This is a genomic window from Actinacidiphila sp. bgisy160, assembly GCF_965342435.1.
In the GTDB taxonomy this organism is placed as follows: Bacteria; Actinomycetota; Actinomycetes; order Streptomycetales; family Streptomycetaceae; genus Actinacidiphila.
Window position 1 is genome coordinate 1 of the sequence record NZ_CBDRCM010000005.1, and the last position, 56,327, is coordinate 56,327.

A 56,327-nucleotide genomic window follows, 5' to 3' on the forward strand; every position below is an offset into this window, starting at 1 on the left:
GCGGGGGGACAGCGGGGCGTGCCATTCGGGGCGGGCGGCAGAGGCGTCACTGTCCGTGGCGGGGGCTAGTCTCGGCGTATGGCTGTGAACACGTCCGCGGAGGCGCCGATCCCGGTCGGCGAGGTGTCCCGGCTGATCGGCGGCTGGATCGACAAGCTCGGCCCGGTGTGGGTCGAGGGGCAGATCACCCAGTTGTCACGGCGCCCGGGCGCCGGCGTGGTGTTCCTGACGCTGCGCGATCCGTCGCACGACATCTCGCTCAGCGTCACGTGCCGCCGGGCGGTCTTCGACGCCTTCGACGGGGCGGTCGGCGAGGGCGCGCGGGTCGTGGTGCACGCCAAGCCGGAGTGGTACGCGCCGCGCGGCCAGCTCTCGTTGCGCGCGGCGGAGATCCGTCCCATAGGCGTCGGCGACCTGCTGCTGCGACTGGAGCAGCTGAGGAAGCGGCTGGCGGCCGAGGGCCTGTTCGCGCTGGAACGCAAGCGGCCGCTGCCGTTCCTGCCGCAGCTGATCGGGCTGGTCTGCGGCCGGGCCTCGGCCGCCGAGCGGGACGTGCTGGAGAACGCGCGGCTGCGCTGGCCCGCGGTCCGCTTCGAGGTGCGCAACGTGCCCGTCCAGGGTGCGTACGCGGTGCCGCAGGTGATCGAGGCGGTGCGCGGCCTGGACGCCCACCCCGAGGTCGACGTGATCATCGTGGCGCGGGGCGGCGGCAGCGTGGAGGACCTGCTGCCGTTCTCGGACGAGCGCCTGGTGCGGACGGTCGCGCAGTGCCGTACGCCCGTGGTGTCGGCGATCGGGCACGAGCCGGACATCCCGCTGCTGGACCTGGTGGCCGATCTGCGCGCCTCGACACCGACGGACGCGGCCAAGCGCGTCGTCCCGGACGTGGGCGAGGAGCTGGCCCGGGTCGAGCAGTTGCGGCAGCGGTCGCTGCGGGTGATGCGGGGGCTGCTGGACCGGGAGGAGCGGGGGCTGGCCGCCGCGGTGAGCCGGCCGTGCATGGCGCGGCCCCATCTGATGGTGGACGAGCGCGCCGAGCAGGTCGCGGCGCTGCTGGAGCGCTCCCGCCGCCATCTGCGGCACCGGCTGGACCGGGCGGACGACGAGCTCGCGCACACCCGGGCGAGGGTGGTGGCGCTCTCCCCCGCCGCCACGCTGCAGCGCGGGTACGCGGTGCTGCAGCGCGAGGACGGGCAGGTCGTGCGCGCCGCGGACGAGGTGGCCGCGGAGGAGAAGCTGCGCGCCCGGGTGGCCGAGGGCGAGTTCACCGTCCGCGTCACACGCTGACCGCCGGCGCCCGGTCCCGGGAGCGGGTGCCGCGCGCCCGGCCGCCGTGTCGGAGGGCGGCCCTAGGCTGGTGCCATGGCAGATCAGGACACGCTGGGGTACGAGCAGGCCCGCGACGAGCTCGTCGACGTCGTTCGCCGCCTGGAGGCCGGCGGCTCCACACTCGAGGAGTCCCTCGCCCTGTGGGAGCGGGGGGAGCAGCTCGCCAAGGTGTGCCGCGACTGGCTGGAGGGCGCCCGCGCCCGGCTGGACGCGGCCCTGGCGGAGGAGTCCGGCGGCGGGGAGGGGCCGCAGGCCCCGGAGGAGGAGTGACGGGGTGAGCCGGGTGCGGGCGGCGTGAGCCGTCTCACGGCGTAGTAGTTGAAAGTTTAGTTGAAAATTCATCTATACTCAGGGGAGTGTTCCGACGCGCCTCCCCCAGGGCGCGGTTCCGCATCCCCACAGAGGTACCGATGACCCTCCAGCTCGACGCCGCCGCCCAGAACCTCCTGTTCCGCCACGCGCGCACCGCCAACGCCTTCACCGACGAACCGGTGACCGACGAGCAGGTCCAGGCCGTGTACGACCTGGTCAAGTACGCCCCGACCGCCTACAACCAGCAGCCGCTGCGCATCGTGCTGGTCCGCTCCCCCGAGGCCCGTGAGCGCCTGGTGGGCCACATGAACGAGGGCAACCGGGCGAAGACCGCCGCCGCGCCGCTGGTCGCGATCCTGGCCGCCGACAACGAGTTCCACGAGGAGCTGCCGGCCCAGTTCCCGGCCTTCCCGCAGGCCAAGGAGGTGCTCTTCGGCGAGCGTCCGGTGCGTGAGGCGTCCGCGGCCTTCAACGCCGCGCTCCAGGTCGGCTACTTCATCCTGGGCGTGCGGGCCGCGGGCCTGGCCGCCGGCCCGATGACCGGCTTCGACGCCGAGGCCATCGACAAGGAGTTCTTCGGCGACGGCGAGCACTCGGTGCTGGCCGTGGTCAACATCGGCAGGCCGGGCGAGAACGCCTGGCGCGAGCGCGGACCGCGCCTGGCGTACGACGAGGTCGTCACCACCGTCTGACGACGACCGCCACCGCCACGTCACCGCCGCCGGCCCCGGGCCGGCGGCGGTGACGTGCTTCAGCCCTGCGGGCCGCCCCGCTCCTCGAGCGCCGCGGCCAGTTCCGCGAGCCGGGCCATCGGGGCCGTGCCGGTGACCATCGTGGTCACCCCGCCCTCCTCGCGCACCAGCGCGTCGTACTTGTGGCCCTCATAGCGCTGCCAGGTCTCGCCGTCGACGGTGCGGGTGCCCACCCGCCTCGCCTCGTGGCTCTTGACCGCGACGAACTTCTCCGCGGCCTCGTTGCTCTGCTCCACGGCCGCGTACTCGTTCTTCGGGTCGACGAAGCCCAGGTGCCACCGGACGGCCTTCGGGTCGGTGGACTCGTACGTCACCGAGGTCGCCCGCCAGTCCTCGCCGAGCCCCTCCGGGGCCGCCACCCGGTACGGGGCGTCGCGCCGTGCCTGGTCGAGCTCGACCCGGTAGCCGACCACCTTGACGGGGTCGTGGTTCTCGTCGTGCGGGATGAAGAGCCAGATGCCTCCGGCGACGACGCCGATCGCCGCCATCGAGAGCACCATGTCCCGCAGTGTTTCCGTGCCGCGCTTCTTAGCCACGCCCCCTATGGTCCACCATGCCCCGGACCGTCCGGCCGCCCGGGGTCGCACCCGGCGGGACATCCGCTCATGTGACGGGTGCCCTGCTCATCCTGGCAGGGTCCGGATAAGGTCGTAACACCCTCTTATCCCGGCCGTCCTCGTACAGAAAGGTGCGCTGTGATGACCGAGCAGCACGAACACCACAATCTGCCGCCGCAACTCGAAGTGGATCCCGAGGCCCCCGACCGCAACCTCGCCCTGGAACTCGTCCGGGTGACCGAGGCCGCCGCCATGGCGGCCGGCCGCTGGGTCGGCCGCGGCGACAAGAACGGCGCGGACGGCGCGGCCGTCAAGGCCATGCGCACCCTCGTCTCCACCGTGTCGATGAACGGCGTCGTCGTCATCGGCGAGGGGGAGAAGGACGAGGCCCCGATGCTCTTCAACGGAGAGCGCATCGGCGACGGACACGGCGCGGAGTGCGACATCGCCGTGGACCCGATCGACGGCACGACCCTGACGGCCAAGGGCATGCCCAACGCCATCGCGGTGCTCGCCGCGGCCGACCGCGGCGCGATGTACGACCCGTCGGCCGTCTTCTACATGGACAAGCTGGTCACCGGCCCCGAGGCCGCCGACTACGTCGACATCACCGCCCCGCCCTCGGTGAACATCCGCCGGGTCGCCAAGGCGAAGGGCAGCACCCCCGAGGACGTCACGGTCGTCATCCTCGACCGCCCGCGCCACGAGGGCATCGTCAAGGAGATCCGGGAGACCGGCGCGCGGATCAAGTTCATCTCCGACGGCGACGTGGCCGGCGCGATCATGGCCGTCCGCGAGGGCACCGGCGTCGACATGCTGATGGGCGTCGGCGGCACGCCCGAAGGCATCATCGCGGCCTGCGCGATCAAGTGCCTGGGCGGCACCATCCAGGGCAGGCTCTGGCCCAAGGACGAGGCGGAGAAGCAGCGCGCCCTGGACGCGGGCCACGACCTGGAACGCATCCTGCACACCGACGATCTGGTCCAGGGGGACAACGTCTTCTTCGTCGCCACCGGCATCACCGACGGCGAGCTGCTGCGCGGAGTGCGCTACCGCGCCGAGACCGCGATCACCCAGTCGCTGGTCATGCGCTCCAAGTCCGGCACGATCCGCCAGATCGACTCCACGCACCGGCTGTCCAAGCTGCGCGCCTACAGCACCATCGACTTCGACCGCGCGCGCTGAGTCGCCGCGGCAGCCGCCGCGTACCGGCCCACGAGAACCCGGGACCCCGCCGTGACGGCGGGGTCCCGGGTTCTTCCGGTCGTTCAGCCCGCCGCGGCTATCCGCGTCCCGGGGCGCTGCAGTTCCGCCTCCCGGCGGCGCCGCCGGGCCAGGACGACCCGGCGCTCCGCGGCGGTCATCCCGCCCCACACGCCGTACGGCTCGGGCTGGAGCAGCGCGTGTTCGCGGCACTCCAGCATCACCGGGCAGCGCGCGCAGACCCGCTTGGCGGCCTCCTCCCGGGACAGTCGCGCCGCGGTCGGCTCCTTCGACGGCGCGAAGAACAGACCCGCCTCGTCACTGCGGCACGCCGCCTCCGAGTGCCATGGGCCGCCCAGGTCCCGGGGGTGACTCAGGGAGGACCTGGAGGCTGCCGGGGGCTCGATCGGTTGAAGCACGGGATACTCCTGACGACGGCTCGGCTGGTGTCACCCTTGCCCGTCGCTGTGGCGCCTGTGCGTCTCCACGGGTCTGTCGGCGTGAGGAGTGCTACGGCGAGCGACGTGTCTCCTTGCCCTACCCGCTGTGCGCGGGTTCATGCGCACGGTGCCGGGCGCGCGCCGCACGCCGGCCCGGTGATGTGTACCGCCGACCCCCGTGCGCGGCACGCCAGTTGGCCTTCGGGAACGACACGGCGGCGGCCCGGCCGGCGTGCGCCGGGCCCGGGGACGCGGTCAGCCGTCGAGCTCGGCGGGGCCGAGTCCCTTCTTCTTCACGCGCTTGCCGCGGCGCGGCTTGGCCTCGACGCCACCCCAGAAGGCGAAGCCCTGCACCTTGATGACGGGGGCGCCCGGGTCGGGCGCCTCGTACGCCTTCACGTCGGAGCCGCCCATGATGCCCACGACGCCGCCGCCGCGGAGGGTGACGTTCTCGGGGACCTTGATCTCGATGCCGCCCATGATGGCGGTGCAGTTGATGACGAGTTCGGGGCTGGTGAAGGTGGCCTCGGTGAGGTCGATGACGACGCCGCCCATGATGGCGACGGCGTTGATCTTCGAGCCGGCCCGCCAGCGTCCCTTGCGTTCGGCGCCGCCGAGGATGCCGATCAGGTTGGGGTTCTCCCCGGACCCGTCGGGCACCCAGTGGTGCGCCCCCGGCGACGGCGCGGGGGCGCTCGCGGTGCGTCCCGCGGGGAGGTCGCGCACATAAGGCTCCAGTTCGCCGACGGTCTTGGCCGCGTACACCCCGTCGAGCCGCTCGGAGTGCTCCTCGGCGGTCAGGCGGCCCTCCGCGAGGGCATCGCGAAGGATGTCGGCCACCCGGTCGCGGTCCGCGTCGGACGCGCGGATATCGGCTTCGGCCACGGGGCGCACCGGGTGCTGTTCACGCTTCTGGAGCGACGACTCATCCACCCGACTACCGTACACAAACGCGATAGATCGCGACTAGGCCCGGTGAGGGTCACCTCACACATCCGGCAGCCCGCGAACGTTCTACGCTTGGTGGGCTTCTATGACGCAGCGCCAGTGAGGATGTCCACAAATGCCCCCTTCCTCCCACCCGACCGGCCCGGAGTTCGCCTATACCGACTTGCTCCCCCTCGGTGAGGACACCACTCCGTACCGCCTGGTCACCTCCGAGGGCGTCAGCACCTTCGAGGCCGACGGCCGGACCTTCCTCAAGGTGGAGCCGGAGGCGCTGCGCAGGCTCGCCGCCGAGGCGATGCACGACATCTCCCACTACCTGCGTCCCGCGCACCTCGCCCAGCTGCGCCGGATCCTGGACGACCCGCAGGCGTCCCCCAACGACCGCTTCGTCGCGCTGGACCTGCTGAAGAACGCCAACATCGCCGCGGCCGGCGTCCTGCCGATGTGCCAGGACACGGGCACCGCGATCGTGATGGGCAAGCGCGGCCAGAACGTGCTGACCGAGGGCGGCGACGAGGCGGCCCTGTCGCACGGCGTCTTCGACGCGTACACCAAGCTCAACCTGCGCTACTCCCAGATGGCCCCGCTGACCATGTGGGAGGAGAAGAACACCGGTTCCAACCTTCCCGCGCAGATCGAGCTGTACGCGACCGACGGCGGCGCCTACAAGTTCCTGTTCATGGCCAAGGGCGGCGGCTCGGCCAACAAGTCCTTCCTCTACCAGGAGACCAAGGCGGTCCTGAACGAGGCCTCCATGATGAAGTTCCTGGAGGAGAAGATCCGTTCACTCGGCACCGCCGCCTGCCCGCCCTACCACCTGGCGATCGTGGTCGGCGGCACCTCCGCCGAGTTCGCGCTGAAGACCGCCAAGTACGCCTCCGCGCACTACCTGGACGAGCTGCCGGCCGAGGGCTCCCCGGCCGGTCACGGCTTCCGGGACAAGGAGCTGGAGGAGAAGGTCTTCGAGCTGACGCAGAAGATCGGCATCGGCGCGCAGTTCGGCGGCAAGTACTTCTGCCACGACGTGCGCGTGGTGCGGCTGCCCCGGCACGGCGCCTCCCTGCCGGTCGCCATCGCCGTGTCCTGCTCCGCCGACCGCCAGGCCGTAGCGAAGATCACCGCCGAGGGCGTCTTCCTGGAGCAACTGGAGACCGACCCGGCCAAGTACCTGCCGGAGACCACCGACGAGCACCTGTCGGACGAGGACGTCGTGCGCGTCGACCTCAACCGCCCGATGGACGAGGTGCTGGCGGAGCTGTCCAAGTACCCGGTCAGGACCCGGCTGTCGCTGACCGGCCCGCTGGTCGTCGCCCGCGACATCGCGCACGCGAAGATCAAGGAGCGGCTGGACGCGGGCGAGGAGATGCCGCAGTACCTGCGCGACCACCCGGTCTACTACGCGGGCCCGGCCAAGACCCCCGAGGGCTACGCCTCCGGCTCCTTCGGCCCGACCACGGCCGGCCGCATGGACTCCTACGTCGAGCAGTTCCAGGCCGCGGGCGGTTCCAAGGTGATGCTCGCCAAGGGCAACCGCTCCAAGCAGGTCACCGACGCGTGCGCCGCGCACGGCGGCTTCTACCTCGGCTCGATCGGCGGCCCGGCGGCGCGCCTGGCCCAGGACTGCATCAAGAAGGTCGAGGTCGTCGAGTACGCCGAGCTCGGCATGGAGGCGGTCTGGAGGATCGAGGTCGAGGACTTCCCGGCCTTCATCGTCGTCGACGACAAGGGCAACGACTTCTTCAGCGACCCGGCGCCCGCCCCGACGTTCACCAGCATCCCGGTGCGCCCGGGGGCGTGACCCGTCCGGGACGGCCCGGCACCGCTTGCGCGGTGCCGGGCCGTCCCGTTTCCCCGGTCCGTGCGGGCCGCTTCCGGGGGCTGCTCCCGGGGAATGAAACGTGCCGCGCCACTGTCCTAGCGAGGGGTTCTACTGGGAAGTACCCGGTACGCCCGACGATGTCCGCGATGGAAGGGGTTCCGGCCATGCCCGAGCAGGACGCAGGGGAGCAGCGCGAGTACCGCACCGAGCACGACTCGATGGGCGAGGTGCGCGTCCCGGCCCACGCCAAGTGGCGCGCGCAGACCCAGCGCGCGGTGGAGAACTTCCCCATCAGCGGACGCGGGCTGGAGCGCGCGCACATCGAGGCGCTGGCCCGGATCAAGGCGGCCGCGGCCAAGGTCAACGCGGAGCTGGGCGTCCTGGACAAGGACGTGGCGGAGGCGGTCCAGGAGGCCGCCGCCGAGGTGGCCGAGGGGCGCTGGGACGCGCACTTCCCGATCGACGTCTTCCAGACCGGGTCCGGCACCTCGTCCAACATGAACACCAACGAGGTCATCGCGACGCTGGCGAGCGAGCGGCTCGGTCGCGACGTGCACCCCAACGACCACGTCAACGCCAGCCAGTCCTCCAATGACGTCTTCCCCTCCTCCCTGCACATCGCCGCGACGGCCGCGGTGACCGGCGACCTGATCCCGGCGCTGGAGCACCTGGCGGCGTCGCTGGAGCGCAAGGCCGCGCAGTTCGCGGACGTCGTGAAGTCCGGCCGTACGCATCTGATGGACGCCACGCCGGTGACCCTGGGCCAGGAGTTCGGCGGCTACGCGGCCCAGGTCCGGTACGGGGTGGAGCGGCTGCGGGCCTCGCTGCCGCGGCTGGCGGAGTTGCCGCTGGGCGGCACCGCGGTCGGCACGGGGATCAACACCCCGCCCGGCTTCTCGGCGGCGGTGATCGCCGAGGTGGCGCGGACGACCGGGCTGCCGCTGACCGAGGCCCGGGACCACTTCGAGGCGCAGGGCGCCCGTGACGGCGTCGTGGAGACCTCCGGGCAGCTGCGCACGATCGCGGTGGGCCTGACCAAGATCGCCAATGATCTGCGCTGGATGGGCTCCGGCCCGCGCACCGGTCTCGCCGAGATCGCCCTGCCGGACCTGCAGCCCGGTTCGTCGATCATGCCGGGCAAGGTGAACCCCGTGATCCCCGAGGCGGTGCTGATGGTGGCCGCGCAGGTCATCGGGAACGACCTGACGATCACGACGGCCGGCGCCGCGGGCAACTTCGAGCTGAACGTGATGCTCCCGGTGATCGCCAGGAACGTCCTGGAGTCGGTCCGGCTGCTCGCCAACGTCTCCCGGCTGCTGGCGGACCGCACGGTCGACGGGATCACGGCGAACGTGGAGCGCGCCCGTGAGTACGCGGAGTCCTCGCCGTCGGTCGTGACCCCGCTCAACAAGTACATCGGCTACGAGGAGGCGGCCAAGGTCGCCAAGCGGTCGCTGGCCGAGCGCAGGACCATCCGCGAGGTGGTGCTGGACTCCGGCTACGTCGAGCGCGGGCTGCTCACCCTGGAGCAGCTTGACGAGGCGCTGGACGTGCTGCGGATGACCCGGCCCTGACGGCACGCCGCGGCCGCCGTCCCGGCCGTCCCGGTGCCCGGCGTGACGAACGCTCGGCTCAAGGGTGACGCCTCCGTAACACGGGGTCCGTAAGATCCGTTCATGACAGCGGACATCCTTCTTCCCCCGGGGGCGGGCCAGGACGGCGGCGCGGACCACTGGGCCCCCGGCGAGCAGGTGCTGTGGCGCTACCGCGGCAACGGCAGCGCCGCGGTGCACATCTGCCGGCCGGTGACGGTGGTGCGCGACGACCCCGAGTTGCTGGCCGTGTGGATGGCGCCGGGCACCGAGTGCGTCAAGCCGGTCCTGGCCGACGGCTCGCCGATCCACCACGAGCCGCTGGAGACCCGCTATCTCAAGCCCCGCACGACGTCCGTCGACCGCTGGTGGGGTGCGGGCGTGCTGAAGCTGGCCCGCCCGGACGAGCCCTGGTCGGTGTGGCTGTTCTGGGAGCAGGGCTGGCGCTTCAAGAACTGGTACGTGAACCTCGAGGAGCCGCGGCACCGCTGGTCGGGCGGGGTCGACTCGGAGGACCACTTCCTGGACATCCACGTCACCCCCGACCGCGGCTGGCGGTGGCGGGACGAGGACGAGTTCGCGCAGGCCCAGACCGCCGGCCTGATGACGGCGGCGACGGCGGAGCGGGTGCGGGAGGCCGGCCGCCGCGCGGTCGGGGTGATCGGCGCCTGGGGGCATCCCTTCCGGGACGGCTGGGAGCACTGGCGTCCGAATCCGGCGTGGCCGGTACCGGCCCTTCCGGTTGACTGGGATCGTCCGGCAAGGTGACCGCGTGAGCGGCTTGCCGGGGACCCCTGCCCCAATCGTAAGATCGTGGCCCATAGTGCTGCACAGAACACAGGCTCACACTAGAGTTTGACGCTATGTCACCAAGGTCATACGGGAGGCCCGGGCTGTGGGAGTCGGCTACGAGGACATACAGCTGGACCGCACCGGCCAGGCCGAGGGGTTCGACGCCATAGGTGACCGCTACGACGAGGCCTTCCCACACAAGGAGGGTCAGGTCATCGCGGGCGAGTGGCTCCTGGCGCAGCTCCCGGCGGGCTCCCGCGTCCTGGACCTCGGCTGCGGCACGGGGCTGCCGACCGCCCGTCAGCTGGTCGAGGCCGGGCACGAGGTGACGGGTGTGGACCTCTCCGCGGGGATGCTCTCGCTCGCCCGCCGGCACGTGCCCCGGGCAACCTTCCTCCAGGCCGACGTCGCCGACCTGCGGGCCGGCGGCCGCCTCGGACCCGGCGGGCCGGGGGACCTGGGCCGCTTCGACGCCGTCGTGGCCTTCTTCTCACTGCTGATGCTGCCTCGGGCGGAGATCCCGCCGGCCCTGCGCAGCGTCCACGACCTGCTCCTCCCGGGCGGAATGTTCACCCTTTCGATGGTGGAAGCCGACGTGGATGACTTCGGGATTCCGTTCCTTGGTCACACCATCCGGGTATCGGGTTATCTACGGGGCGAATTGCGCCAGGTGGTGGCCGACGCGGGATTCATGGTCCTTGAGGAGGATTCGTACGCGTACGCGCCGCACACCACCGAAGTGCCGCCGGAGGAGCAGCTCTTCCTGCACTGCCGACGACCCGCCTGACGCGGCCGCCCCGTCACGTGCCCGGCATGTGACGCACCCGACCGGATGGAACGACCAGCGTGAGCACGGAGCGCATTTCTGAGCAGGCCGCTGTCCAGGCGACAGCGGCCGGCCCGGCACGTCCGGGCGACACCGAACCGGCCCCGGATCCACGGGCCGGCTTCCGGCTGCCCGCGGAGCCCGCGCCGGGCGGCGAGCCGGGCACGTCCACGCCAGCGGCGCAGGCCCCCGGGCGGTCCCCGGCCCCGTCCGCGGCGGGCGACCGCCCGCGCCGGGGCCGCCGTGGCGGCGGCGCCAAGCGCGGCGCGGCGGCCGGCGAGCCCGGCGGGACGGCCACGCCACCGGCGCAGCGTCAGACCCCGTCCGATCCCCCCGCGTCGGCCCCCGCCCCCGCCAAGCCCGGCCGCGGCGGCCGGCGTGCGCGCGGCGGACGCGCCGCGCGGCAGTCCGCGGAGGTACGGGACCGTCAGGCCGCCCGGGTGGTCGCCGCCGAGGGGGTCGCCGCCGTCCAGCACATGACCGCCGCGCCCGCGGACGGCGGCCGCGGACGGCAGACCGTACGGCTGCGCACCCCGGAAGCCGCCGGCGGCGCCCCGGCGGCCGGGCAGTCCTGGAACCGCTCCGCGGACCGGGACCGGCGGGCCGCCACCGCCATGGCGGCCCCTGTGGAACCCGGCCGCCGAGCCACCTCGGGCGGCGGGACCCCGGGCGCCCCGGGCGTTCCCGGCCCCGCACAGCCGGAGAGCGGCGAGCCGCGCACCCGGCAGCGGACTCCCGACACGACCCTGCCCACGTCCCGCGCGACGGGCCGCCAGGGCGGCCGCGGGGGCCACGCGGGCGGGCACCCCGTCGACGACGACTCCACCGGCGGCCAGCCGCTGAAGAAGATCGGCCCGCAGAACCGCGGCCGCGCGGGGCAGGCGGAGGCCGAGCGCCTGCGCTACGTCGGCGCGGCCACCCGCCGCATCGCCCGCGGCCTGGACCTGGACGAGATCGTGCTGGGCCTGTGCCGCTCCGCGGTGCCCGCCTTCGCCGACGCGATCCTGGTCTACCTGCGCGACCCGCTGCCGGTCGGCGACGAGCGTCCCTCCGGCCCGCTGGTCCTGCGGCTGCGCCGCACCGACCGGGTGCCGGACGAGAACGCGCCGGAGCCGGTCGAGGGCCTGCTGATGCCGGTCGTCCCGTCCACGGAGGGCGCGTACGGGGCGGCCGCCGAGGTCGTGACCGTGCCCATGGACGGCCCGCTGGCCGAGGTGCTGCGCGGGGTGCGCCCGGTGTTCTCCGACAACGCGCAGGCCACGGCGGCCCTCCACGAGCTGGTCGGGGGCTGCCGGCAGGCGGAGTTCGGCGAGACGTTAGACCTGCCGACCGGACGCCGGGCGATCCTGGCACCACTGCGCGGCCGCCGCCGGGTGATCGGCGCGACCGTGCTGCTGCGCCGTCCCGAGCGCGCCCCCTTCGACCCGGACGACCTGCTGATCGCGGCCCAGCTGGCGACCCACACCGCGCTCGGCGTGGACAAGGCGGTGCTCTACGACCGCGAGGCGTCCATCGCCGACTCCCTGCAGCGCGAGATGCTGCCGGACTCCCTGCCGGAGCCCACCGGGGTCCGGCTGGCCAGCCGCTACCTGCCGGCCGCCGAGTCGGCCCGGGTCGGCGGCGACTGGTACGACGCGATCCCGCTGCCCGGCAGCCGGGTGGCGCTGGTGGTCGGCGACGTCATGGGCCACTCCATGACCTCGGCGGCGATCATGGGCCAGCTGCGGACGACCGTGCAGACCCTGGCGGGCCTGGACCTGTCGCCGCAGGAGGTGCTCTACCACCTGGACGAGCAGGCCCAGCGGCTCGGCCAGGACCGCATGGCCACCTGCATCTACGCGGTCTACGACCCGATAGCGCACCGGGTGACGATCGCCAACGCCGGCCATCCGCCGCCGGTGCTGCTGCACGCCGGCGGTCGGGCCGAGGTGCTGCGCGTGCCGCCCGGCGCGCCGATCGGCGTGGGCGGGGTGCCCTTCGAGGCGGTCGAGCTGCCCGCCCCGGCCGGGGCGACGCTGCTGCTCTACACCGACGGCCTGGTGGAGTCCCGCACCCGTGACGTGTGGGGCGGCATCGAGATGCTGCGCGAGCGGCTGCACACGGCGTCGGCTCTGCTGTGCCCGCCGCCGCTGGAGCCGCTGTGCGACGAGGTGCTGGAGATCGTCGGCCCGGGCGACCGGGACGACGACATCGCGCTGCTGGCCGCCCGCTTCGACGGCATCGCGCCGCGCGACGTCGCCTACTGGTTCCTCGAGCCGCGGGCGCAGACGGCCGGCCGGGCCCGGCGCCTGGTGCGCCAGGCACTCGGCCGCTGGGACCTGGAGCCGCTGGCGGAGGCGACCGAGTTGCTGGTCAGCGAGGTCGTCACCAATGCGGTGCGGTACGCCGAACGTCCCATCACGCTGCGGCTGCTCCGCACCGACGTGCTGCGCTGCGAAGTGGGCGACGACGCCCCGACGCTGCCGCGGATGCGCCACGCGCAGCCGCAGGACGAGGGCGGGCGCGGGCTGTACCTCGTCAACCGGATGGCGCAGCGCTGGGGGGCGACCCGGCTGAGCGCCGGGAAGGTGGTCTGGTTCGAGATGGGCATTCCGGGCGGTGCCGACCGGTAGACACTCCGTATCCGTACACGTTTCATTCTTGGACATCGTCCAGAAACCATGGCGTGAAGTCGTTGTCCGGCGTGCCGAGCCGGTGATTCAGTGTTTGTGTGGTCGTTAGCGACCAGGAGCCCCCGACGGACTCTTCCGAAGATCGACGGGAGGACACACTCACATGAGCACCCCCTACACCACCAACAACGCCGGGATCCCGGTGGAGAGCGACGCGCACTCGCTCACGGTGGGCTCGGACGGCCCCATCCTCCTCCAGGACCACTACCTGATCGAGAAGATGGCGCAGTTCAACCGCGAACGGGTCCCGGAGCGCGTGGTGCACGCCAAGGGTTCGGGCGCGTACGGCGTCTTCGAGGTGACGAACGACGTCAGCCAGTTCACCAAGGCCGACCTCTTCCAGCCGGGACGCCGCACGGAGATGCTGGCCCGCTTCTCGACGGTCGCCGGCGAGCTGGGCAGCCCCGACACCTGGCGCGACCCGCGCGGGTTCGCCCTGAAGTTCTACACCGAGTACGGCAACTACGACATGGTCGGCAACAACACACCGGTCTTCTTCGTGCGCGACCCGATGAAGTTCCAGGACTTCATCCGCAGCCAGAAGCGCCGCCGTGACAGCTCGCTGCGTGACAACAACATGCAGTGGGATTTCTGGACGCTCTCCCCCGAGTCGGCGCACATGGTCACCTGGCTGATGGGCGACCGTGGCGTGCCCAAGTCGTACCGCCATATGAACGGCTACAGCTCGCACACCTACATGTGGGTCAACGGCGGCGGCGAGCGGTTCTGGGTCAAATACCACTTCAAGACCGACCAGGGGATCGACTTCCTCACCCAGGAGGAGGCCGACCACTACGCCGGCGCCGACGGCGATCTGCACCGCCGTGACCTGTACCAGGCCATCGAGCGCGGCGAACACCCCTCGTGGACGCTCTACATGCAGATCATGCCGTTCGACGACGCGGCCGACTACCGGTTCAACCCCTTCGACCTCACCAAGGTGTGGCCGCACGGCGACTACCCGCTGATCGAGGTCGGCCGGATGACCCTGAACAAGAACCCCGAGGACTACTTCATCCACATCGAGCAGGCCGCCTTCGAGCCCAGCAACATGGTGCCCGGCATCGGCCCCTCCCCGGACAAGATGCTCCTCGGCCGGCTCTTCTCATACGCCGACACCCACCGCTACCGGATCGGCCCCAACTACGCGCAGCTGCCGCCGAACCGGGCCCACACCGAGGTGCGCTCGTACGCCAAGGACGGCCCCATGCGCTACGAGCCGTCGCGCACCGCAGCGCCGTACGCGCCGAACTCCTTCGGCGGGCCCGAGGCCGACATCCGGCGCTTCGGCGACCCGGCCGGCTGGGAGGTGGCGGGCTCCATGGTGCACGAGCCGTACAAGCTGCACCGCGAGGACGACGACTTCGGCCAGGCCGGGACGATGGTCCGCCAGGTCCTGGACGGCGCCGCCCGCGACCGGCTGGTCTCCAACGTGTCGGGCCACCTGAAGAACGGCGTCAGCGCCCCCGTCCTGGCCCGCGCGGTCGAGTACTGGCGCAACATCGACAAGGAGGTCGGCGACCGTATCGCCGCCAACGTCAACGGCCTGTAGGCCGCACCTCCCCACGGCCGCAGCCCCGGTGCACGTGATGTCCGTCCGTGCCCCGGGGCTGCATCGCGCCGGCCGGTCCGGAACCGGGAAAGGGCCGGTCAGAAGGGTGTCAGATCACCGGCTCGTCACTATGCACAAGATCTATACACCACAGGTATACGCATGGTGTAGAGTCCTCGGTCATGAGTATCGGCCACACCCTGCTCGGACTCCTGGAGTCCGGCCCACGACACGGATACGACCTAAAACGGGCGTTCGACGAGAAGTTCGGTCATGACCGCCCGCTGCACTACGGCCAGGTCTACTCGACGATGGCGCGGCTGCTGAAGCAAGGACTGGTCGAGGTCGACGGCATCGAGCCCGGCGGCGGCCCGGAGCGCAAGCGGTACGCGATCACCGAAGCCGGTATCACCGACGTCGACAAGTGGCTCGGACAGCCGGAGAAGCCCGAGCCCTACCTGCAGAACACCCTCTACACCAAGGTCGTCCTCGCGCTGCTGACCGGTCGCGGCGCCGCCGGCCTGCTCGACACCCAGCGGTCCGAGCACCTGCGGCTGATGCGGGAACTGACCGAACGCAAACGGCACGGCGACCTCGCGGATCAGCTCATCTGCGACCACGCCCTGTTCCACCTGGAGGCGGACCTGCGGTGGCTGGAGCTCACCGCCGCCCGTCTCGACCTACTCGCGGCGGAGGTAGCCGAGTGAGCACCACGGAGAACCTGATGGAGGCCGTCGACCTGCACAAGGCGTACGGCCCGACCCCGGCGCTGGACGGCGCGGACTTCGGCATACGCGCCGGGGAGGTGGTCGCCGTCATGGGGCCGTCCGGCTCCGGCAAGTCGACGCTGCTGCACTGCCTGGCCGGCATCGTCCGGCCGGACTCCGGCAGCGTGCTGTACCGGGGACGGGACCTGACCGCGATGAGCGACGCCGAGCGCAGCGCGCTGCGCCGCGGCGAGTTCGGCTTCGTCTTCCAGTTCGGCCAGCTCGTCCCGGAGCTGACCTGCGTGGAGAACGTGGCGCTGCCGCTGCGGCTGAACGGCACCCGGCGCAAGGAGGCCGAGGCGCGGGCCGGGGAGTGGCTGGCCCGGCTGGAGGTCGACGACCTCGCGGGCAAGCGCCCCGGTGAGATCTCCGGCGGTCAGGGCCAGCGGGTCGCCGTGGCCCGGGCCCTGGTGACCGGCCCGCGGGTGGTCTTCGCCGACGAGCCGACCGGCGCCCTGGACTCCCTGAACGGCGAGCGCGTGATGCGCATGCTGACCGACGCCGCCCGTGACACCAACGCCGCCGTCGTCCTCGTCACGCACGAGGCGCGGGTGGCCGCCTACTCCGACCGCGAGGTCGTCGTCCGCGACGGCAAGTCCCGCGACATGGAGCGCGTCGCGTGAGCACCACGGACAGCGCCCCGGGCGGCGGCGCCCTCGCCACCTGGGTCCGCGACCTCGGCCTCGGCGTCCGCTTCGCGGCCACCGGCGGCCGCGAGGGCTGGACCCGCACCCTGCTCACCGCGGTCGGCGTGGGGCTCGGCGTGGCGCTGCTGCTCGTGGCGGCCGCCGTGCCGGCCATGCTGAGCGCCCGCCACGACCGCGCGTACGACCGGGACTACAGCTGGTTCAAGGAGCCGCCGAAGCAGACCGCGAGCACGGTGCTGTACGCGGAGGCGAACACCACCTTCCACGACGAGGACATCCGCGGCCTGCTGCTCAAGGCGGACGGCGACCGGCCCGTGCTGCCGCCCGGCGTCGACGCGATGCCGGCGCCCGGCGAGATGGTGGTCTCCCCGGCGCTGAAGAAGCTCCTCGCACAGCCCGGCAGCAAACTGCTGCGGGAACGCCTGGACCACCGGATCTCCGGCGTCATCGGGGACAAGGGCCTGCTGGGACCGAGTGAACTGACCTACTACGCGGGAAGCTCGAAGCTCGTCGCCCGCAGTGCGGACGGCACCTCGGGCAACGCCACCCGCATCCCGTACTTCGGCCGCGGGGCCGCCGAGGGGGAGCCGCTGGGCGGGGTGCTGACCGTGCTGGTGCTCATCATCGTCGTGGTGCTGATGATGCCGGTGGCGGTCTTCATCGGCACCGCCGTCCGCTTCGGCGGCGAACGCCGCGACCGGCGGCTGGCCGCGCTGCGGCTGGTCGGCGCGGACAGCCGGATGACACGGCGGATCGCGGCGGGCGAGGCGCTGTTCGGCTCACTGCTCGGCCTCGTGGTGGGCACCGGGCTCTTCCTGTTCGTCCGGCGGTTCGCGGACGACGTGACGATGTACGACCTCACGGTCTTCCCCTCCGACATCACCCCGGGTGCCGGGCTCGCCGCCCTGGTGGCGGTGGGCGTCCCGGGGGCGGCGGTCGCGGTCACGCTGCTGGCGATGCGCGGAATCGCCGTGGAGCCGCTCGGTGTCGTGCGCAACGCCGTACCGCGCAAGCGGCGCCTGTGGTGGCGGCTGCTGATCCCGCTGGCCGGACTCGGCCTGCTGGTCCCGCTGTTCGGAGCCGTCGACAAGCGGTCGGAGGTCAACTCCTACCAGGTGGCCGGCGGCACCGTGCTGCTCCTCGTCGGACTCACGGCCGTGCTGCCCTGGCTGGTGGAGGCGGTGGTCGGCCGCTTCCGGGGCGGTCCGCTGCCCTGGCAGCTGGCCACCCGCCGGATCCAGCTCAACAGCAGCGCCGCGGCGCGGATGGTCAGCGGGGTCACGGTCGCCGTGGCCGGCGCGATCGCCCTGCAGATGCTCTTCACCGGGGTGCAGGGCGACTACGTCAGCTCCACCGGCAAGGACCCGCGCCGGGCCCAGATGGTCGCCGACGCGGAGGTCCGCAGCGGGGCCGACGCGCGCAGGGTCGAGCAGGCCTTCGCCGCGACCCCCGGGGTCCGTGCGGCGCTCGGCCTGGTCTCCTCCTCCGCCGCGCAGGCCGACGCCTCCACCAGGTCCGTCGACGACCTCAGTACCGTGCCGGTCTTGGTGGCCGACTGCGCCACGCTGCGCGAAGTGATCACGGTGGGCCGCGACTGCGCGGACGGCGACGTGTTCCTCGCCGACGACGCGTACGGCTACGGCGACGTCGAGAGCGTCGCCCGGCCGGGCGGGAAGATCGACCTCAACGCGCCGTCGGGCGACTCCTACGTCGGCACCCCGCGGTTGTGGACCGTCCCGGCCGACGCCGAAAAGGTGACGCCCCGCATCGCGCCGGACGGCGACAAGCAGTGGGGTGTGCTGGCCACTCCCCGCGCCCTGGACGTGACGCTGCTGGGTACGCCCTCCGTGCGGGTCATGCTGCGGACCGACCCCGGATCGCCGGACGCCGTCGAGCAGGCCCGCAACACGTCCGTGCGCGTCGATCCGTTCGGCGACATCTACCAGCTCGAGGCGACCCGCGAGGACCCTTACTTCGGCACGATCCGGCGCGGCCTGCTCATCGGCGCCACCGCCACCCTGGCCCTGATCGGTGCGAGCCTGCTCGTCTCCACGCTGGAGCAACTGCGCGAGCGACGGCGGCTGCTGGCCGTCCTGGTCGCCTTCGGCACCCGGCGCTCCGTGCTCGGCCTGTCGGTGCTCTGGCAGACGGCGCTCCCGGTCGCCCTGGGGCTCGCGCTCGCCGTCGTCGGCGGTGTCGGCCTGGGCGCGGCCCTTCTGAAGATGGTGCGTACCCCGTTCCACATCGACTGGGCGAGCCTGGGCACCATGAGCGGGGTGGGCGCCGGGGTGGTCCTGGTGGTCACGGCCCTGACCCTGCCGCCGCTGTGGCGGATGATGCGACCGGACGGCCTGCGGACGGAGTGACCGGGGACGGCCGCGACCGTCAGCGGCCGTCAGCGGCCGTCAGCGGGGGAACCGTACCGGCAGCGGTTTCAGGGCACCGCGCAGCGCGGAGGCGAAGGTCTCGAACTCCTCCGCGCGCGCGGTGCCCGCGCGCATCGCCAGTGCGATCCGCCGCGAGGGCGCCGGGTGGGCGAAGAACCCCGTGGCGAGGTCCGCGCTGCGTCCGGTCTCCACCGGGACCGCCGTCCGCGGCAGCAGCGTCACCCCGAGCCCGCCGGCCACCAGCTGCACCAGCGTGGACAGTCCCGCCGCGGTCGTGGTGGCGGTCGCCCCCTCGGTGCGGCCCGCCTCCCGGCAGACGTCCAGCGCCTGGTCGCGCAGGCAGTGCCCCTCCTCCAGCAGCAGCAGGTCCAGCTGCCGCAAGGCCTCGCGGGGAATGTCCATGCGTCCGGCCAGCCAGTGGTCGCGCGGGGTGACCAGGACGAAGTCCTCGTCGAAGAGCGGCAGTTCGGCGACGGAGGCGACACCCAGGGGGACGGCGAGCAGCAGCAGGTCCAGCCGGCCCGCCGCGAGGCCGTCCAGCAGCGAGGACGTCTGCTCCTCGTGCACCTGGAGGTCGAGTTCCGGGTATGTGTCGTGGACCAGCCGCAGCACGGTCGGCAGCAGATAGGGCGCGACCGTCGGGATCACCCCGAGCCGCAGCACCCCGGTGAAGGGCGCGCGCGCCGCCTCCGCCTCCTCGAGCAGGTCGCCGACCGCCCCCAGCACCGCCCGGGCCCGGACCGCGACGCGCTCGCCCGCCGGGGTCAGCAGCACCTTGCGGGTCGTGCGCTCCACGAGCACCACCCCGAGCGCCTCCTCCAGCGCGGCGACCGCCCCGGACAGCGCGGGCTGGCTCGTGCCGATCGCCGCGGCCGCGTCCCTGAAGTGCAGGTGCTCGGCGACGGCCGCGAAGGCCCGCAACTGGGACAGACTGGGCAGGCGCTGGCTCACGCGCTGACTACTGATAACCGCCTCCGATCAACGATCTCCAGTCTAGTTGCGGGCGCGATCAATGACGTCGGCCCCGAGGGCGGCTCGCCCGCCTCTGTGGTGCCGGTCACTCTGCGCAGCGGGTCGCCCGACCTCATTCGACGACAACTCGACGATAAGTGGTTCCGATCAATGCGACCCGCTGGGGCGATTTCACTGATCAATGGGCTCATGGCAGGGTGATCGGGACCCATTGAGGGACCGCTGCGGCCACCCCGCGCCCGGGTCCCGACCCTGACTAGGAGTGCGCGTGCTCACCGTCGGTGACAAGTTCCCCACGTTCGAACTGACCGCCTGTGTGGACCTCGACCCCGAGAAGGCCTTCACCCAGATCGACCACAAGTCGTACGAGGGCAAGTGGAAGGTGTACTTCGCGTGGCCGAAGGACTTCACCTTCGTCTGCCCGACGGAGATCGCGGCGTTCGGCAAGCTGAACGACGAGTTCGCCGACCGTGACGCGCAGATCCTCGGCTTCTCCGTCGACTCCGAGTTCGTGCACCACGCCTGGCGCAAGGACCACGACGACCTGCGTGACCTGCCCTTCCCGATGCTGTCGGACATCAAGCGCGAGCTGTGCACCGACCTCGGCATCCTCGGCGAGGACGGCGTCGCCCAGCGCGCCACCTTCATCGTCGACCCGAACAACGAGATCCAGTTCGTCATGGTGACCGCCGGCTCCGTCGGCCGTAACCCCAAGGAGGTCCTGCGGGTCCTCGACGCGCTGCAGACGGACGAGCTGTGCCCCTGCAACTGGAAGAAGGGCGACGAGACCCTCGACGTCGTCAAGCTCCTGGCCGGTGAGTGACCGTGGCGCTCGATGAGCTGAAGTCCGCGCTGCCGGACTACGCCAAGGACCTCAAGCTCAACCTGGGCTCCGTGACCGGCAACTCCGAGCTCCCCCGGCAGCAGCTGTGGGGGACGGTGCTGGCGACCGCCATCGCCTCGCGCTCGGCCGTCGTGCTGCGCGCGCTGGAGCCCGAGGCCCGGGAGAACCTCTCGCCGGAGGCGTACCAGGCCGCCAAGGCCGCCGCCGCCATCATGGCGATGAACAACGTCTACTACCGGACCCGGCACCTGCTGTCGGACCCGGAGTACGGCAACCTGCGGGCCGGCCTGCGGATGAACGTCATCGGCAACCCGGGCGTCGAGAAGACCGACTTCGAGCTCTGGTCGCTGGCGGTCTCGGCGATCAACGGCTGCGGTACCTGCCTCGACTCGCACGAGCAGGTGCTGCGCAAGGCGGGCGTCGAGCGCGAGACGGTCCAGGAGGCCTTCAAGATCGCCGCCGTCGTGCAGGCGGTCGCGGCGACCCTGGACGCCGAGGCGGTCCTCGCCGGCGCCTGACGTGTGCTCATCCGGGCCCGGCCACCCTTGCGGGGGCCGGGCCCTTCGGCTGTCCCGCGGCCGCCCGCCCCGGGCCGCCCGGTGCGCGGTGACCCGACGACAGCCCGAGGGCGTGACGCCCGCCCGCCGGACGCGCCGCGGCCGCCCTCCGGGGAGGGCGGCCGCGGGTTCGGGCGTTCGGACCGGCCGGTGTCAGGCCGTCTCCTCCGGCGTGGCGTCCACGAGCCCCGGCGCACCGACCGGCGCCACCTCGGCGGCCGTCGCGCCGTGCGGCGGGGGCTCGTCGGCCATCGCCGACTCCCGCGCGTGGGCGCGCAGGTAGCCGACGACGGTGTTGGTCACCGCGACCAGCGGCACGGCCACCACCGCCCCGCCGATGCCGGCGATGAGCGAACCCGCCGCCACCGACAGGATCACCCCGAGCGGATGCACCCGCACCGCCCGGCCCAGGATGAACGGCTGCAGGATGTGGCCCTCGATCTGCTGCACCAGCAGGACGACCACCAGCACCATCAGCGCCGTGAACGGACCCTCCGTCACCAGCGCCACCACCATCGCGATGGCGCCCGACGCGACCGCGCCGACCAGCGGCACGAACGCGGCGAGGAAGATGATGACGGCCAGCGGCACCGCCATCGGCACACCGAGGAAGAAGATGCCGATGCCGATGAAGATCGCGTCGATCAGGGCCACTATCACCGTGCCGCGCACATAGAGGGTGAGCGTGCGCCAGGCCCGCGGCCCGGCGCCGCCGAGACCGTCACGGGCGGCCACGGGGAAGAGCTTGAGGCACCAGTTCCAGATGTTCCGGCCGTCGTAGAGCAGGAACAGCGTGCTGAACATCGCCAGCAGGATGCCGGTGAGCATCTCCACGACGACGGTGACGCCCTGCAGCCCGGCGTCGGTCAGCGCCTTGGAGTTGGTGCCGATCGCGTCCTGGAGGTTCTTGGCGATCTGGTTGATCTGGTCCTCGGTCACGTGGAACGGGCTGTTGAGCAGCCAGCGCTTCAGTTCGGCGATGCCGTCCTGGAGGCTGTTGGAGAGGTTGTCGACGTTCTCCATGACCTGCCAGACCACGAACCAGCCGACCAGGCCCATCATCACGAAGCCGCCGATGAAGACGATGGCCGTGGCGAAACCGCGCGGCACCCCCATCCGCTTCAGCCGGCCCACAAAGGGCTGCAGCAGCGCGGTGATCAGGAGCGCGGCGACGAAGGCGAGGACGACCAGCTGTATGGTGCCGATCACCCGCATCAGCACCCAGACGGTGCCGGCCAGGACCAGCAGCCGCCAGCCGAGTTCGGCCGCCACCCGCATGCTCCACGGCACCTGGGCGACCGGGTCACCGGGGCCGGAGGCGCGCGGCACGTGCCGGCGCGCGGCCTGCTCCTCCTGCCGGCGGGCCTCCTCGCGGGCGGCCACGGCCGCGGCCCGGCGCTGCTCCTCCAGCCTCCCGGCGAGCTTGGCCAGCTCCGCCGCCAGCCCGGAGCCCCATTGGCGCTTCTCCGACATCTCTTCCCCTGTCCCCCGCCCCCCGCCTGTCCGTCCGCACCACCGTACGCGCAACAAGCCCCCGATCCCTCAAGGGGTCGGGGGCTCGTCGGCGTTTCGTGGAGAGGCGGCCTAGTACCAGTGGTTGGCCTGCCAGAACGACCAGGCACCGCAGGGGCTGCCGTACCGGCTGTTCATGTAGTTGAGGCCCCACTTGATCTGGGTGCCGGGGTTGGTGCGCCAGTCGGCGCCCGCGGTGGCCATCTTGGAGCCGGGCAGGGCCTGGACGAGGCCGTAGGCGCCGGAAGAGGCGTTCGTCGCGGTGTAGTTCCAGCCGCTCTCACGGGTCACGATGTTGGAGAAGCACTGGTACTGCGAGGCGTCACCGATGATCCCCTGCGCCATCGCCTGTACTTCGGCCACGGTGTACGAGGCCTTCACGACCAGCGCGGCGCGCTCGGCGGCACGGGAGGCGGCCTCGGCCTTGCGATCCGCCTCGGCCTTCTCCTCCGCCTTCTTGCGGGCAGAGGCGTCCTTGGCGGCCTGCTTGCGGGCTGCCTCCTCCGCGGCCTTCTTGGCGCTGGCGTCGGCGGCGTCGGACTGCGCCTGCACCTGCTGCGTCAGGGAAGCCTGCTGAACCTGCTGTCCAGCGGGTATGTCCGCGAGGACGGTGGTCGCATCGGCGGCGGCGACGGGCTGTACGGCACCCTCGCTGCCGGAGGCGACACCGACGACGGCGCCCACAGTGGTGACCGCAGTGGCCGAAGCCACCGCGAATCCCCGGACCGAGATCCGGCTCACACGGTTTCCTTCCAGCGTCGCCCGCTTGGTGACCTCGCGGACGCGATCGTGCCCCTTCGCACAGGCTTCCTACTGCACCGGTCACAGAAGCACTGGCCCGGTGGGGCTCCCCCCGACGGGGCGGGGAGTCCGCTGATTCAGCTCGGGCGGCCCACGGCGAACGCTGTTCAGTTCTGAGGTTCCGTACGTTTGCGGGTACGGCTGTGCCGAGGGCGGGGGCCTGACAGAACCGACAGCCTGCCGCAGGCAGACGCGTCAACGCAATTCCCAGTTGCGTGTCAAAGCTCACACGCCGCGTGGGCCACGGAAATTTCCGTTACGCATCCGTAGCCTCCGCACCCAGCGCTAGGCTGCTGCGCCCTTGCGGCGCAGCAGCCTAGCGGAGCGTCGAACTCGCCTGTTACGCCCGGCCGTCCTCCAGCATCTCCGTCACGAGCGCGGCGATCGGCGAGCGCTCGGAGCGGGTCAGGGTGATGTGTGCGAACAGCGGGTGGCCCTTGAGCTTCTCGACGACGGCGACCACGCCGTCGTACCGACCCACCCTCAGATTGTCGCGCTGAGCGACGTCATGAGTCAGAACAACTCGGGAATTCTGCCCGATACGGGACAACACGGTCAGCAGGACGTTGCGCTCGAGGGACTGAGCCTCGTCGACGATCACGAAGGCGTCGTGCAGGGAGCGGCCCCGGATGTGCGTGAGGGGCAGGACCTCCAGCATGCCGCGCGCCACGACCTCCTCGATGACCTCCTTCGACGTCACCGCGCCCAGGGTGTCGAAGACCGCCTGGGCCCACGGGCTCATCTTCTCCGCCTCGGTGCCCGGCAGATAGCCGAGCTCCTGACCGCCCACGGCGTACAGCGGCCGGAAGACCATGACCTTCTGGTGCTGCTGACGCTCCAGCACCGCCTCCAGCCCCGCGCACAGCGCCAGCGCCGACTTGCCGGTGCCGGCCCGGCCGCCCATCGACACGATGCCGACGTTTGGGTCGAGCAGCAGGTCCAACGCGATCCGCTGCTCGGCGCTGCGGCCGTGGATGCCGAAGGCCTCCCGGTCGCCGCGCACCAGCCGGACCCGGCCGTCGGCCGTCACGCGGCCGAGCGCCTTGCCGCGCTCGGACTGCAGGACCAGGCCGGTGTGCACCGGCAGTCCGGCCACGTCGGGCAGGTCGACGGTCTCCGACTGGAAGAGCTCGTCCACCTCCTGGGCCGCGACCTGCAGTTCGTGCATCCCCGTCCAGCCGGAGGTGATCGCCAGCTCGGCCCGGTACTCCTCGGCCAGCAGGCCGACGGAGGAGGCCTTGACGCGCAGCGGCAGGTCCTTGGAGACGACGGTGACGTCGTACCCCTCGGCCTGGAGGTTCCGGGCCACGGCCAGGATCCGCGAGTCGTTGTCGCCCAGCCGGAACCCCGCGGGCAGCACGCCCGGGTCCGAGTGGTTCAGTTCGACGCGCAGGGTGCCGCCCAGCTCGCCGGTCGGGATGGGTGCGTCCAGCCGCCCGTACCGGATCCGGTACTCGTCGAGCAGCCGCAACGCCTGGCGGGCGAAGTAGCCGAGCTCGGGGTGGTGGCGCTTGGCTTCCAACTCGGTCACCACCACGACCGGCAGGACCACCTCGTGCTCGTCGAAGCGGAGGAGGGCATGCGGGTCGGCAAGCAGCACGCTGGTGTCGAGTACGTAAGTGCGCCGGTCGTGCTCACGGCGATTCTTGCTGGTCACCACGTGTGGACGAACCCCCTCGGAAGAGGTGCGGGTGCGACGGCGTCGCGCGGGACAGGGCCGGGACCGACCACGAGGGCCGGACCGCGACCCTTCGAGTCGACGCGGTCAATGCCGTCCGAGTCAAGGGTTGACAACGGCACGTCCGTGAGCAAAGGGCCTCCCGGGCGGACGGGCCAGGTGCCGTCCGCTTCTGTCCGACATCCATGGGCCGGATGTCGGTCTGACGGGTCTATTCCCTCGAAAGTGGAGGCCTATGCGACTGCATATGACAGGTGTTGGCCCGGGCTCTACCCTTGCCGCCCGGCAGCCCGATGTTTCCACGCCCGTCGCCGGGACGTTATCCGGCCACCGGCGCTTCGGCCGTTCGCCGCAACCCCGGTGTGGCGCATCTCTCCCCGGCGGGGCCGTTCGGGTGACCCCGGGAACCGGGGCCCGCGCTCAGGCCCCGTACCGCCGGTGCCGCGCCGCGTAGTCACGCAACGCCCGCAGGAAGTCCACCCGACGGAACGCCGGCCAGAACACCTCGCAGAAGTAGTACTCCGAATGCGCGCTCTGCCACAGCATGAAGCCCGACAGGCGCTGCTCGCCGGAGGTGCGGATGACGAGGTCGGGGTCGGGCTGGCCGCGGGTGTAGAGGTGCTCCGCGATGTGGTCGATGTCGAGGATCTCCGCGAGGTCCTCGATGGAGGTGCCGCGGCCGGCGTGCTCGTGAAGGAGGGAGCGGACCGCGTCGGCGATCTCCTGGCGGCCGCCGTAGCCCACGGCCACGTTGACGAGTATGCCCTCGACGTCCTCCGTGGCCTGTTCGGCCTCCTTGAGGACGGACTGGGTGCGCGCGGGCAGCAGGTCCTTCGCGCCGACGTGGTGGACGCGCCAGCGGCCGGTCGCGGCGAGGCCGCTGACCGCGTCCTCGATGATGCCGAGCAGCGGGACGAGTTCCTTCGCCGGGCGGTCCAGGTTGTCCGTGGAGAGCAGCCAGAGCGTGACGACCCCGACGCCGGTCTCCTCGCACCAGCCGAGGACCTCGGTGATCTTGTCCGCCCCGGCCCGGTGGCCCTGCTCCGTCGTCCGTGCCGCGGCCTTGGCCCAGCGACGGTTGCCGTCGAGGATGACGCCGATGTGCTTCGGAGCCTGGGACAGGTCCAGCCGACGCTCCACCCGGTGGGCGTACAGGTCGGTCAACCTGAGACGTACCAGGTCGCGCAGATTCATTGGCGGGCCCCTCCTGCGGTCGTCACCCCCTCGCCACCCTACTGCGCCTGTCCGCGGGCCGCCGAACCGGGTGCGAAGCTGTGGACCACCGTCGTGATAGGACCGCTTCTGTGGATATTCGTTCTCTCTACCGCGCCGCCGACGAGCGCTACGACGCGATGGCGTACCGCCGTACCGGCCGCAGCGGCCTGAAGCTCCCCGAGATCTCCCTCGGGCTCTGGCACAACTTCGGCGACGACCGCACGCTCGACTCCCAGCGCGCCATCCTGCGCCGCGCCTTCGACCTCGGCGTCACCCACTTCGACCTGGCCAACAACTACGGCCCGCCCTACGGTTCCGCCGAGAGCAACTTCGGGACCATCCTCGCCCAGGACTTCCGGCCCTACCGCGACGAACTGGTCATCTCGACCAAGGCGGGGTACGACATGTGGCCCGGCCCGTACGGCGAGTGGGGCAGCCGCAAGTACCTGCTCTCCTCCCTCGACCAGTCCCTGGGCCGCATGGGCCTGGACTACGTCGACATCTTCTACTCGCACCGCTTCGACCCCGACACGCCGCTGGAGGAGACGATGGGCGCCCTCGCGTCCGCCGTCCACCAGGGCAAGGCACTCTACGTCGGCATCTCCTCCTACAGCGCGCAGCGCACCCGCGAGGCCGCCGGGCTGCTGCGCCAGATGGGTGTGCCGGCGCTGATCCACCAGCCCTCCTACTCCATGATCAACCGCTGGGTCGAGGACGACGGGCTGCTGGACGTCCTGGACGAGGAGGGCATGGGCTGCATCCCCTTCGTCCCCCTGGCCCAGGGCCTGCTGACGGACAAGTACCTGAACGGCATTCCCGAGGGCTCCCGGGCCGCCCAGGGCAAGTCCCTCGACCCCACCCTGATCACCGACGAGGTCGTGCGGCGGCTGCGTGGACTCAACGACATCGCCGCCCGGCGCGGCCAGTCGCTGGCGCAGCTCGCGCTGAGCTGGGTGCTGCGCGACAGGCGGGTCACCTCGGCCCTCATCGGGGCGTCGAGCGTCGCCCAGCTGGAGGCCAACGTCGCGGCGGTGGGCGCCGCCCCGCTGACGGCCGAGGAGCTCGCCGAGATCGACGAGTTCGCCCTCGAGTCGGGCGTCAACCTCTGGTCCCGCAGCAGCGACGCGTGACGACGGCGGGCGCCCCGGTCAGGACGGCAGCAGCGGTCCGGCCAGGGCGCCGGCCAGGATGAACGGCCCGAAGGGCAGCGGCGTTCGGCGCTCGGCACGCCGGGCCGCCAGCAGCACCAGGCCGGTGACCGCGCCCAGCGCGAAGGCCGCGAAGGTGCCGGCGACGAGCGTCCCCCAGCCGTACCAGGCGAGGACCATGCCCGCGGTGGGAGCGAGTTTGACGTCGCCGAAGCCCATGCCGTCGGGGTTGACCAGGTGCAGGGCGAGGTAGAACAGCCCCAGCGCGGCCGCCCCCAGCAGCGCCCGGAGCCACGAGCCCTGGTGGCCCGGGAGCAGCGCGGCCGCCCCCAGCAGCGCCGCCGTCCCCGCGGCGGCGGGCAGCGTCAGCACGTCCGGGAGCCGCAGCACCGTCAGGTCGACGCGGGCGAGCAGCACTCCGAGCGGGACGAGCAGCAGCCACACCGTCAGTTCGGGCCGCGGCCCGGTGCCCGCCGCCACCACCGCGCACACCATCGCGGTCACCAGTGCGCAGCGCCACCCGGCGGCAGGGGTCCCGGCGTTGCGCACCGGCCCCCACCAGCCGCGCCAGCCGGCCGGGTAGGGCAGGTCCGCCGGGCACCGGGTTCGCCAGGGCAGCTCCGGCGCGACGGACAGCCGGTACGCCGCACGCGGCAGGGCGAGCCCCACGGCGGTTCCCCATACGACGGCCGCGGCGATCGGATAGACATGCATCGGGCCCGACCGTACACGGGCGCACCACGCGAAGGGACTTGAGCCGCATGGGTGACCGCCGCCGCGACGGGACCGGCCTGCTCCGCCTCGCCGGCGGCGGAGGCAGGGAGGGTGCCGGGATACCGCTGGAGATCGCGGCCTCCTACCGCGCCCGCGCCCGGGGGCTGCTGGGCCGTACGGGGATCACCGGGGCGCTGCTGCTCACCCCCGCCGCGAGCGTGCACACCCTGGGCATGCGCTTCGCCATCGACGTCGCCTACCTCGACCGACGGCTGCGGGTCCTCGCCGTCCGCACCATGCCGCCCCGCCGGCTGGGCCGCCCGCGGCTGCGGGCCCGCCACGTACTGGAGGCGGAGGCGGGCGCGATGGCGGCCTGGGGCCTGGTCCCGGGTACGACGGTGACCCTGGAGACGCGGGCCTGACGACACGCCCTCGCCGCCGAAGGCGGTCGGATCAGCGACGCCGCCGAAGGCGTCGGCGACCCGCACGCCCCCGGAGACAGCACAACGCGCCCGGACGACCGCGTGCGCCGCGTCCATGCCGACGCCGGCCGGCTCGCGGTCCACTGCGCCCTGTGGCGCGCCTTCGCCTCGCCCGGTTTCGGACTGACCGGGGTCCTGCCCGGGGTCGTCCCGCCCGTCCTGGTGTTGTGGGGCCGCCGCGATCCGCTGCTCCCTGTGCTCACCGACGGCCGCCGGGCCCGCCGTGTGCTGCCGCCCGGCGCCGTGTACGCGACCCTGCCCGCGGCTCACGAGGCGCACAACGAGCGACCGGATCTGTTCCTGGCACGCGTGCGGCCCTCCTGACGGAGTAGGGCGCGGGAAAAAAGACGGGCCGGTCCGCAGGGGGGAGAGCGGACCGGCCCGAGGGGGGGGTTCCAAGGTACCGCGCCGGAAGCGCTCTCCAGGTCCAAGGTCATGAGGGAGATGTGAAGGTTCCCTCGAAGATGTCGCGCGGCCGCCGGTCGATTAGTCCGAACAGCCGCGAATGAGGCGACTTGCTCACCCGTGCCACATCCGCACCGCGCACACTTCGTCACGGAACGCACCAGGCCTTCGGCGCGGAATCGAAGGGCCCTGCCGCCGCGCCTCACCCGGGCGGGTGAGGCGTTCGGTCGACCGTGACAAGGCGCCTCGATTGACGCGTCGGAATTTTCCGACGTATTGTGCGGTGTGGCCACCGACGTCTTCAGCGCACTCGCCAACCCCGTAAGGCGCCGGCTCCTCGAATCCCTGCGGGACGGTCCGCGCGCGGTCAACGACCTCGCCGGCCGCTTCGAGCTGAGCCGGCCCGCGGTCTCCGAGCACCTGCAAGTGCTCCGCCAGGCCGGCCTCGTCCGCGAGGAGCCCCGCGGCCGGCAGCGGTTCTACCACCTGGCACCGGAGCCGCTCGCCGAGGTGGGCGAGTGGCTCCACCCCTTCGAGCACTACTGGCGCGCACGGCTCCACTCGCTGCGCGACCTCCTCGACGAACAACCCACCAAGGAAGACCCGACATGACGACCCCCGAACCCGCCGAGATCCACCTCGACCAGTTCCTCCCCCACTCCCCCGCCACCGTCTGGCAGGCCCTCACCGACCCCCATCTGCACGCCCGGTGGTGGGCAGCCGGCGACGTGCGCCCGGTGGTCGGCCACCGCTTCACCCTCGACATGGGGCACTGGGGCCTGCAGCCCTGCGAGGTGCTCGCCGTCGAGCCGGAACGCCTGCTGCGCTACAGCTTCGCCGAGGGCACGCTCGACACGACCGTCACCTGGCGCCTGGAGCCGGAGGGTGCCGGCACCCGCCTCTTCCTCACCCATGAGGGCTTCGACCTCGACTCCCCGCTCGGCAGGACCGCCCTCGAGGGCATGGGCGAGGGCTGGCCCCACGTCGTCGGCGGCCTGGCGAAGCTGCTGGGCGGCGGCGCTACGACGGACGGAACGTGATCTCCACACGGCGGTTCTGCTTGCGGCCCGCCTCGCTGGAGTTGTCGGCGATCGGGTAGTCCTCGCTGTAGCCGCGCACCTGGAACGAATGACCGGAGTTGCCGAGGGAACCGAGCTCCTCCGCGAGGATCTTGTACACGGCGTCGGCCCGCTTCTTGGACAGCACCTTGCCGTGCTCGTACGAGCCGAGGTCGTCCGTGAAGCCGAACACCCGGATCGGCTGCGTGACGCCCTTGGCATCGATGTCGGCCGCGATGGCCTTGATCCGCGCGGTGGCCGCCGCGTTCAGCTTGGCGCTGTCCTTGCCGAACAGGACGTCCGCCTGGAGGGCGTAGGTGACGGAGGAGTTCGACTCCTCGTGCCGCTCCTCGCCGTCGTCGGCCGAGGCGTCCTCGGAGGACGACGCGTCCGTCACGGAGACGATGTCCAGCACCTTCGGCGGCGCCAGCGTCGCCCCCTCGGGCAGCCGCAGGTCCGGGTCGTCCGCGTCCACCTTCGTGGGCGCGGACGGGGTGGGCTGCGCCGTCGGATCGTCGTCCGCCCGCGCGGTCGCGGCGGTCAGCGGCGTGAGCACGAGCGCGAGGCCGAGCACGGCCGCGACGCCGGGGCGGGGATGCGGACGGGAATGGAGACGGGGATGCGGACGGGGATGCGGACGGGGACGGGGCACGGCTCACCCCTCCGAGATCGTGATCTTGGCCGGGGGCATCGTCGGCAGCTGGAACTCCACCTCGGTGGTGCCTTCCGGCGGCGCCGGGAACTGGGCGAAGAACGGCCTCGTCTCCTCGGGCCGGATGCCGATCAGCTTGGTCGTGCAGAGGCAGATGCCGTCGGTGTCGCGGAGCACGTAGTAGCGCTTCTTGCCGACCGCGTCGACCAATACGGCGCCGGCCACGGACGCTCCGGACTTGGCGACCGCGAGTTCCTGACCGATCCAGTTCGTGGCGTTGAACGAATCCGCCCCGTTGTTCGTGATCGCTCCCTTCACCGTCACAAAGCCTCCCGAGTCCCGGGACGCCTCATTAACCGTGACCGTGATGCCCTTCTCACCCTTCATCTGGGCCAAGACCTGGGTCGACTCGCCCGGAGACGCGGGGGTGGACTTTTCCGAACCGCTCGACGCACTCGTCTTGACGGACGGCGAGGCTGTGGCCTTTCCTTCGTCACCTCCGCCACCGCAGCCCACCAGGACGGCGGCGAGGGCCACGGTGACGGCGATTGCGGCCGGTCCCTGCTTCTGGATACGCATCGGTCCCCCGTTCCTCACTCGCTGAGATGGACGGAGTAGAACTCCGCCAGGTTCAGATCGAAATCGTCGGCCGTCGGGTCCACGGTCACTTCGTCCCCGTCGCAGATGAACGTGATCTCGTCGCCGTCCTTGTCGTCGACAACGCACCGGCTTTCGACGACTGCTGTTGCGGTGGCCCGCGCGTTCATCGACTCGGTGCCCGGCACGACCGACTTGCCGACCGTGCCGGAGGTGTGGAGGGCGACCGCGACGCCACCCGGGCCGCCGATATCGCACTCGTCGACGACCGCTCTGTTCTGACCGGCATAGGTCGCCGCCGCGCTGCACGCGTTGCCGGGTGTCATCCCGTTCAACGCCAGCAGATCCTGTAGTTGGTCCAGGTCCCCCGCCTCCAGGGCATCGAGGAAAGGCTCCCGAACGCTGTCCCTGACCTCCCGCGCTGCCGCCAGGGCCGACGCGTCGGCCGCCGTCTGCGCGATGTTACGTACGGAGGCTGCCTGACCAACGGCGAAGTAGGCAAAGGCGAGGAAGAACAACGCAGCGACGGCCACGATGTAGATGCCGAGCGTCTGACCGCCGTCGCCGCGACCGCGACTGCTCAGCCGGCGTCGATGATGTCCTGGATCTTGTCGAGTATGCCGTTGAGGACCGTGGTGCCGATGTCCGTCGTCCCGGCCAGCACGCCGATGATGACCGCGATCACCACCGCGATGCCCAGGTACTCGAACGACGTCTGCCCCGCCTCGTCGCGGACGCGCATGCGCGTGCGCAGCGCGGTCAGTCGCTTCACAACCCACCTGCTCATCTTCCGTGCCCCAAACCGTAGTCACGTGACGTACGCCGGCCGCGCCCCTTGCGTCGGCCGGGGTCTGGCTATCGCCGCGGGCGGGTGGGGTGCCGGTGAGGTCCACGGCGTACCGCCTCCCATCGGGTCAACCCACTGCGATCCGTGCCTGATTGCAGGTGCAAATATGGTTGCGACTGCAAATGTACTCCGCAACCGTGGGCTCCGCACCCAATATGGCGGCTCCCGTCACTACCCACCACCCGCACCGGACATGCGTTCATGGCCTCGTCACCCCCATCACCCCAGCAGGTCGCCGAAGTTGATGCGCGACCCGAGGATCGTGCCGGTCATCAGCAGGATCATCGTGGCGGGGACGAGGAGCGTGGTGATCACGCCGGTCGCGCGCGGCACGGTGCGGGCCGCGCGGCGGCGGGCGTTCTGGGCCTCGGTGCGCCGCATGTCCGTGGCGATCTGGAGCAGCGTGCGGGCGATGGGCGCGCCCAGTTCCTCGCCCTGCTGCAGGGCCGTGACGAACTGCCCCACCTGCTCGCTGCCGTTGCGCCTGCGCAGTTGGTCGAAGGCGTCACGGCGGCTGACGCCGACGTCCATCTGGCGCAGGGCGATCCGGATCTCGTCGCTCCAGGGGCCTTTGTAGACGGAGGCGACGCGTTCGAGGGCCTGGCGGAACCCGAGGCCGGCGCTCACCACCACCGCGAGGACGTCGAGGAAGTCCGGGAGCGTGCGCTCGATCTCGTCGCGGCGCCTGCGGATGGCGAGCCGGATGCCGAGGTCCGTCCAGCCCAGGCCGTAGGCGACCATCAGGAGGGCGGCGAACCAGTGGCCGGCCTGGAGGAGCACCAGGGCCGCGAGGGCGCCGAGGGCGCCGTAGACGGCGCGGCGGGCGGCGTAGCGGTCGACGGTGAGGCCGTAGGGGTGGCCCGCGTGGTCGATGCGGGTGCGGATCCGGTTGACCCGGGCCGGGCCCATGAGGCGCAGCACCAGGGGCGCCCAGCGCATCCCGAGGCGGTCGACGGCGTTGCCGACCCTGGTGGTGCGGGTCTGCCCGACCTCCAGGGCCAGTTGGAGGTCGCTGGGCAGCTTGACCTCGGAGCGGTAGATACCGATGCCGTAGCAGACACCCACCACTCCGAGGGCGGCGACGGCGGCCAGCGCGACGGTGATCAAAGGTCCCCCACCCCCTCACACGTCGATCCGCGACATGCGGCGGATGAGCGCGAAGCCGACGACGTACAGGCCCAGCGCCACGAGCACGGCGATCCGTCCGGCCCCGGAGCCGGTCATCGCGCCCAGCGAGCCCGGCATGATCCGGTCCAGCAGCAGCAGCGAGCCGACGCCGATGACGGGGACGGCGTACGCGGTGACCGTGACCTGGGACATCTGGGTGCGGATCTCGCGCCGGGTCTCCTTGCGCTCCTCCAGGGTCACCGTCAGGTTCCGCAGCGACTCCACCACCGAGCCGCCGGCCCGGGACGACAGGACGAGCGTGGAGACCAGGACCACCAGTTCCCGGCTGGGCAGCCGCTCCCGCAGTTCGGCCAGGGCGTCCTCGATGGAGTGCCCGAGCGTCATGGCGTCGGCGACCTTCCGCAGTTCCTCGCCGGCCGGGGCCTCCAGTTCCTCCGCCGCCATGCCGACGGCGGTGCGCAGGGCGAGTCCGGCCTGGGTGGCGTTGGCCAGGACGCGGGCAAGTTCGGGCAGCTGGGCGATGAAGCGCTCGGTGCGCACCCGTCGCCGCCAGCCGAGGAAGGAGCTGACCGCCCAGGCCGCCAGGAGCGCGGCGATCGGTCCGAAGAAGGGGGCCAGCACGACGTCGGCGACCAGCCAGGCGCCGCCGACCACCCCGATGGCGGCGGCGGTGAACTGCCCCGGAGTCAGGTCGGTGCCGGTGGCGGCGAGCCGGGTGCCCAGCCGGCGGCCCCAGGCCGTGCGCCGGACCCGCCGGTCCAGGCCGGCGAAGGGCACGGCGCGCCGTTCCGCGGCCGGGACGTCGGCCAGCCGGTCGACGAGCGCGGCACGGTCGGCGCGCCCGCCGCTCCAGGCATGCAGGCCCCAGACGCCCAGCACCAGCGCGAGGCCGGTCACGCCGAGCACGGCCAGGGCCAAGGTTGGCGTGTTCACTTTGCCTCCCTGCTCGACAGCTCCAGCTCGGTCTCGCCGATCCCGAAGGCCGCCGGCACCGACTCCCCCACCAGGTGGAAGCGTTCGGCCAGTTCACGCGGTACGGGCTGGTGGTGGAACCAGCCCCGCACGATCCGGTCGGGCCCCATGGGCTCGGCGCGGAAGCGCGTCGCGGTGGTCAGCCGGAAGGTGTCGCGGCCGCGTGAGGACAGCACGGCGATCTCGGCGATCCTGCGGGTGCCGTCGACGTCGCGGCGCAGCTGGACGATGACGTCGACGGCGCTGTTGATCTGGTCGCGCAGCGCCTCGAAGGGGATCTTCACCTCCGACATTGAGGCCAGCGTCTGCAGCCTGAGCACCGCGTCCTCGGCGGAGTTGGCGTGCACGGTGGCCAGGGAGCCGTCGTGGCCGGTCGACATGGCCTGCAGCATGTCGAGGGTCTCGCCGCCGCGGACCTCACCGACGATGATCCGGTCGGGGCGCATGCGCAGCGAGTTCCGCACGAGGTCGCGGATGGTGATCCGGCCCTGTCCCTCGACGTTGGGGGGCCGGCTCTCCAGACGTACGACGTGCTCCTGCTGGAGCTGGAGTTCGGCGGCGTCCTCGACGGTGATGATGCGCTCGCCGTCCGGGATGAGCCCGGACAGGGCGTTGAGCAGCGTGGTCTTGCCCGAGCCGGTGCCACCGCTGACGATGATGTTGAACCTGGCCCGCACGAGCGCGGAGAGCAGCATCAGCATGTGCTCGTCGAGGGTGCCGAGGCCGATCAGCTCGTGCAGGGCGTACGCGCGGGGGAAGCGGCGGATGGTGAGGACGGGGCCGGTCAGCGACAGCGGCGGGATGATGACGTTGACGCGCTCGCCGGAGGGCAGGCGGGCGTCCACCATCGGATTCGACTCGTCCACCCGGCGGTTGACGGTGGAGACGATCCGCTCGATGGTCTGCAGCAGCTGCTCGGGGCTGCTGAAGCGGGCGGCGACGGGCTCCACCCGGCCGGCGCGCTCGATGTAGATCCGGTCCGGGCCGTTGACCATGATCTCGGTGATGGAGGCGTCCTCCAGCAGCGGTTCGAGGATGCCCAGGCCCAGGGCCTCGTCCACGACCCGGCGGATGATGCCGGTGCGCTCCTGGGTGGAGAGCACCGGGCCCTCGCGGCTGATGATGTGGCCGAGGACGCGTTCCAGACGCACCCGGCGCTCGGCTGCGGCGAGCGCCGACATCTCGGCGAGGTCGATCTCCTGGAGGAGCTTGGCCCGGTAGACGGCGACGAGGTGGCCCTCCTGCGTCTGCGGGGCGTTGTCCTCGTTCGCGGCGATGCGGTCGCGCAGGCTCATTCGTCGGCCCCTTCGTCGTCCTCCCTGGGCATCGTGGCGGTCCGGGTGACGGAGCCGGGGCGCAGGCCCGGGAGCACCGACGGGATCTCCACGGTCGCCGTCGCCCGCACCGAGTCCCCCGTGTCGCCGGTGGTGCTCACCCGCGTACCGTCCCGCAGCCAGGAACTCACCGCCTCCGTGCCCGCGGCGGAGCCGGTGACCGGAGGGTCGTGCAGCGCCGCCATGCGCGCGGCGGCACGGGCGGCCGTGCCGGCCTGGGCGGCGGTGTAGGCGGCGAGGCCCAACTGCACGCCGGCGAGGGCGACCAGTAGCAGGATCGGCAGCATCCCCAGGAACTCCAGGGAGGCGCTGCCCCGGTCGCGTGACCGCCGGGTCCGGGCCGTCACGGCGTGCCCGCCTCTTCGTCGACGGCCGAGGCGTGGCCGTGGACGGTCAACGGGAAGTCGATCGCGCCGGGGAAGAGGACGGGGACCTTGAGCCCGACGTCCACCGTGACCATCCCGTCGGATCCGGTGGTGCCGAAGCCGTCGATCGTCCACGCGCCCGGCAGGTCGCCGGCCGCCGCCGCCCGGGCGTCCTCCCCGACCGCCGCCGCGCGGGCGGCCCGGTCGGCGGCGTGACCGGCGAGGGTGAAGGTGTAGCCGGTGAGCACCGCCTGCCAGACCAGGACGAGCACCAGCAGGATCAGCGGTGTCATGCCCAGTGTCTCCAGGGTGACCTGGCCCTGTTCACCGCGGCCGCGGCGGCCCTTGCGGGGTGTCACGGCGTGCCCCGGCCCGGTGAGGCCGATCTCCGCGGCGAGCGTCCACACGCCCTGCTTGACGCTGGAGCGGTTGTCCAGGTCCTGGAGCCGTCCGGCGTCCACCACCGCCTGCAGTTCGCGGAAGGCGGCGGGGACCACGGCGGAGGCGATCCGGGTGCCGGTGATGCGGGCGATCAGCGAGGGCTGGATCTCGCTGCCGCGGGTGTGCCGGTTGACGGCGACGACGACGTCCTGGGGCTTGCGGATCTGCAGCCGGTCCCACATGCGCACCATGCGCTTGGCGGCGCGCACGGCGACCACGTCGGGCGTGGTGACCAGCAGCGCGGTGTCGGCGGTCTCCACGGCGGCCGCGTTGGCGCCGGTCATCTGGGTGCCGCAGTCGACGACCACGACCTCGTACCGCTGCCGCAGGGCGTGCAGCACATGGCGGGCGGCGCGGTCGGTGACCTCCTCGCCGCGTTCGCCCTCGCCGGGCGCGAGCAGCAGCGCGGGCCCGGACTCGTGGAGGTACATGGCGTCCTGCAGCACGCGGGTGGTCACGTCGGCGATGTCCGCGAGGTCGGCGACGGAGCGGCGGAACTGGACGTCGAGGTAGGAGGCGACATCACCGCCCTGGAGGTCGAGGTCGACCAGGGCGGTGGACCTGCCGGCGGCCCGCGCGGCGAGGGCGAGCTGGACGGCGACGACGGTGGTGCCGACCCCGCCCTTCGCTCCGGCGACGGCGACCAGCCGGCCCCCTGGCACGGCGGGCAGCGCGGGCTGCTGGGGGCTGAGGTGGCGCCGTACACCGACCGCCCAGGCGGCCGCCGCCTCGACGCGGGCGCCGAGTTCGTCGTACGACAGCGGAACCCCGGCGACGCCGCGCGCGCCCGCGTCCATGGCGCCGGACAGGACGGCGGGGCTCGGGTCGGCGGTGAGCAGGATGACGCCGACCGCGGGGAAGCGCAGCGCGATCTCGCGGATGACCTCGAGCGCGGGCACCGGTGTGATGCGGTCGTGGACGACGACGACCTCGGGCAGTTCGTCGACCCCGGTCTCGGCGGCACGCGCGAGGACGTCCAGCAGGGTGGTGGAGTCCGGCAGCGCGGGCCCGGGTTCGGCTCCCGGCAGCTGGTGGAGGACCCCGGTCAGGGCGCGGGCGGTGTCGGGGTCGGGGGTGCCCGACACGATGCGGACGCCGGTCACGAGGCGGCTCCGTCACGGCCGAGGGTGTAGGTGCGGTCGCGTTCGGAGGGGGCGGTCGCGTCCCCCGGGGCGACGAGCGCGAGGCGTACGTGCCGGGCGAAGGACTCGGCGAAGGCGACCCGCTGGGCGTCGGCGGCGCCGAGGGCGAAGGTGATGGGGACTCCCTGGCTGCTGACGCGGCGGTTGTCGCTCCCGGTGTCGAAGGCCTTGATCTCGCCGACGTCGATGACCCGGGCGCCCGCGACGATGATCTTCGAGACCTCGGGGTCGGTGTCCCTGCGCGGTGCGAAGGTGGCGAAGATGTTGACCCGCGCCCCCGGGGTGATCTTCCCGGCGACGCCGGTCTCCGCGTCGATCATGATCGCGATCTCCATCTGCCCGGCCCGCAGCGCGGGCCGCTCGGCGACCATGTCCGTCTGCAGCAGGGAGCCGCGGTGCAGCGGGACGGCGGCTATCTTGCCGTCCAGCCTGCCGAGGTCACGGACGGCGGTGGCGGGCAGCCAGCGCTCGGGTATCCGGACCTCCTGCAGTTGGGAGCGGCCTACGGCCTCGTACGCCGGCACGTCCGAGGCCAGCCGGTACGCGGTCACCTTCGGCCCGACCTGGGAACGGGCGTCCCCGATGACGGTGACGACCCCGGCGAAGGCGGCGAGCGCGCACAGCGCGGAGACCACGAGGAGGACGACGCCGCGACGCTGACGTGAGTTCATAGAGGTGGGGCCCTATCGCTCAAGTGCCGAGTGCTGGTGGGGGGAGACCTGCGGGGCGGGGGACGCCCTGGGCGCCGGCGACGGCGCGCGGGGTCCGGAGTGCACGACCTGGCGTGGCCGCTCGGGGGGCCGGATGCGCTGCTGCCCGTCCACCGGGGCCGAGCAGAACAGGCAGCGGTCGCCGATGACCGCCAGGCCGCACCAGCCGCAGGTGTCCCGGCGGACCGAGGTGACCAGTTGGTAGAGCACGCCGACGTCGGCGATGTAGGCGGTGAACTCCACGAGCCTGCCGGTGCCCCACCAGCGCGCGGAGTCCGCCGGCAGCGGCACCTCCCGCACTGCCTGGCTCCGCCAGGCGCGGGCCAGCGGCCCGGTGACCCAGCCGGGGTCGACGCCGTGGCCGTGCGCGACGGCCAGCTGGGTGAGGAACGCCGGCCCGGCCGGCACGGCGTCGGGCCGGGCCTCGGACAGGTGCGGTTCGGGGTGGGCGAGGACGGCGAAGTGCCGTCCGGGCACGAGGGACTTCAGGTGGGCGCCGACGGGCACGTCCACCCGGTCGAGCCGGGAGACCGAGCCGAGCAGGGCACCGGAGTGGAGGTAGTACGACAGCAGCCGGGCGGCACCGGCGAGCACACCGGGCCCGAGGTCGGTGGCGGCGAGCTGACGCAGCTGCTCGGCCAGGAGGAGGGCGGCCAGCGGCGGCAGGCCGACCGGGACGATCGCCACCCGGTCCGCCTCCAGGGCCGCGCGCACGGTGTGGACGCGGCGGCGCAACGGGTCGGTGGTCTCCGGCGGGACGAGCACGACGAGGTGGCCGTGCGCCTCCAGGGCGGCGGCGGTGCGCATCACGTGCTGCTCCAGCGGGAGCGCGAGATCGTCCGCCGTGACCGCTATGACGCTCGACACCCGCGACCTCCCGGAACTCCCGCCCAGTCCCTGCCCGGAGAGCTTATCCCTGCGTAGCCGGAGCAGCGCGGAAAGTCGCCGAACAGTTGATGAAGTCGGTGGTACCCGCCGGGCGCCGGACTACGCACGCCGACAGAGGTCTTGACCAGAGGATTGGTCTGGACCAAACTGCGTCCACGCAAGAGTGGCCCTTCGCGTACCCGCCCAACTCCTCGCCCCCAGGAGGCAGTAGTGGAACACGCACGCGCACGGCGCACCGCCCTCAGAGCCGCGGCGGTTGTCGGCGCCGCCGCCCTGTCGGTGGCGGGACTCGTCGCCACGTCCGGCAGCGCCGGCGCCGCGGACCCCGACCTCGTGACCAACGGCGGCTTCGAGAGCGGCCTGACCGGCTGGACGTGCACCGCCTCCAGCGGCACCGCCGTGAGCAGCCCCGTGCACGGCGGCGGCAAGGCCCTGCAGGCCACCCCGTCCTCCTCGGACAACGCCCGTTGTTCGCAGACGATCAGCGTCCGGCCCAACTCCACGTACCAGCTGAGCGCCTTCGTCCAGGGCAGTTACGTCTACCTCGGCGCGACCGGCGCCGGGATGACCGAGGCCTCCACCTGGATCCCGTCCGCGTCCTCCTACCAGCGGCTGTCCACCGGCTTCACCACCGGCGCCACGACCACCTCGGTCACGGTCTACGTGCACGGCTGGTACGCCCAGCCCGCGTTCCTCGCCGACGACGTGAGCCTGCTGGGCGCGGCCGGCACCGGAACGCCCACCCCGACCCCGACCCCGACCCCCACGCCGACTCCCACGCCCACGCCCACCCCGACCCCCACACCCACGGGTGGCGGCTCGCTGCCCAAGCACGTGCTGACCGGCTACTGGCAGAACTTCGACAACGGAGCGACCGTCCAGACCCTCGCGCAGGTCCCGGCCCAGTACGACATCATCGCCGTCAGCTTCGCCGACGCCACGACCACGCCCGGCGCGGTCTCCTTCACGCTCGACCCGGCCCTCGACTACTCCGTGAGCCAGTTCAAGGCCGACATCGCGGCGAAGAAGGCGGCGGGCAAGAGGGTCGTCGTCTCGGTCGGCGGGCAGAACGGCACGATCAGCGTCAGCGACTCCACCTCGGCGAACAACTTCGCGGGCAGCGTCTTCTCGCTGATGCAGACGTACGGCTTCGACGGCGTCGACATCGACCTGGAGAACGGGATCAACGCGACCTACATGACGCAGGCGCTGCGCTCCCTGTCGGCCAAGGCCGGCTCCGGGCTGGTCATCACGATGGCCCCGCAGACCATCGACATGCAGTCGACGTCCTTCGGATACTTCCAGACCGCGCTGAACATCAAGGACATCCTGACCGTCGTCAACACCCAGTACTACAACAGCGGCACCATGAACGGATGCGACGGCAAGGTGTACGCGCAGGGCACGGTCGACTTCATCACCGCGCTGGCCTGCATCCAGTTGCAGAGCGGTCTCGCCCCCTCCCAGGTCGGCATCGGCCTGCCGGCCTCCAGCCGGGCGGCGGGCAGCGGCTACGTGTCGCCGACCGTCGTCAACAACGCCCTGGACTGCCTCACCAAGGGCACCAACTGCGGTTCCTTCAAGCCCCCGACCACCTGGCCCGGGCTGCGCGGCGCGATGACCTGGTCCACCAACTGGGACGCGACGAACGGCAACGCCTTCTCGGGCACCGTCGGCCCGCACGTGCACGGGCTGCCGTAGCCGGCGGAACCGTCACCGACGCACCGCGCCCCCGGGAGAGGTCCCGTCCCCCGGGGGCGCGGTGTCACGTCGGACCGCCGGGCCCACCGCGCGAGGCACTGCCCGGGCTGCGGAGGGGACGAAGTCGACCACGGATTCGCCCACGCACACGACGTCCACGGCCACGGCCACGGTCACTTCCGCCCCTCTCCGCGCACCTTTGACCCGGTGTCCGCCGGGATGTTAGACAGCGGGGAACACGGCACGCAACGGTCGTCGCACATACTGCAACGACGCTGGACGGAGGCGGGATGGACCAGGTCACGGGCATCGACGCGCTGCAGCGGGAGCGCGTGGACCACCGCTTCAAGGGACTCCCGCCGGACGCCGACGGCCTGACCTTGGGCGAACTCGCCGCCGAGCGCCGCTCCGTCTTCGACGGCGGCTTCACGACCCCGCTGCTCACGCTCTCCGAGCCCGCCCTGGAGCACAACCTCGACCAGCTCGCCGGCTGGGCCGGCGAGCACGGCCTCGCCTTCGCACCGCACGGCAAGACCTCCATGGCCCCGCAGCTCTTCGCCCGCCAGCTCGGCCACGGCGCGTGGGGCATCACCGCCGCGACCCCGCACCAGGTGCGGGTCTACCGGGCGTTCGGCGTGCGGCGCGTCTTCCTCGCCAACGAGCTGGTCGACGCGGCGGCACTGCGCTGGGTCTCCCGCGAGCTGGCCGGCGACCCGGAGTTCCGCTTCCTCTGCTACGTGGACTCCGTACGCGGGGTGGAGCTGATGGACGCGGCCCTCACGGAGGTCGTGGACGTCGTCGTCGAACTCGGCGCGGAGGCGGGCCGCGCCGGCGTGCGCGGCCCCGCGGAGGCGGCGCGCGTCGCCGACGCGGTCGCCACGGCGCGGCACCTGCGGCTGGTCGGCGTCGCGGGCTACGAGGCGGCGGCACCGGACCCACGCGGGTGGCTCGGCGAACTGGTGGCGCTCGCACGGGACTTCGACGCGGCCGGGCGGTTCGCCGGAGCCGGGGAGATCGTGGTGAGCGCGGGCGGCAGCGAGTGGTTCGACGCGGTGGCGGACGCCTTCGGCACGCTCGGGGACCTGTCCCTGCCGGTACTGCGGCTCCTGCGGTCCGGGGCGTACGTCACCCACGACGACGTCCATTACCGCGATCTGACACCGTTCCACGACCGCATCCCCGCGGAGGGAGCGCTCGAACCGGCCTTCCGCCTCTGGACGCAGGTGCTCTCCCGGCCCGAGCCGGGCCTCGCCCTCCTCAACGCGGGCAAGCGCGACGCGCCGTACGACCTCGGCCTCCCGGTGCCGCAGGTCGTGCGCCGCCCCGACGGTTCCGCCGTCCCGGCGGCCGGGCTCACGGTCACGAAGCTCGCCGACCAGCACGCGTTCGTGGACGTCGCCCCCGGGGCGCGGGGCCTGGCGGTCGGCGACTGGGTGGGGCTGGGGGTGTCGCATCCGTGCACGGCGTTCGACAAGTGGCAGCTCATTCCCGTGGTCGGGGAGGGTGGGGTCGTCAAGGACTTCGTCCGCACGTTCTTCTGATGACGGCCGGTTGTCGTGTGCGGGTCGTCCGCGCCCGCGGCGGGTGTGCCGGACGTCGACGCCTCGGCACTGCTGCCGGGTGCGGACGGCGCGCTCGCGGTTCACCCTCATGTCATCCGGTGCCGGCGTCGGCGAGTACCTGGACCGCCTGGACCGGGGCATCGCCGTGAACGCCGCGTACCTGGTCCCGCAGGGCACTGTGCGGATGCTGGCCGTCGGGTGGGAGGACCGCCCGGCGACCTCGGCGGAGCTGGACCGGATGAGGGAACTGGTCGCCGAGGGGCTGGCGCAGGGCGCCGTGGGGATGTCGTCCGGGCTGACGTACACCCCGGGGATGTACACCTCGGGCGCCGAACTGACCGAGCTGTGCCGGGTCGTGGCCGCCCACGGCGGCTACTACTGCCCGCACCACCGCAGTTATGGCTCCGGTGCGCTCGACGCCTACGCGGAGATGATCGCGGTGACCCGGGAGGCGGGCTGCGCCCTGCACCTGGCGCACGCCACGATGAACTTCGGTGTGAACGCGGGCCGCGCGCCGGAGCTGCTCGCGCTGCTGGACGAGGCGCTCGCCGCGGGGGCGGACATCACCCTCGACACGTATCCCTACCTGCCGGGATGCACGACGCTCGCGGCGGCCGGGCTGGGCGACGGAGGGCGGCCCGGAGGCGACCCTGGCCCGGCTGCGGGACGACGCACAGGCGGAGCGCATCCGGCACGCGATGGAGGTGGAGGGGTCGGACGGCTGCCACGGCGTGCCCGTGGAGTGGCCGACGCTCGAGATCTCCGGGGTGCGCGAGCCCGCGCTGGCCGGTCATGGCCCTGTTCTCGTATAGCTACGGCGAACGGACATGTAGCGCTGCGTGATTGCCCTGGTCCTCGTTTCCGCTGGCTGGCCACCTCGTTGAGCTGAACGAGTGATCTCGGTCGGGGTGGAGGGGCGCGGGTGCGGCAGGACTGGAAGCCGGAGGACCTGATCGAGGTCTGGACGCTGCTCGAAGACGACATGAAGCGGGTGCGGAACAAGTCCGGGGCGACCCGGCTCGGGTTCGCGTTGTTGCTGAAGTTCTTCGAGGTGGAGGCCCGGTTCCCGGAGTCGGCCAAGGAGGTGCCGGCCGCCGCGGTGGAGTACGTAGCCCAGCAGGTGAAGGTCCCGGCGGGGGCTTGGGCGGAGCACGACTGGCAGAGCAAGGCGATCCAGCGGCATCGGGGGAAGATCCGGGCGGCGTACGGGTTCCGGGCGAACACCGAGGCCGACCAGCACGTGATCGTGGTCGGCGGCGGCAACTCCGGCGCCCAGATCGCCGCCGACCTCGCCCTGGACGGCCACGTCGAGGTGACGTGGGTGACGCAGCGCCCACCGCGGTTCCTGGCCGACGACATCGACGGCCGCGCCCTCTTCGACGTCGCCACCGCCCGCCGCCGCGCCCTCAAAGAAGACCGCAGCGACACCGGCGGTGTGGCCTCGCTCGGCGACATCGTCGCTGTGCCGCCCGTCCGTGCCGCCCGCGATGCCGGACTCCTGCACGCGCAGCCGATGTTCGCCCAGCTCACCGCCGAAGGCGTCCGGTGGGCCGACGGCAGCCAGCACGGCGCCGACGCGGTGATCTGGTGCACCGGCTTCCGCCCGGCCCTGGCCCACCTCGCCCCGCTGAACCTGCGCGGCCCACGTGGACATATCCCCACCGACGGCACGCGCGCCCTCTGCGAACCACGGCTGCACCTGCTCGGCTACGGCGACTGGACCGGTCCGGCCTCCGCCACCCTCATCGGCGTCGGCCGCCCGACCCGTGACGCCGCCCGCGCTGTCGCACAGCTCCTGTGACGGTCAGGTCACACACAGAGTGACCCACCGCGGCGCTCTCCGCTCGAATACGCGACACATAGACATGCGAGCCCACCAGTCCCACGGCCGCTTGATGCCATCACTGACAAGTTGCGTGCGCCGACTGCCGGGTTTCGAATATTGATGGTGCGACCGCACCGGCGTCGCCCGCGAAGCCCATGGCCACAAGCGGCGAGCCTGGGCTGTGCTTGCTTCTCGCTGTCTGGTACACCGCCCGACCTCTTCCTCGGAGGACGCCATGACCACGCTCCCCAGCAGTGGAAAGGCCCCCATTGTCGTCGGTACTGACGGCTCCGCATCCGCTGACCGGGCACTGCGCTGGGCGGCGCAGGAAGCCCGTGTCCACGAAGCTCCTCTGGAGGTCATCCACGCGTGGGAGGGCATCGTGGGCCAGGTGGTTTCGCCCGACGCGGAGCTCGAACGCCGGGCCAGGGCGGTCGTCGAGGCAGCCGTGGCCCGCCTGCCCGCCGAGGAACGCCCCGCCGGCATGGGCAGCAAGGCGGTCAAGGGACATGCCGCGGCCGTCCTGATCGAGGCATCCGCGGGGGCGGCCATGGTCGTCGTGAGTTCTCACGGCCACGGCGGCTTCGCCGGCACGCTGCTCGGCTCCGTCAGCCAGCGCGTCGCCACCCACGCCCACTGCCCGGTCGTCATCGTCCGCACCTCTCCCACTGACTGACTCGGACCGCTGCTCGGGGAGGCCGTCAGGACGCGTGGGGAGCGCGGTGGCACGCGGCGGCTGATGACCTGGTGCGGGCCGGTCAGCAAGCGGTTCAGGGCCCGTCCGGCTCGCTGGGGTAGAAGCGGCGGCGGGCCCACAGCGCGACGTAGACCAGGCCGACGAGCACGGGCACCTCGATGAGCGGTCCGACGACGCCGGCGAGGGCCTGCCCGCTGGTGGCCCCGAACACGCCGATCGCGACCGCGATGGCCAGTTCGAAGTCGTTGCTGGCTGCGGAGAACGCCAGAGCGGCGGTGCGGGGGTAGGAGAGGTGCAGTCGGCGGCTGACCGCGAACCCGGTGGACCACATGATCGCGAAGTAGGCGAGAAGCGGCAGCGCGATGCGGGCGACGTCCAGCGGCTCGGAGGTGATCTTCTTGCCCTGCAGGGCGAAGAGGATGACAACGGTGAACAGCAGGCCCCACAGGGCGATGGGCCCGATCCTGGGCAGGAGACGGCTTTCGTACCAGTCCCGGCCGCGGCGTCGTTCGCCGAGGGTGCGGGTGAGGTAGCCGGCGGCGAGCGGGATGCCGAGGAAGATCGCGACGGTGCCGGCGATGTCGATCAGGGAGGCGTGCAGGCTGGTGGTCGGCAGGTGCAGCCAGCCGGGCAGCACCCGCAGGTAGAAGTAGCCCAGTGCGGCGTAGGCGAGGACCTGGAAGACGGCGTTGAGGGCGACCAGCACAGTGGCCATCTCCCTGTCGCCGCCGGCCAGGTCGTTCCAGATGAGGACCATCGCGATGCAGCGGGCCAGTCCCACCAGGATCACGCCGGTGCGGTAGGCGGGCTGGTCGGCGAGCAGCAGCCAGGCGAGCGTGAACATCACGACCGGGCCGATGATCCAGTTCAGGGCCAGGGAGGCGGCCATCATCCGCCGGTCTGCGGTGATCCTTCGGATCTCGGTGTAGCGGACCTTGGCCAGCACCGGGTACATCATCAGCAGCAGTCCGAGCGCGATTGGCAGGCTGGTGCCGTGGATGGCGACCTTGTTCAGCACGGTGTTCAGCCCGGGGACGGCCCGGCCCAGCAGCAGCCCGGCGGCCATCGCGGCCGCGATCCACAGCGGCAGGAACCGGTCCAGTCTCGGCATCTGGGCCAGCACGGCCCGCTCGCCGGGTGTGCCCGTCTTGTCGGTTGTTTTGGGTTCGGCCATGAGAGTCACCTCCTCGTCATCGGCTCCGGCCGACCCCAACCGGAGCAGCCTCCCCCGATTTCGCAGAGCGCACGCGTGCCGCCCGTTGCGGGGTGGTGCTGGAGGCTCAGCGGCCGAACACTGCGAAGCACGCCTACAGCTCAACCGTAGACGGCGTGATCGCGGCGGAGCCATGAGCCATGCGTGCCGTGCCGAGATTCCCCGGCTCCTCACGATCGGCATGTTCGGAGCCACAGCGGGCAGGCCCTCGTCGGCGTCGTCGGACGGCTCATCGAGGTGCCCGTGCTTGTCGCCCTGGTCTACGTCGCGCTGTGGGCCCGCCGCCGCTTCTACCCCAGCGAGCCGGACCGCAGGCCGTCGGCTGACAGGCCTGTGCCCAGGTGATCAATCGCCGCGTGGGCCCCGGACCGAAGCGGCCTGGCACCGCCTGTCAGCGGCGGGCCGCCCGGCCGGGTCGGTGGTGGACAGGTGCACCTCGTGCCCGCGCTGTACCAGTCCCGTGGCGATCGCAGCCGCGATGGTCGTCTTGCCCACGCCGCCCTTGCCCACGACCAGGACGGCTCCCGGCTCACCGGCCGCCAGCTCGTCCACGAGGGCTTCCAGCGCGGACAGTGACATGCCTTCTTCCGCGCCCTTGGCCGCAGCGGCGGCCCGGCCGGTGGGGCGGCCGCCGTCCGGGGGTCCGGCACGCAGGGCCCGCAGGGCGGGCACCTCCGTCAGGTCTGCCGCGGACAGCTCGACCGAGGCCGCCGGGACCTCGCGCAGCTGCTGGGGCAGGGCGGCCAAGGCCGATTGCTGCCGCGCAGCCAGGGCTTGTGCGACGCCGTCCCCGGCGAGCGGGCGGGTGAACAGGCCGTTGACGATCAGGCGCTGGTTACGGATGCCCTGGGCCGCCAGCTCCGCTCCCGCGCGCGCCGCCTCCGCCAGGGCCCCGGACTCGGGACGGCTGACCAGCACCATGGTCGTACGGGCAGGGTCGCCGAGTCCCTCCACGGTTTGGTGATACTGGTCCCGTTGTGACGCCAGTCCCGAACGCGGTCCCACACAGCTCGCCGCGGCGGCATCGCTGGTTTCGATGTACTGCGACCAGGCGCTGGGCAGGTTCAGCAGCCGCAGCGTGTGACCGGTGGGCGCGGTGTCGAACAGCACGTGGATGGGCGATCAGCTGGGTGAAGCGGTCGAAGGCCGCCACCTCGACCGTGCACTCTCCCGCCATCTGCTCCTCGATGCCGCGCAACTCCTCAGCGGTCACGACTCCGCGATAGGGCCCGAGCACACGCTCGCGGTAGGCGGCCGCCGCCTGTTCGGGGTCGAGATTCATCAAAGCGAGACCGGACACCCCCGGCACGGTGCCAGGTTCGGGGCCAACGGCTGTACCGAGCAGATCACCCAGGTTGGACGCCGGGTCGGTGCTGACGAGCAGGACCCGCCTGCCTGCGTCGGCCAGGGCCACGGCAACGGCGCCCGCGATGGTGGTCTTACCAACCCCTCCCTTGCCGGTGAACAACACGAACGGAGTCGGCCAGGACATCCAGTCGAGCGCCGGCAGGACAGCGGCCGGAACGGCGGTTTCCCGGCCGGTGCTGCCGGCATGAGTGTTCATGGCGTACGACTCCCGTCACCTGCCGACGCGGCCCGCGGCACCGGACCGTTTCTGTTCTCATTCTCCCGCCCGGCGCATGCCGGCGGGCACTGTGGCGCTTCCTGGTCACAAGGACCACGGCGGCATGGGACCCCACGTCTTGCTCATGCGGCCGACGGGATGGTCAGCAGCCTGCCCATCGCGGCCAGCACGGACGGCTCGACCCGGTAGTAGACCCAGGTACCGCGCCGCTCGGAGGCGAGCAGCCCGGCCTCCTTGAGCTTCTTCAGGTGATGGGAGACCGTGGGCTGGGAGACACCGACATCGGAGATGTCGCACACGCACGCCTCGCCGCCTTCATGCGAGGCCACCGCGGAGAACAGCCGCAGGCGGACCGGGTCGCTAAGCGCCTTGAACATCCGCGCGGCCGTCTCGGCCTCCTCGGCGGTCATCGGGCGCTCGGTCAGCGGCGGGCAGCATGGCGCCACGCCCTGGCCGTCGGCGGGCTCCAGCAGCGGCAGCACCTTCGCATTCGACATACGTCTATGTTGACCCATGTCGAACCAGAGCGGGGTGGTGCGAGACTCCGGACCTATGACGGGCCCTCAGCCCGCACTCGCGTCCGACGCGGACGACATCGAACGCCACCCGTGCCCGCGCTGCGGCGCTGATCCCGGATCACCCCGCCGCTCGCGCAGTGGTGCGGTCGCCGGCACCTATCACACCGGCCGCTTCACCAAGGTGCCTCGGCTGGCGAAGCTGCTGCGGGTGGCCACCCCGGCCGACCGCGGACCGGGGCAGCCGTGGCGGCCCGGCACCCCACCCCCGGCGCCCATCGCCCCCGACACCCCGACCGCCGACATTCGGATCGGCTACGCCCGATAGCCGGGCATGAGACGTGTTCATGTGAAAGTGTCCCGCTCTTGAACGGATGACTCGCCTCGTAAGTCGGTCTGTTTGTCGGGGCCGTGTCTCATCCGGCCTCGGGGGCGTCTGGCCCTTGCTCATCCGCGCCTTCGGTAGTGGCGAGAGCATCAATAGCCCGTGCGATCGTCTCGTCGAACTCTCTCTGGCGTCCTGCGGCTGCCCCAGCGAGGACGTTGAGCTCGCCGGAGCGGCCCACGGTGACCTCGGCGGGGGGTGCGGACCGAAAGGCGGGCAGGTCTCGGTCCTAGCGGTCGGCCGTCGGCGTGGCCGTCGGGTGCCACTCGCGGCGGAGGAGGCCGAAGACCCAGGAGTCGGAGACGTCGCCGTTGACGACGCAGTCCTCGCGGAGGGTGCCTTCGCGGACGAAGCCGAGCTTTTCCAGGACCCGGGCGGACGCCATGTTGCGGGTGTCGGTCTCGGCCTGGACGCGGTTCAGGTCCAGGGTGTCGAACGCCCACCGTAGGACGGCGTGCGCGGTCTCCGTGGCGTAGCCATGGCCCCACGCGGCGGCGTCGAAGACGTAGCCCAGGGATGCGCTGCGGAAGTCCGGGTTCCAGCTGGTCAGGCCGCACCAGCCGATGAACGCGCCGTCGGAGACGCGGTCGACGGCCACCCGCGCTCCCGTGCCTTCCTCCTCGATCGTCCGGCAGGTCGCAATGAAGCGCTGGGCGCGGGCCGGTTCGATCCACGGCGGGGAGTCCCAGTAACGCAGCACGTGGGCGCTGCTGTGCAGCGCGTAGAGCGGCGCCGCGTCGGCGTCGGTGAACGGCCGCAGTCGCAGGCGGGCGGTGTGCAGCTCGGGGGTGGGCAATGTCATGCGGAGCATCCTGCCGCGTCACGCTCGCCCCCGACCATCCGTCAGGCCCTGAAGTCACGCTGAGCTACTTGTCCCCTCGCCGCAGCTATACGAGAACAGGGCCGTCATGTGGGGCGCCGGCTGACGGACTTCGCGACGGCGCGCCGGCTGCTGCTGGAGGACCGCCTGGGCACGACGGTCCTCCAGCACGTCGGCCACGAGGAGAACGTCCGGGCGATCATGCGCCACCGCGTCCACACCGGCGGCAGCGACGGCCTGCTCGTCGGCGACAAGCCGCATCCGCGGGCGTACGGCACCTTCCCGCACTACCTCGGCCACTACGTGCGCGAGCTCGGCGTGCTGGGCCTCAAGGAGTGCGTCGCGCACCTCACCGGCCGCCCCGCGGCCCGGCTGGGCCTGTCCGACCGCGGCCTGGTCCGCGAGGGCCACCGCGCGGACCTGGTGCTGTTCGACCCGCGGACGGTCGCCGCGGGCGCGACGTACGAGGCGCCGCGCACGCTTCCCACGGGCATCCCGTACGTGCTCGTCGACGGCCGGTTCGTCATCGAGGACGGCCGCCGGACGGACGTCCTCGCCGGTCGTTCGGTGCGCAACGAACGCGGGCCGGGAAGGCAGCGGCACGTCACCATTCGGCGCATACGTGGCCAAGAACACGGGGCGGTCCGCGGTACGTGGCCGTAAGCTCACGGGCATGCAGGTGATCCAGTCCACGAAGCTCTCCAACGTCTGCTACGACATCCGCGGCCCGGTGCTGGAGGAGGCCATGCGGCTGGAGTCGGCAGGTCACCGCATCCTGAAGCTGAACACCGGCAATCCGGCCGCCTTCGGTTTCGAGTGCCCGCCGGAGATCCTGGAGGACATGCTGCGCTCCCTCGGCGGGGCGCACGGCTACGGGGACTCCAAGGGCATCCTCCCGGCTCGGCGCGCGGTCATGCAGCACTACCAGACCAAGGGCATCGAGCTGGACGTCGAGGACATCTACCTCGGCAACGGCGTCTCCGAGCTGATCCAGATGGCGATGCAGGCGCTGCTGGACGACGGTGACGAGGTGCTGATCCCGGCGCCCGACTACCCGCTGTGGACGGCCGCGGTCTCGCTGTCCGGCGGCACCCCGGTGCACTACCGCTGCGACGAGCAGGCGGACTGGTTCCCCGACCTCGCCGACATCGAGCGCAAGATCACCGACCGCACCAAGGCGCTGGTGATCATCAACCCGAACAACCCGACGGGCGCCGTCTACGACGACGAGCTGCTGCGGCAGCTGACCGACATCGCCCGCCGGCACAACCTGATCGTCTGCTCGGACGAGATCTACGACAAGATCCTCTACGACGACGTGACCCACACCCCGACCGCGGCGATCGCCCCCGACCTGCTGACGCTCACCTTCAACGGGCTGTCGAAGGCGTACCGGGTGGCCGGCTACCGCAGCGGCTGGCTCGCGGTGTGCGGCCCGAAGGAGCACGCGACCAGCTACCTGGAGGGCCTGACGATCCTGGCGAACATGCGCCTGTGCGCGAACGTCCCGGCGCAGCACGCGGTGGCCACCGCGCTCGGCGGCCGGCAGTCGATCAAGGACCTGGTGCTGCCGGGCGGCCGGCTGGCCGAGCAGCGGGACATGGCCTACGAGCTGCTGACGCAGATCCCCGGGGTCAGCTGCGTGCGGCCGAAGGGCGCGCTGTACGCGTTCCCGCGGCTGGACCCGAAGGTCTACAAGGTCAAGGACGACCAGCAGATGGTGCTGGACCTGCTGCGGGCCGAGCGGATCCTGGTGGTGCAGGGCACCGGCTTCAACTGGCCGGAGCCGGACCACTTCCGCCTGGTCACGCTGCCGGCGAAGGAGGACCTGGCGGACGCGGTGGGGCGGATCGCGCGCTTCCTGGACGGCTACGGGCAGCCCTGACCCGGGGCCGGCGGCCCAATACGTCCGAACACTCCCTCCTTGGACTGAGTCCAAGGTAGGATGTACTCCTTATTGCAGGAGGAGTGCACCCATGTACGAGCCGATCCGCACCAAATCGGTCCATACGACGGCGGCGCCCACCCTTCCGCGACGCAGTCGTGACGAGGAACTGGACCTCCAGCTCGCCGGACACCTCGCCGCCCTGCTGACCGTCACCGACGAACTGCGGGCGCTGGAGTCCAGCCCGGAGCTCGACCGTGCCGCGGAGCAGCTCGCCCAGGCCGTGGCGGGCCTGCACCAAGGGCGCCCCCCGCTGCGGCTCTCCCCGGCTCCGGCCGGGCGGGGGCGGGCTGAGGCAGCCGTGGTGGCGGCCCTGCACCGCAGGGCCCGCGCGCTCGCCGGCCGGGCGCTTGTGGTCGCCGAGTCACGCCAGAACGCGGAGGCCGCGGCGCTCGCCGAGCGCCACATCGCGGTCCACACCACAGCCGCCTAGGAACCGCCCGAGGGCCGGGACCACAGGTCGTGACCTCCGGTCCCGGCCCTCGGTGTGAGGGTCGGCGCGGCCCGCCCGCGGGGCGACGGTCAGGGTCGGGGATCCCGCGGCCGGGCCATGCCTACCGCCGGGCCGCCCGCCAGCGCCGCACGCACGAGGAGGGTCGGGCCGCCCGGAATCGGCGGGGCACAGGCCGTGTCCTCCTAGCCCAGGCGCTCGACCAGGGCCCGGTACTCGTCCCACAGCTCCTTCGGCGTGTGGTCGCCGAAGGTCTCCAGGTGGGACGGGATGAGGGAGGCCTCGTGCCGCCAGGTGTCGACGTCGACCGAGAGCAGCAGGTCGAGGTCCGCCTGGGAGATGTCCAGACCGGTGGTGTCCAGTGAGCCCGCGGCCGGCAGTACGCCGATCGGGGTCTCGACGCCCTCGGCCTGGCCGTTCAGACGCTCGACGATCCACTTCAGCACGCGGCTGTTCTCGCCGAAGCCCGGCCACACGAACCGGCCGTCAGCGTCCTTGCGGAACCAGTTCACGTAGTAGATCTTCGGGAGCTTGCCGGGGTCGTGCTTCTGGCCGAGCCCGATCCAGTGGCCGAAGTAGTCGCCCATGTTGTATCCGCAGAACGGCAGCATGGCGAACGGGTCGCGGCGCAGTTCGCCGACCTTGCCCTCGGCGGCGGCGGTCTTCTCGGAGGCGACGTTGGCGCCGAGGAAGACGCCGTGCTGCCAGTCGAAGGACTCGGTCACCAGCGGCACGGCCGAGGCGCGGCGGCCACCGAAGAGGATCGCCGAGATCGGCACACCCTTGGGGTCCTCCCACTCCGGGGCGATCGTCGGGCACTGCGCGGCGGGGACGGTGAAGCGGGCGTTGGGGTGGGCGGCCGGGGTCGCGGACTCCGGCGTCCAGGAGTTGCCCTTCCAGTCCGTGAGGTGGGCCGGGGGCTCCTCGGTCATTCCCTCCCACCAGACGTCGTTGTCGTCGGTGAGGGCGACGTTGGTGAAGACCGAGTTGCCCCACAGGGTCTTCATCGCGTTGGCGTTGGTGTGCTCGCCGGTGCCCGGCGCGACGCCGAAGAATCCCGCCTCGGGGTTGATCGCGTAGAGGCGGCCGTCCTCGCCGAAGCGCATCCAGGCGATGTCGTCGCCGATGGTCTCCACGGTCCAGCCGGGGATGGTCGGCTCCAGCATGGCGAGGTTGGTCTTGCCGCAGGCGCTCGGGAAGGCCGCGGCGACGTACTTGGCCTCCCCGCGCGGCGGCGTGAGCTTGAGGACGAGCATGTGCTCGGCCAGCCAGCCCTCGTCCCGGGCCATGACCGAGGCTATGCGCAGCGCGTAGCACTTCTTGCCGAGCAGGGCGTTGCCGCCGTACCCGGAGCCGTAGGACCAGATCTCACGGCTCTCGGGGAAGTGCGAGATGTACTTGGTGGAGTTGCACGGCCACGGGACGTCCTCCTGGCCGGGCTCCAGCGGGGCGCCGACGGAGTGCACGGCCTTGACGAAGAAGCCGTCCTCGCCGAGCTCGTCGAGCACGTCCTGGCCCATGCGCGTCATGGTCCGCATGGCGGTGGCGACGTACGCGGAGTCGGTGATCTCCACGCCGATCGCGGACAGCTCCGAGCCGAGCGGGCCCATGCAGAACGGGACGACGTACATGGTGCGGCCGCGCATGGCGCCGCGGAAAAGGCCCCCGGAGCCTTCGGCCCGGGAGGTACCCCCGTTGTGGCCGGTGAAGATCTCCCGCATCTCCGCGGGGGCCTTCCAGTGGTTGGTCGGGCCGGCGTCCTGCTCCTTCTCCGAGCAGATGAAGGTGCGGTCCTCGACGCGAGCGACGTCGGTCGGGTCGGAGGCGGCGTAGTACGAGTTGGGGCGCTTGATCGGGTCGAGCTTCTTGAAGGTGCCCTTCGAGACGAGCTCGTCCGCGAGGCGCTGGTACTCCTCCTCGGAGCCGTCGCACCACACGATCTCGTCCGGCTGGGTCAGCTCGGCTATCTCGCCGACCCATGCGATCAGATCCTGGTGATTGGTGGGAGCCGCATTGACGCGCGCCACGATCGCTCCGTTCCGCCCGGTGTGCACTCACCTGGCGTCAGATTCCGAGGGTGTGTTGTCGGCCCCTTGGGGGCTGCGACCCGGATGCTGCTGTCGTGGGATGCTCATCCGGTGCCGTCCGCACTCATATGAGTATCAGGACAGGAAACGCGATCTGTCCAGGGCGCGTGAGGTGAGCATCGCCACTCCCAACGCCCGGCGACACCGCGTACTACGGATCGGTAACCTACGCAACCGTAGCTAGCATTGATTTCATGAGCTCCGTGGACGAGACTCCCGTTGTGCCCGCCGCCCTTGAAGAACTCGCATCCGCCGCCGCCCCTTTGAAGCCCAAGCTGAGGGGGTGGCTCCATGCCGGGATGTTCCCCGCCGCCCTTGTCGCGGGCGTCGCCCTGACCGCCTTCGCCGAGAGCACCCGCGGGCGGATCGCCTGCGCCGTGTTCACCCTCACCGCCTGCGCGCTGTTCGGCGTGAGCGCGCTCTACCACCGCGGCGACTGGGGCCCCCGGGCCTCGGCGGTGCTGCGCCGGCTGGACCACGCGAACATCTTCCTGATCATCGCGGGGACCTACACGCCCTTCACGCTCCTACTGCTGCCGGACGGCAAGCAGGAGGTGCTGCTCTGGCTGGTCTGGGCCGGCGCCCTGGCGGGCATCGCGTTCCGGGTCTTCTGGGTGGGCGCGCCGCGCTGGCTCTACACCCCCTGCTACATCGCGCTCGGCTGGGCGGCGGTCTTCTTCCTGCCCGACTTCATGCGGCGCGGCGGCATCGCCGTGCTCGTCCTGATCGTCGTGGGGGGCCTGCTCTACAGCATCGGAGCGGTGATCTACGGGACCAAGCGCCCCAACCCCTCGCCGCGCTTCTTCGGCTTCCACGAGGTCTTCCACTCGTTCACGCTGGCCGCGTTCATCGTCCACTACGTCGGCATCTCGCTGGTGGCCTACAACCACGCGTAGCCCTTCCGCGGCCGCCCGAAGGCCCCGCGGACCGCGACGGCGGTCCGCGGGGCCTTTCGCATGCCCGGAGTGACAGCTACTCTTTTTTGAAAGTCACTGCCATTTGATGGTGGCTTTCTACTTCGCATGCTGCCCGGGTGCCCGGGCCCGTGCCCTCCGGAGGAGACCCGGCATGACGACGACGGCCGATCCAAGGCGCTGGTGGGCCCTCGGGGCCCTGGTGGCGAGCATGCTCGTGCTCGGCTTCGACATGACGATCCTCAACGTCGCGCTGCCGACGATGGCCGCCGAGCTGGGCGCGGACACCGGCGACCAGCAGTGGATCGTCGACGGCTACACGGTGGTCTTCGCCGCCGCGATGCTCCCCGCGGGGCTGCTGGGCGACCGCTGGGGGCGGCGCCGGATGCTCGTCGCCGGGCTCGGGATCTTCCTCGCCGGCTCGGTGCTCGGCGCCCTGGTGGGCAGTCCCGGACCGGTCGTCGCCGCCCGCACGGTGATGGGCCTGGGCGCGGCACTCGTCATGCCGCTGGCCCTGTCCGTCCTGCCCTCGCTGTTCGGGCCCGAGGAACGCCCCAAGGCCGTCGGCGCGGTCACCGCCTCGATGGCGCTGGGGATGCCGCTCGGGCCGATCATCGGCGGCACCCTGCTCGACCACTTCTGGTGGGGCTCGGTGTTCGTGGTCAACATCCCGCTCGTCCTCCTCGGTATCGCCGCCTGCCTCTTCCTGCTGCCCGAGACCAGCGACCCCGCCACGCCCCGCGTCGACCCGCCGAGCGGTGTCCTGGCGGTGGCCGGGCTCGGCGCCCTGGTCTTCGGCATCATCGAGGCGCCCCGCCGGGGATGGGCCGACCCGCTCGTGCTGCTGACACTGTTCTCCTCCGTCGCGCTGCTGACCGGGCTGGTGCTGCGCGAACGCCGGCTGGAGCGGCCCATGCTCGACCTCGGCCTGCTGCGGCAGCGGGGCTTCCTGTGGAACGCGGTCGCCGCGACGCTGGTGACCTTCATCCTCACCGGCCTGCTCTTCGTCCTTCCGCAGTACCTGCAGGCCGTCCTCGGCAACGACGCCCTCGGCACCGGCGTACGGCTGCTGCCGATGATGGGCGGCCTGCTCGTCGCCGCCCGGGGCAGCGCGCCGCTGGTCGCACGGTTCGGGTCGCGGCCGGTCGTCACGGCGGGGCTGCTCCTGCTCGCCGCGGCGGCGGTGCTCGGCAGCCGTACGGACGTACAGGACGGTTACGGGGCGACCGCGCTGTGGCTGTCCGTCACCGGCTTCGCCTTCGGCTTCGCGATGGTCCCCGCCATGGACGCGGCGCTGGGCGCGCTGCCGCGGGACCGCGCGGGCAGCGGCTCCGGACTGCTGATGACCCTGCGGCAGACCGGCGGCGCCATCGGCGTCGCCCTCCTGGGCAGCCTGCTGGCGGGCGCCTACGGCGACCGCGTCGACACCACGGGCCTGCCCGCGGCGGCCGCCGACGCGGCCTCGGGCTCCGTGGGCGCCGCGCACGCCATCGCGGCCGCCCTCGGCGACCCGGCGCTCGCCGCCTCGGCCGACGCGGCGTACGTGCACGGGATGGACCTCGCCCTGCTC

At 71.9% G+C, this 56,327-nt stretch carries 54 protein-coding genes and 4 pseudogenes (1 of these 58 running past the window's edge); 32 read left to right on the plus strand and 26 right to left on the minus strand.

All coding sequences use genetic code 11. The features are described from left to right. The first annotated feature begins 78 nt into the window (after nt 1-78). The 3 genes from xseA (at nt 79) to ACRWNP_RS06650 (ending at nt 2,333) form a co-directional block, all read left to right on the plus strand. Nucleotides 79-1,287, plus strand: coding sequence for an exodeoxyribonuclease VII large subunit (xseA, locus tag ACRWNP_RS06640; protein ID WP_431960044.1), 1,209 nt, complete (start codon nt 79-81; stop codon nt 1,285-1,287). Nucleotides 1,288-1,362: 75 nt separating this feature from the next. Next, nucleotides 1,363-1,599 carry an exodeoxyribonuclease VII small subunit gene (locus ACRWNP_RS06645; RefSeq protein ID WP_431960045.1) on the plus strand — a complete coding sequence of 79 codons (237 nt, stop codon included), beginning with the start codon at nt 1,363-1,365 and terminating at the stop codon, nt 1,597-1,599. A 140-nt stretch (nt 1,600-1,739) separates the two neighbouring features. Continuing rightward, nucleotides 1,740-2,333, plus strand: coding sequence for a malonic semialdehyde reductase (locus ACRWNP_RS06650; protein WP_431960046.1), 594 nt, complete (start codon nt 1,740-1,742; stop codon nt 2,331-2,333). A 59-nt stretch (nt 2,334-2,392) separates the two neighbouring features. Here ACRWNP_RS06650 and ACRWNP_RS06655 read toward each other — a convergent pair whose 3' ends face one another. Next, nucleotides 2,393-2,929: a DUF4245 domain-containing protein gene (locus ACRWNP_RS06655; RefSeq protein ID WP_431960047.1), complete on the minus strand. Its 537-nt coding sequence runs from the start codon at nt 2,927-2,929 to the stop codon at nt 2,393-2,395. Between the two features lie 162 nt (nt 2,930-3,091). On the opposite strand from ACRWNP_RS06655, the gene glpX reads away from it, so the two are divergent. Beyond that, a complete protein-coding gene (gene glpX / locus ACRWNP_RS06660; protein ID WP_431960048.1) occupies nt 3,092-4,135 on the plus strand; it encodes a class II fructose-bisphosphatase in 1,044 nt (347 codons plus the stop codon). A gap of 83 nt (nt 4,136-4,218) precedes the next feature. Here the strand turns inward: glpX and ACRWNP_RS06665 are convergent, their stop codons facing one another. Continuing rightward, nucleotides 4,219-4,572, minus strand: coding sequence for a WhiB family transcriptional regulator (locus ACRWNP_RS06665; protein WP_018561404.1), 354 nt, complete (start codon nt 4,570-4,572; stop codon nt 4,219-4,221). 276 nt (nt 4,573-4,848) lie between these two features. After that, a complete protein-coding gene (locus tag ACRWNP_RS06670) occupies nt 4,849-5,526 on the minus strand; it encodes a DUF1707 SHOCT-like domain-containing protein (protein WP_431960049.1) in 678 nt (225 codons plus the stop codon). Between the two features lie 130 nt (nt 5,527-5,656). On the opposite strand from ACRWNP_RS06670, the gene ACRWNP_RS06675 reads away from it, so the two are divergent. The 9 genes from ACRWNP_RS06675 (at nt 5,657) to ACRWNP_RS06715 (ending at nt 18,574) form a co-directional block, all read left to right on the plus strand. After that, on the plus strand, nt 5,657-7,339 hold the full coding sequence (locus ACRWNP_RS06675) for a fumarate hydratase (protein WP_431960050.1): 1,683 nt from the start codon (nt 5,657-5,659) through the stop codon (nt 7,337-7,339). 185 nt (nt 7,340-7,524) lie between these two features. Next, entirely contained in the window at nt 7,525-8,934 is a 1,410-nt protein-coding gene (locus ACRWNP_RS06680) for a class II fumarate hydratase (protein ID WP_431960051.1), read from the plus strand. A 102-nt stretch (nt 8,935-9,036) separates the two neighbouring features. Then, complete coding sequence (fomD, locus tag ACRWNP_RS06685; RefSeq protein WP_431960052.1) at nt 9,037-9,720, plus strand: cytidylyl-2-hydroxypropylphosphonate hydrolase; 684 nt, start codon at nt 9,037-9,039, stop codon at nt 9,718-9,720. A 127-nt stretch (nt 9,721-9,847) separates the two neighbouring features. Further along, nucleotides 9,848-10,531 (plus strand): class I SAM-dependent DNA methyltransferase, encoded by a 684-nt coding sequence (locus ACRWNP_RS06690; RefSeq protein ID WP_431960054.1) that lies wholly within the window; start codon nt 9,848-9,850, stop codon nt 10,529-10,531. 59 nt (nt 10,532-10,590) lie between these two features. Then, nucleotides 10,591-13,182 (plus strand): SpoIIE family protein phosphatase, encoded by a 2,592-nt coding sequence (locus tag ACRWNP_RS06695; protein WP_431960055.1) that lies wholly within the window; start codon nt 10,591-10,593, stop codon nt 13,180-13,182. Between the two features lie 163 nt (nt 13,183-13,345). Next, nucleotides 13,346-14,794 carry a catalase gene (locus ACRWNP_RS06700; RefSeq protein ID WP_431960056.1) on the plus strand — a complete coding sequence of 483 codons (1,449 nt, stop codon included), beginning with the start codon at nt 13,346-13,348 and terminating at the stop codon, nt 14,792-14,794. A gap of 182 nt (nt 14,795-14,976) precedes the next feature. Next, the gene (locus tag ACRWNP_RS06705) at nt 14,977-15,501 is read left to right on the plus strand and encodes a PadR family transcriptional regulator (protein WP_431960057.1); all 525 of its coding nucleotides are present in this window, start codon (nt 14,977-14,979) and stop codon (nt 15,499-15,501) included. Nucleotides 15,502-15,518: 17 nt separating this feature from the next. Then, nucleotides 15,519-16,184, plus strand: a complete 666-nt coding sequence (locus tag ACRWNP_RS06710; protein ID WP_431960243.1) for an ABC transporter ATP-binding protein — start codon at nt 15,519-15,521, stop codon at nt 16,182-16,184. Continuing rightward, nucleotides 16,181-18,574: an FtsX-like permease family protein gene (locus tag ACRWNP_RS06715; RefSeq protein ID WP_431960059.1), complete on the plus strand. Its 2,394-nt coding sequence runs from the start codon at nt 16,181-16,183 to the stop codon at nt 18,572-18,574. The genes ACRWNP_RS06710 and ACRWNP_RS06715 overlap by 4 nt, the downstream gene beginning before the upstream one ends. Nucleotides 18,575-18,613: 39 nt before the next feature. On the opposite strand, the gene ACRWNP_RS06720 is transcribed toward ACRWNP_RS06715, so the two are convergent. Further along, complete coding sequence (locus ACRWNP_RS06720) at nt 18,614-19,546, minus strand: LysR substrate-binding domain-containing protein (RefSeq protein ID WP_431960060.1); 933 nt, start codon at nt 19,544-19,546, stop codon at nt 18,614-18,616. 289 nt (nt 19,547-19,835) lie between these two features. Here ACRWNP_RS06720 and ACRWNP_RS06725 point away from each other — a divergent pair, with 289 nt between their 5' ends. Next, entirely contained in the window at nt 19,836-20,390 is a 555-nt protein-coding gene (locus tag ACRWNP_RS06725) for a peroxiredoxin (protein ID WP_431960061.1), read from the plus strand. Nucleotides 20,391-20,392: 2 nt separating this feature from the next. Then, entirely contained in the window at nt 20,393-20,929 is a 537-nt protein-coding gene (locus ACRWNP_RS06730; protein ID WP_431960062.1) for an alkyl hydroperoxide reductase, read from the plus strand. A 192-nt stretch (nt 20,930-21,121) separates the two neighbouring features. Here the strand turns inward: ACRWNP_RS06730 and ACRWNP_RS06735 are convergent, their stop codons facing one another. The 4 genes from ACRWNP_RS06735 to ACRWNP_RS06750 form a co-directional block, all read right to left on the minus strand. Next, nucleotides 21,122-22,441, minus strand: coding sequence for an AI-2E family transporter (locus ACRWNP_RS06735; RefSeq protein ID WP_431960063.1), 1,320 nt, complete (start codon nt 22,439-22,441; stop codon nt 21,122-21,124). 111 nt (nt 22,442-22,552) lie between these two features. Next, entirely contained in the window at nt 22,553-23,221 is a 669-nt protein-coding gene (locus ACRWNP_RS06740) for a transglycosylase SLT domain-containing protein (protein ID WP_431960065.1), read from the minus strand. A gap of 400 nt (nt 23,222-23,621) precedes the next feature. Continuing rightward, nucleotides 23,622-24,941: a PhoH family protein gene (locus ACRWNP_RS06745; RefSeq protein WP_431960066.1), complete on the minus strand. Its 1,320-nt coding sequence runs from the start codon at nt 24,939-24,941 to the stop codon at nt 23,622-23,624. Between the two features lie 438 nt (nt 24,942-25,379). Continuing rightward, nucleotides 25,380-26,153: an isoprenyl transferase gene (locus ACRWNP_RS06750; RefSeq protein ID WP_431960067.1), complete on the minus strand. Its 774-nt coding sequence runs from the start codon at nt 26,151-26,153 to the stop codon at nt 25,380-25,382. Nucleotides 26,154-26,263: 110 nt separating this feature from the next. Here ACRWNP_RS06750 and mgrA point away from each other — a divergent pair, with 110 nt between their 5' ends. Next, the gene (gene mgrA / locus ACRWNP_RS06755; RefSeq protein WP_431960068.1) at nt 26,264-27,304 is read left to right on the plus strand and encodes an L-glyceraldehyde 3-phosphate reductase; all 1,041 of its coding nucleotides are present in this window, start codon (nt 26,264-26,266) and stop codon (nt 27,302-27,304) included. A gap of 18 nt (nt 27,305-27,322) precedes the next feature. Here the strand turns inward: mgrA and ACRWNP_RS06760 are convergent, their stop codons facing one another. Further along, nucleotides 27,323-28,036, minus strand: coding sequence for a prepilin peptidase (locus ACRWNP_RS06760; RefSeq protein ID WP_431960069.1), 714 nt, complete (start codon nt 28,034-28,036; stop codon nt 27,323-27,325). A gap of 47 nt (nt 28,037-28,083) precedes the next feature. Between ACRWNP_RS06760 and ACRWNP_RS06765 the strand changes: the two genes are divergently transcribed. From ACRWNP_RS06765 to ACRWNP_RS06780, 4 genes are all read left to right on the plus strand, one after another. Beyond that, nucleotides 28,084-28,458, plus strand: a complete 375-nt coding sequence (locus ACRWNP_RS06765) for a DUF192 domain-containing protein (protein WP_431960070.1) — start codon at nt 28,084-28,086, stop codon at nt 28,456-28,458. Nucleotides 28,459-28,560: 102 nt separating this feature from the next. Further along, the gene (locus ACRWNP_RS06770; protein ID WP_431960071.1) at nt 28,561-28,842 is read left to right on the plus strand and encodes a hypothetical protein; all 282 of its coding nucleotides are present in this window, start codon (nt 28,561-28,563) and stop codon (nt 28,840-28,842) included. Nucleotides 28,843-29,208: 366 nt separating this feature from the next. Then, nucleotides 29,209-29,535, plus strand: coding sequence for an ArsR/SmtB family transcription factor (locus ACRWNP_RS06775; protein WP_431960072.1), 327 nt, complete (start codon nt 29,209-29,211; stop codon nt 29,533-29,535). Beyond that, on the plus strand, nt 29,532-29,963 hold the full coding sequence (locus ACRWNP_RS06780; RefSeq protein ID WP_431960073.1) for an SRPBCC family protein: 432 nt from the start codon (nt 29,532-29,534) through the stop codon (nt 29,961-29,963). Before ACRWNP_RS06775 ends, ACRWNP_RS06780 begins: the two co-directional genes overlap by 4 nt. Here ACRWNP_RS06780 and ACRWNP_RS06785 read toward each other — a convergent pair. The 11 genes from ACRWNP_RS06785 to ACRWNP_RS06835 form a co-directional block, all read right to left on the minus strand. Further along, nucleotides 29,944-30,555, minus strand: coding sequence for an OmpA family protein (locus tag ACRWNP_RS06785; RefSeq protein WP_431960074.1), 612 nt, complete (start codon nt 30,553-30,555; stop codon nt 29,944-29,946). The two genes, ACRWNP_RS06780 and ACRWNP_RS06785, sit on opposite strands and share 20 nt — an antisense overlap. 81 nt (nt 30,556-30,636) lie before the next feature. Beyond that, complete coding sequence (locus ACRWNP_RS06790; protein ID WP_431960075.1) at nt 30,637-31,212, minus strand: hypothetical protein; 576 nt, start codon at nt 31,210-31,212, stop codon at nt 30,637-30,639. Nucleotides 31,213-31,226: 14 nt separating this feature from the next. Beyond that, on the minus strand, nt 31,227-31,814 hold the full coding sequence (locus ACRWNP_RS06795; RefSeq protein WP_431960244.1) for a pilus assembly protein TadG-related protein: 588 nt from the start codon (nt 31,812-31,814) through the stop codon (nt 31,227-31,229). Continuing rightward, entirely contained in the window at nt 31,811-32,002 is a 192-nt protein-coding gene (locus ACRWNP_RS06800; RefSeq protein WP_431960245.1) for a hypothetical protein, read from the minus strand. The genes ACRWNP_RS06795 and ACRWNP_RS06800 overlap by 4 nt, the downstream gene beginning before the upstream one ends. 294 nt (nt 32,003-32,296) lie before the next feature. Next, nucleotides 32,297-33,181, minus strand: coding sequence for a DUF5936 domain-containing protein (locus ACRWNP_RS06805; protein WP_431960246.1), 885 nt, complete (start codon nt 33,179-33,181; stop codon nt 32,297-32,299). Between the two features lie 18 nt (nt 33,182-33,199). Then, nucleotides 33,200-34,138, minus strand: coding sequence for a type II secretion system F family protein (locus tag ACRWNP_RS06810; RefSeq protein ID WP_431960076.1), 939 nt, complete (start codon nt 34,136-34,138; stop codon nt 33,200-33,202). Continuing rightward, a complete protein-coding gene (locus ACRWNP_RS06815; RefSeq protein ID WP_431960077.1) occupies nt 34,135-35,472 on the minus strand; it encodes a CpaF family protein in 1,338 nt (445 codons plus the stop codon). Before ACRWNP_RS06815 ends, ACRWNP_RS06810 begins: the two co-directional genes overlap by 4 nt. Further along, a complete protein-coding gene (locus ACRWNP_RS06820) occupies nt 35,469-35,858 on the minus strand; it encodes a TadE/TadG family type IV pilus assembly protein (RefSeq protein ID WP_431960078.1) in 390 nt (129 codons plus the stop codon). The genes ACRWNP_RS06815 and ACRWNP_RS06820 overlap by 4 nt, the downstream gene beginning before the upstream one ends. Then, the gene (locus ACRWNP_RS06825; protein WP_431960079.1) at nt 35,855-37,420 is read right to left on the minus strand and encodes an AAA family ATPase; all 1,566 of its coding nucleotides are present in this window, start codon (nt 37,418-37,420) and stop codon (nt 35,855-35,857) included. The genes ACRWNP_RS06820 and ACRWNP_RS06825 overlap by 4 nt, the downstream gene beginning before the upstream one ends. Beyond that, nucleotides 37,417-38,130 (minus strand): Flp pilus assembly protein CpaB, encoded by a 714-nt coding sequence (cpaB, locus tag ACRWNP_RS06830; RefSeq protein ID WP_431960080.1) that lies wholly within the window; start codon nt 38,128-38,130, stop codon nt 37,417-37,419. The genes ACRWNP_RS06825 and cpaB overlap by 4 nt, the downstream gene beginning before the upstream one ends. A gap of 12 nt (nt 38,131-38,142) precedes the next feature. Further along, a complete protein-coding gene (locus ACRWNP_RS06835; protein ID WP_431960081.1) occupies nt 38,143-39,036 on the minus strand; it encodes a hypothetical protein in 894 nt (297 codons plus the stop codon). A gap of 231 nt (nt 39,037-39,267) precedes the next feature. Here ACRWNP_RS06835 and ACRWNP_RS06840 point away from each other — a divergent pair, with 231 nt between their 5' ends. From ACRWNP_RS06840 to ACRWNP_RS06860, 5 genes and pseudogenes are all read left to right on the plus strand, one after another. Beyond that, complete coding sequence (locus tag ACRWNP_RS06840; RefSeq protein ID WP_431960082.1) at nt 39,268-40,758, plus strand: chitinase; 1,491 nt, start codon at nt 39,268-39,270, stop codon at nt 40,756-40,758. A 290-nt stretch (nt 40,759-41,048) separates the two neighbouring features. Further along, a complete protein-coding gene (locus ACRWNP_RS06845; RefSeq protein ID WP_431960084.1) occupies nt 41,049-42,299 on the plus strand; it encodes an amino acid deaminase in 1,251 nt (416 codons plus the stop codon). A gap of 127 nt (nt 42,300-42,426) precedes the next feature. Next, nucleotides 42,427-43,114 (plus strand): annotated as a pseudogene (locus ACRWNP_RS06850) (amidohydrolase family protein); the annotation flags it as partial. A 128-nt stretch (nt 43,115-43,242) separates the two neighbouring features. Continuing rightward, a complete protein-coding gene (locus tag ACRWNP_RS06855; protein ID WP_431960085.1) occupies nt 43,243-44,121 on the plus strand; it encodes a DUF4158 domain-containing protein in 879 nt (292 codons plus the stop codon). Between the two features lie 259 nt (nt 44,122-44,380). Continuing rightward, complete coding sequence (locus ACRWNP_RS06860; protein WP_431960087.1) at nt 44,381-44,821, plus strand: universal stress protein; 441 nt, start codon at nt 44,381-44,383, stop codon at nt 44,819-44,821. A gap of 94 nt (nt 44,822-44,915) precedes the next feature. Here ACRWNP_RS06860 and arsB read toward each other — a convergent pair whose 3' ends face one another. Further along, entirely contained in the window at nt 44,916-46,016 is a 1,101-nt protein-coding gene (gene arsB, locus ACRWNP_RS06865; protein ID WP_431960088.1) for an ACR3 family arsenite efflux transporter, read from the minus strand. A gap of 234 nt (nt 46,017-46,250) precedes the next feature. On the opposite strand from arsB, the pseudogene ACRWNP_RS06870 reads away from it, so the two are divergent. Further along, a pseudogene (locus tag ACRWNP_RS06870) lies at nt 46,251-46,400 on the plus strand (ACR3 family arsenite efflux transporter); the annotation flags it as partial. Here the strand turns inward: ACRWNP_RS06870 and ACRWNP_RS06875 are convergent. The 3 genes and pseudogenes from ACRWNP_RS06875 to ACRWNP_RS06885 form a co-directional block, all read right to left on the minus strand. Next, nucleotides 46,401-47,165: an ArsA-related P-loop ATPase gene (locus ACRWNP_RS06875; protein WP_431960089.1), complete on the minus strand. Its 765-nt coding sequence runs from the start codon at nt 47,163-47,165 to the stop codon at nt 46,401-46,403. A 19-nt stretch (nt 47,166-47,184) separates the two neighbouring features. After that, nucleotides 47,185-47,619 (minus strand): annotated as a pseudogene (locus tag ACRWNP_RS06880) (ArsA-related P-loop ATPase); the annotation flags it as partial. A gap of 143 nt (nt 47,620-47,762) precedes the next feature. Continuing rightward, the gene (locus ACRWNP_RS06885) at nt 47,763-48,137 is read right to left on the minus strand and encodes an ArsR/SmtB family transcription factor (protein WP_431960090.1); all 375 of its coding nucleotides are present in this window, start codon (nt 48,135-48,137) and stop codon (nt 47,763-47,765) included. Between the two features lie 55 nt (nt 48,138-48,192). Between ACRWNP_RS06885 and ACRWNP_RS06890 the strand changes: the two genes are divergently transcribed. Further along, complete coding sequence (locus ACRWNP_RS06890; RefSeq protein WP_431960091.1) at nt 48,193-48,483, plus strand: zinc finger domain-containing protein; 291 nt, start codon at nt 48,193-48,195, stop codon at nt 48,481-48,483. A gap of 286 nt (nt 48,484-48,769) precedes the next feature. On the opposite strand, the gene ACRWNP_RS06895 is transcribed toward ACRWNP_RS06890, so the two are convergent. Continuing rightward, entirely contained in the window at nt 48,770-49,342 is a 573-nt protein-coding gene (locus ACRWNP_RS06895) for a GNAT family N-acetyltransferase (protein ID WP_431960092.1), read from the minus strand. Nucleotides 49,343-49,471: 129 nt separating this feature from the next. Between ACRWNP_RS06895 and ACRWNP_RS06900 the strand changes: the two are divergent. The 3 genes and pseudogenes from ACRWNP_RS06900 to ACRWNP_RS06910 all read left to right on the plus strand — a co-directional run. Then, nucleotides 49,472-49,936 (plus strand): annotated as a pseudogene (locus ACRWNP_RS06900) (amidohydrolase family protein); the annotation flags it as partial. A gap of 97 nt (nt 49,937-50,033) precedes the next feature. Beyond that, a complete protein-coding gene (locus tag ACRWNP_RS06905) occupies nt 50,034-51,245 on the plus strand; it encodes a pyridoxal phosphate-dependent aminotransferase (RefSeq protein ID WP_431960093.1) in 1,212 nt (403 codons plus the stop codon). Between the two features lie 91 nt (nt 51,246-51,336). Then, entirely contained in the window at nt 51,337-51,738 is a 402-nt protein-coding gene (locus ACRWNP_RS06910; protein ID WP_431960094.1) for a hypothetical protein, read from the plus strand. 203 nt (nt 51,739-51,941) lie between these two features. Here ACRWNP_RS06910 and ACRWNP_RS06915 read toward each other — a convergent pair whose 3' ends face one another. Beyond that, nucleotides 51,942-53,783, minus strand: coding sequence for a phosphoenolpyruvate carboxykinase (GTP) (locus ACRWNP_RS06915; protein WP_431960095.1), 1,842 nt, complete (start codon nt 53,781-53,783; stop codon nt 51,942-51,944). Nucleotides 53,784-54,037: 254 nt separating this feature from the next. On the opposite strand from ACRWNP_RS06915, the gene trhA reads away from it, so the two are divergent. Together trhA and ACRWNP_RS06925 are read left to right on the plus strand one after the other, a co-directional pair. After that, a complete protein-coding gene (gene trhA, locus ACRWNP_RS06920) occupies nt 54,038-54,739 on the plus strand; it encodes a PAQR family membrane homeostasis protein TrhA (protein ID WP_431960096.1) in 702 nt (233 codons plus the stop codon). Nucleotides 54,740-54,911: 172 nt separating this feature from the next. Continuing rightward, on the plus strand, nt 54,912-56,327 hold the 5' portion of the coding sequence (locus ACRWNP_RS06925) for an MFS transporter (protein ID WP_431960097.1). 126 nt of this gene lie beyond the right edge of the window; only the first 1,416 of its 1,542 coding nucleotides appear in the window; the start codon lies at nt 54,912-54,914; its stop codon lies beyond the right edge, outside the window.

Bases quoted from the DNA above. Each gene is read 5' to 3' on its own strand.
- xseA (WP_431960044.1), top strand. From the start codon at position 79: ATGGCTGTGAACACGTCCGCGGAGGCGCCGATCCCGGTCGGCGAGGTG.
- ACRWNP_RS06645 (WP_431960045.1), top strand. From the start codon at position 1,363: ATGGCAGATCAGGACACGCTGGGGTACGAGCAGGCCCGCGACGAGCTC.
- ACRWNP_RS06650 (WP_431960046.1), top strand. From the start codon at position 1,740: ATGACCCTCCAGCTCGACGCCGCCGCCCAGAACCTCCTGTTCCGCCAC.
- glpX (WP_431960048.1), top strand. From the start codon at position 3,092: ATGACCGAGCAGCACGAACACCACAATCTGCCGCCGCAACTCGAAGTG.
- ACRWNP_RS06675 (WP_431960050.1), top strand. From the start codon at position 5,657: ATGCCCCCTTCCTCCCACCCGACCGGCCCGGAGTTCGCCTATACCGAC.
- ACRWNP_RS06680 (WP_431960051.1), top strand. From the start codon at position 7,525: ATGCCCGAGCAGGACGCAGGGGAGCAGCGCGAGTACCGCACCGAGCAC.
- fomD (WP_431960052.1), top strand. From the start codon at position 9,037: ATGACAGCGGACATCCTTCTTCCCCCGGGGGCGGGCCAGGACGGCGGC.
- ACRWNP_RS06700 (WP_431960056.1), top strand. From the start codon at position 13,346: ATGAGCACCCCCTACACCACCAACAACGCCGGGATCCCGGTGGAGAGC.
- ACRWNP_RS06705 (WP_431960057.1), top strand. From the start codon at position 14,977: ATGAGTATCGGCCACACCCTGCTCGGACTCCTGGAGTCCGGCCCACGA.
- ACRWNP_RS06710 (WP_431960243.1), top strand. From the start codon at position 15,519: ATGGAGGCCGTCGACCTGCACAAGGCGTACGGCCCGACCCCGGCGCTG.
- ACRWNP_RS06735 (WP_431960063.1), bottom strand. From the start codon at position 22,441: ATGTCGGAGAAGCGCCAATGGGGCTCCGGGCTGGCGGCGGAGCTGGCC.
- ACRWNP_RS06750 (WP_431960067.1), bottom strand. From the start codon at position 26,153: ATGAATCTGCGCGACCTGGTACGTCTCAGGTTGACCGACCTGTACGCC.
- ACRWNP_RS06760 (WP_431960069.1), bottom strand. From the start codon at position 28,036: ATGCATGTCTATCCGATCGCCGCGGCCGTCGTATGGGGAACCGCCGTG.
- ACRWNP_RS06765 (WP_431960070.1), top strand. From the start codon at position 28,084: ATGGGTGACCGCCGCCGCGACGGGACCGGCCTGCTCCGCCTCGCCGGC.
- ACRWNP_RS06780 (WP_431960073.1), top strand. From the start codon at position 29,532: ATGACGACCCCCGAACCCGCCGAGATCCACCTCGACCAGTTCCTCCCC.
- ACRWNP_RS06790 (WP_431960075.1), bottom strand. From the start codon at position 31,212: ATGCGTATCCAGAAGCAGGGACCGGCCGCAATCGCCGTCACCGTGGCC.
- ACRWNP_RS06815 (WP_431960077.1), bottom strand. From the start codon at position 35,472: ATGAGCCTGCGCGACCGCATCGCCGCGAACGAGGACAACGCCCCGCAG.
- cpaB (WP_431960080.1), bottom strand. From the start codon at position 38,130: ATGAACTCACGTCAGCGTCGCGGCGTCGTCCTCCTCGTGGTCTCCGCG.
- ACRWNP_RS06845 (WP_431960084.1), top strand. From the start codon at position 41,049: ATGGACCAGGTCACGGGCATCGACGCGCTGCAGCGGGAGCGCGTGGAC.
- ACRWNP_RS06860 (WP_431960087.1), top strand. From the start codon at position 44,381: ATGACCACGCTCCCCAGCAGTGGAAAGGCCCCCATTGTCGTCGGTACT.
- arsB (WP_431960088.1), bottom strand. From the start codon at position 46,016: ATGGCCGAACCCAAAACAACCGACAAGACGGGCACACCCGGCGAGCGG.
- ACRWNP_RS06885 (WP_431960090.1), bottom strand. From the start codon at position 48,137: ATGTCGAATGCGAAGGTGCTGCCGCTGCTGGAGCCCGCCGACGGCCAG.
- ACRWNP_RS06890 (WP_431960091.1), top strand. From the start codon at position 48,193: ATGACGGGCCCTCAGCCCGCACTCGCGTCCGACGCGGACGACATCGAA.
- ACRWNP_RS06895 (WP_431960092.1), bottom strand. From the start codon at position 49,342: ATGACATTGCCCACCCCCGAGCTGCACACCGCCCGCCTGCGACTGCGG.
- ACRWNP_RS06905 (WP_431960093.1), top strand. From the start codon at position 50,034: ATGCAGGTGATCCAGTCCACGAAGCTCTCCAACGTCTGCTACGACATC.
- ACRWNP_RS06910 (WP_431960094.1), top strand. From the start codon at position 51,337: ATGTACGAGCCGATCCGCACCAAATCGGTCCATACGACGGCGGCGCCC.
- trhA (WP_431960096.1), top strand. From the start codon at position 54,038: ATGAGCTCCGTGGACGAGACTCCCGTTGTGCCCGCCGCCCTTGAAGAA.